At 68.1% G+C, this 55449-nt stretch carries 58 protein-coding genes and 1 pseudogene (1 of these 59 only partly in view); 32 read left to right on the plus strand and 27 right to left on the minus strand.

From position 1 onward, the window contains the following. Positions 1-584: 584 nt before the first annotated feature. From AB0H42_RS24840 to AB0H42_RS24850, 3 genes are all read right to left on the minus strand, one after another. Positions 585-959 (minus strand): YciI family protein, encoded by a 375-nt coding sequence (locus AB0H42_RS24840; RefSeq protein ID WP_357059824.1) that lies wholly within the window; start codon positions 957-959, stop codon positions 585-587. A 654-nt stretch (positions 960-1613) separates the two neighbouring features. Next, positions 1614-2807 carry an amidase family protein gene (locus tag AB0H42_RS24845; protein ID WP_357059826.1) on the minus strand — a complete coding sequence of 398 codons (1194 nt, stop codon included), beginning with the start codon at positions 2805-2807 and terminating at the stop codon, positions 1614-1616. After that, a complete protein-coding gene (locus AB0H42_RS24850; protein WP_357059828.1) occupies positions 2804-3043 on the minus strand; it encodes an amidase family protein in 240 nt (79 codons plus the stop codon). Before AB0H42_RS24850 ends, AB0H42_RS24845 begins: the two co-directional genes overlap by 4 nt. A gap of 52 nt (positions 3044-3095) precedes the next feature. On the opposite strand from AB0H42_RS24850, the gene AB0H42_RS24855 reads away from it, so the two are divergent. From AB0H42_RS24855 to AB0H42_RS24875, 5 genes and pseudogenes are all read left to right on the plus strand, one after another. Continuing rightward, the gene (locus AB0H42_RS24855; RefSeq protein ID WP_357059831.1) at positions 3096-3668 is read left to right on the plus strand and encodes a TetR/AcrR family transcriptional regulator; all 573 of its coding nucleotides are present in this window, start codon (positions 3096-3098) and stop codon (positions 3666-3668) included. A gap of 319 nt (positions 3669-3987) precedes the next feature. Then, positions 3988-4080, plus strand: a pseudogene (locus AB0H42_RS24860) (MerR family DNA-binding transcriptional regulator); the annotation flags it as partial. A 90-nt stretch (positions 4081-4170) separates the two neighbouring features. Continuing rightward, the gene (locus AB0H42_RS24865; protein WP_357059833.1) at positions 4171-4770 is read left to right on the plus strand and encodes a hypothetical protein; all 600 of its coding nucleotides are present in this window, start codon (positions 4171-4173) and stop codon (positions 4768-4770) included. Positions 4771-5069: 299 nt separating this feature from the next. Continuing rightward, on the plus strand, positions 5070-6434 hold the full coding sequence (gene mgtE, locus AB0H42_RS24870; RefSeq protein WP_357059836.1) for a magnesium transporter: 1365 nt from the start codon (positions 5070-5072) through the stop codon (positions 6432-6434). Positions 6435-6600: 166 nt separating this feature from the next. Then, a complete protein-coding gene (locus AB0H42_RS24875) occupies positions 6601-7719 on the plus strand; it encodes a Fic family protein (protein WP_357059838.1) in 1119 nt (372 codons plus the stop codon). A gap of 356 nt (positions 7720-8075) precedes the next feature. Here AB0H42_RS24875 and AB0H42_RS24880 read toward each other — a convergent pair whose 3' ends face one another. Then, a complete protein-coding gene (locus AB0H42_RS24880) occupies positions 8076-8804 on the minus strand; it encodes a helix-turn-helix domain-containing protein (protein ID WP_357059841.1) in 729 nt (242 codons plus the stop codon). Between the two features lie 402 nt (positions 8805-9206). Here AB0H42_RS24880 and AB0H42_RS24885 point away from each other — a divergent pair, with 402 nt between their 5' ends. Continuing rightward, on the plus strand, positions 9207-10376 hold the full coding sequence (locus AB0H42_RS24885; RefSeq protein WP_357059843.1) for a serine hydrolase domain-containing protein: 1170 nt from the start codon (positions 9207-9209) through the stop codon (positions 10374-10376). A gap of 181 nt (positions 10377-10557) precedes the next feature. Continuing rightward, positions 10558-10707 (plus strand): hypothetical protein, encoded by a 150-nt coding sequence (locus tag AB0H42_RS24890; RefSeq protein ID WP_357059846.1) that lies wholly within the window; start codon positions 10558-10560, stop codon positions 10705-10707. 35 nt (positions 10708-10742) lie between these two features. Here the strand turns inward: AB0H42_RS24890 and AB0H42_RS24895 are convergent, their stop codons facing one another. Together AB0H42_RS24895 and AB0H42_RS24900 are read right to left on the minus strand one after the other, a co-directional pair. Next, complete coding sequence (locus tag AB0H42_RS24895; protein ID WP_357059849.1) at positions 10743-11321, minus strand: hypothetical protein; 579 nt, start codon at positions 11319-11321, stop codon at positions 10743-10745. Beyond that, a complete protein-coding gene (locus tag AB0H42_RS24900; RefSeq protein ID WP_357059851.1) occupies positions 11318-11623 on the minus strand; it encodes a hypothetical protein in 306 nt (101 codons plus the stop codon). The genes AB0H42_RS24895 and AB0H42_RS24900 overlap by 4 nt, the downstream gene beginning before the upstream one ends. Positions 11624-11778: 155 nt before the next feature. On the opposite strand from AB0H42_RS24900, the gene AB0H42_RS24905 reads away from it, so the two are divergent. Together AB0H42_RS24905 and AB0H42_RS24910 are read left to right on the plus strand one after the other, a co-directional pair. Beyond that, complete coding sequence (locus AB0H42_RS24905; protein WP_357059853.1) at positions 11779-12552, plus strand: helix-turn-helix transcriptional regulator; 774 nt, start codon at positions 11779-11781, stop codon at positions 12550-12552. Positions 12553-12652: 100 nt separating this feature from the next. Then, positions 12653-12841: a DUF397 domain-containing protein gene (locus tag AB0H42_RS24910; RefSeq protein ID WP_357059855.1), complete on the plus strand. Its 189-nt coding sequence runs from the start codon at positions 12653-12655 to the stop codon at positions 12839-12841. Positions 12842-12982: 141 nt separating this feature from the next. Here AB0H42_RS24910 and AB0H42_RS24915 read toward each other — a convergent pair whose 3' ends face one another. From AB0H42_RS24915 to AB0H42_RS24925, 3 genes are all read right to left on the minus strand, one after another. Continuing rightward, complete coding sequence (locus AB0H42_RS24915) at positions 12983-13429, minus strand: nitroreductase family deazaflavin-dependent oxidoreductase (protein ID WP_357059856.1); 447 nt, start codon at positions 13427-13429, stop codon at positions 12983-12985. 119 nt (positions 13430-13548) lie between these two features. Further along, positions 13549-14370 (minus strand): mycofactocin-coupled SDR family oxidoreductase, encoded by an 822-nt coding sequence (locus AB0H42_RS24920; RefSeq protein WP_357059859.1) that lies wholly within the window; start codon positions 14368-14370, stop codon positions 13549-13551. A gap of 116 nt (positions 14371-14486) precedes the next feature. After that, a complete protein-coding gene (locus AB0H42_RS24925; protein WP_357059861.1) occupies positions 14487-15176 on the minus strand; it encodes an isochorismatase family cysteine hydrolase in 690 nt (229 codons plus the stop codon). Between the two features lie 212 nt (positions 15177-15388). Between AB0H42_RS24925 and AB0H42_RS24930 the strand changes: the two genes are divergently transcribed. Beyond that, positions 15389-15871: a GNAT family N-acetyltransferase gene (locus AB0H42_RS24930; protein WP_357059864.1), complete on the plus strand. Its 483-nt coding sequence runs from the start codon at positions 15389-15391 to the stop codon at positions 15869-15871. 60 nt (positions 15872-15931) lie between these two features. Here the strand turns inward: AB0H42_RS24930 and AB0H42_RS24935 are convergent, their stop codons facing one another. Beyond that, entirely contained in the window at positions 15932-16519 is a 588-nt protein-coding gene (locus AB0H42_RS24935) for a TIGR03086 family metal-binding protein (RefSeq protein ID WP_357059866.1), read from the minus strand. Between the two features lie 62 nt (positions 16520-16581). On the opposite strand from AB0H42_RS24935, the gene AB0H42_RS24940 reads away from it, so the two are divergent. Genes AB0H42_RS24940 through AB0H42_RS24950 form a run of 3 tightly spaced genes read left to right on the plus strand, consistent with a single transcriptional unit; the run spans position 16582 to position 19618 of the window. After that, the gene (locus AB0H42_RS24940; RefSeq protein ID WP_357059869.1) at positions 16582-17598 is read left to right on the plus strand and encodes a YafY family protein; all 1017 of its coding nucleotides are present in this window, start codon (positions 16582-16584) and stop codon (positions 17596-17598) included. A gap of 34 nt (positions 17599-17632) precedes the next feature. Beyond that, positions 17633-18544, plus strand: coding sequence for a MerR family transcriptional regulator (locus AB0H42_RS24945; protein WP_357059871.1), 912 nt, complete (start codon positions 17633-17635; stop codon positions 18542-18544). Between the two features lie 12 nt (positions 18545-18556). Continuing rightward, complete coding sequence (locus AB0H42_RS24950) at positions 18557-19618, plus strand: hypothetical protein (protein WP_357059873.1); 1062 nt, start codon at positions 18557-18559, stop codon at positions 19616-19618. A 31-nt stretch (positions 19619-19649) separates the two neighbouring features. Here the strand turns inward: AB0H42_RS24950 and AB0H42_RS24955 are convergent, their stop codons facing one another. From AB0H42_RS24955 to AB0H42_RS24985, 7 genes are all read right to left on the minus strand, one after another. After that, positions 19650-20009: a thiocyanate hydrolase gene (locus AB0H42_RS24955; protein WP_357059875.1), complete on the minus strand. Its 360-nt coding sequence runs from the start codon at positions 20007-20009 to the stop codon at positions 19650-19652. Positions 20010-20027: 18 nt separating this feature from the next. Next, on the minus strand, positions 20028-20750 hold the full coding sequence (scnC, locus tag AB0H42_RS24960; protein ID WP_357059876.1) for a thiocyanate hydrolase subunit gamma: 723 nt from the start codon (positions 20748-20750) through the stop codon (positions 20028-20030). A gap of 30 nt (positions 20751-20780) precedes the next feature. Continuing rightward, on the minus strand, positions 20781-21602 hold the full coding sequence (locus tag AB0H42_RS24965; RefSeq protein ID WP_357059879.1) for an SH3-like domain-containing protein: 822 nt from the start codon (positions 21600-21602) through the stop codon (positions 20781-20783). A gap of 220 nt (positions 21603-21822) precedes the next feature. After that, complete coding sequence (gene nrdF, locus AB0H42_RS24970) at positions 21823-22785, minus strand: class 1b ribonucleoside-diphosphate reductase subunit beta (protein ID WP_030521968.1); 963 nt, start codon at positions 22783-22785, stop codon at positions 21823-21825. A gap of 169 nt (positions 22786-22954) precedes the next feature. Then, the gene (locus AB0H42_RS24975) at positions 22955-23176 is read right to left on the minus strand and encodes a hypothetical protein (protein ID WP_357059882.1); all 222 of its coding nucleotides are present in this window, start codon (positions 23174-23176) and stop codon (positions 22955-22957) included. Between the two features lie 157 nt (positions 23177-23333). Next, positions 23334-24311, minus strand: a complete 978-nt coding sequence (locus tag AB0H42_RS24980; protein ID WP_357059884.1) for a dioxygenase — start codon at positions 24309-24311, stop codon at positions 23334-23336. A gap of 185 nt (positions 24312-24496) precedes the next feature. Further along, on the minus strand, positions 24497-25579 hold the full coding sequence (locus tag AB0H42_RS24985) for an ABC transporter substrate-binding protein (RefSeq protein WP_357059887.1): 1083 nt from the start codon (positions 25577-25579) through the stop codon (positions 24497-24499). 519 nt (positions 25580-26098) lie between these two features. Between AB0H42_RS24985 and ctaD the strand changes: the two genes are divergently transcribed. From ctaD to AB0H42_RS25020, 7 genes are all read left to right on the plus strand, one after another. Continuing rightward, a complete protein-coding gene (gene ctaD, locus AB0H42_RS24990; RefSeq protein WP_357059890.1) occupies positions 26099-27838 on the plus strand; it encodes a cytochrome c oxidase subunit I in 1740 nt (579 codons plus the stop codon). 243 nt (positions 27839-28081) lie between these two features. Further along, entirely contained in the window at positions 28082-29299 is a 1218-nt protein-coding gene (serB, locus tag AB0H42_RS24995; protein ID WP_357059892.1) for a phosphoserine phosphatase SerB, read from the plus strand. 154 nt (positions 29300-29453) lie between these two features. Further along, on the plus strand, positions 29454-30245 hold the full coding sequence (locus AB0H42_RS25000; protein ID WP_357059895.1) for an aminoacyl-tRNA hydrolase: 792 nt from the start codon (positions 29454-29456) through the stop codon (positions 30243-30245). 3 nt (positions 30246-30248) lie between these two features. Beyond that, positions 30249-30884, plus strand: a complete 636-nt coding sequence (locus AB0H42_RS25005; RefSeq protein ID WP_357059897.1) for a histidine phosphatase family protein — start codon at positions 30249-30251, stop codon at positions 30882-30884. A 129-nt stretch (positions 30885-31013) separates the two neighbouring features. Next, positions 31014-31847, plus strand: a complete 834-nt coding sequence (locus tag AB0H42_RS25010; protein ID WP_357059900.1) for an ABC transporter ATP-binding protein — start codon at positions 31014-31016, stop codon at positions 31845-31847. A gap of 372 nt (positions 31848-32219) precedes the next feature. Further along, the gene (locus AB0H42_RS25015) at positions 32220-32939 is read left to right on the plus strand and encodes a response regulator transcription factor (protein ID WP_357059903.1); all 720 of its coding nucleotides are present in this window, start codon (positions 32220-32222) and stop codon (positions 32937-32939) included. Next, positions 32936-34306, plus strand: a complete 1371-nt coding sequence (locus AB0H42_RS25020) for a HAMP domain-containing sensor histidine kinase (protein ID WP_357059906.1) — start codon at positions 32936-32938, stop codon at positions 34304-34306. The genes AB0H42_RS25015 and AB0H42_RS25020 overlap by 4 nt, the downstream gene beginning before the upstream one ends. A gap of 91 nt (positions 34307-34397) precedes the next feature. On the opposite strand, the gene AB0H42_RS25025 is transcribed toward AB0H42_RS25020, so the two are convergent. The 3 genes from AB0H42_RS25025 to pdxH form a co-directional block, all read right to left on the minus strand. Next, positions 34398-34757 (minus strand): FKBP-type peptidyl-prolyl cis-trans isomerase, encoded by a 360-nt coding sequence (locus tag AB0H42_RS25025; protein ID WP_030522790.1) that lies wholly within the window; start codon positions 34755-34757, stop codon positions 34398-34400. 28 nt (positions 34758-34785) lie between these two features. Further along, positions 34786-36084, minus strand: a complete 1299-nt coding sequence (locus AB0H42_RS25030) for a citrate synthase (RefSeq protein ID WP_081876987.1) — start codon at positions 36082-36084, stop codon at positions 34786-34788. A gap of 381 nt (positions 36085-36465) precedes the next feature. After that, positions 36466-37185 (minus strand): pyridoxamine 5'-phosphate oxidase, encoded by a 720-nt coding sequence (gene pdxH, locus AB0H42_RS25035; protein WP_357059908.1) that lies wholly within the window; start codon positions 37183-37185, stop codon positions 36466-36468. A 60-nt stretch (positions 37186-37245) separates the two neighbouring features. On the opposite strand from pdxH, the gene AB0H42_RS25040 reads away from it, so the two are divergent. After that, on the plus strand, positions 37246-38400 hold the full coding sequence (locus AB0H42_RS25040) for a citrate synthase 2 (protein ID WP_357059910.1): 1155 nt from the start codon (positions 37246-37248) through the stop codon (positions 38398-38400). Positions 38401-38615: 215 nt separating this feature from the next. On the opposite strand, the gene AB0H42_RS25045 is transcribed toward AB0H42_RS25040, so the two are convergent. Further along, on the minus strand, positions 38616-39329 hold the full coding sequence (locus AB0H42_RS25045; protein WP_357059913.1) for a hypothetical protein: 714 nt from the start codon (positions 39327-39329) through the stop codon (positions 38616-38618). A 63-nt stretch (positions 39330-39392) separates the two neighbouring features. On the opposite strand from AB0H42_RS25045, the gene serC reads away from it, so the two are divergent. The 3 genes from serC (at position 39393) to AB0H42_RS25060 (ending at position 43117) form a co-directional block, all read left to right on the plus strand. Then, positions 39393-40517: a phosphoserine transaminase gene (gene serC / locus AB0H42_RS25050; RefSeq protein ID WP_357059916.1), complete on the plus strand. Its 1125-nt coding sequence runs from the start codon at positions 39393-39395 to the stop codon at positions 40515-40517. Between the two features lie 223 nt (positions 40518-40740). Further along, complete coding sequence (gene sepH, locus AB0H42_RS25055) at positions 40741-42162, plus strand: septation protein SepH (protein ID WP_357059918.1); 1422 nt, start codon at positions 40741-40743, stop codon at positions 42160-42162. A gap of 172 nt (positions 42163-42334) precedes the next feature. Beyond that, entirely contained in the window at positions 42335-43117 is a 783-nt protein-coding gene (locus tag AB0H42_RS25060) for a hypothetical protein (protein WP_357059920.1), read from the plus strand. Positions 43118-43128: 11 nt separating this feature from the next. Here the strand turns inward: AB0H42_RS25060 and AB0H42_RS25065 are convergent, their stop codons facing one another. Both AB0H42_RS25065 and AB0H42_RS25070 read right to left on the minus strand, forming a co-directional pair. Continuing rightward, positions 43129-43437 carry a DUF2537 domain-containing protein gene (locus tag AB0H42_RS25065; protein WP_357059923.1) on the minus strand — a complete coding sequence of 103 codons (309 nt, stop codon included), beginning with the start codon at positions 43435-43437 and terminating at the stop codon, positions 43129-43131. Further along, the gene (locus AB0H42_RS25070) at positions 43434-44237 is read right to left on the minus strand and encodes an RNA methyltransferase (protein ID WP_357059925.1); all 804 of its coding nucleotides are present in this window, start codon (positions 44235-44237) and stop codon (positions 43434-43436) included. The genes AB0H42_RS25065 and AB0H42_RS25070 overlap by 4 nt, the downstream gene beginning before the upstream one ends. 78 nt (positions 44238-44315) lie before the next feature. Between AB0H42_RS25070 and AB0H42_RS25075 the strand changes: the two genes are divergently transcribed. After that, entirely contained in the window at positions 44316-44717 is a 402-nt protein-coding gene (locus AB0H42_RS25075) for a YccF domain-containing protein (RefSeq protein WP_357059928.1), read from the plus strand. A gap of 74 nt (positions 44718-44791) precedes the next feature. Here the strand turns inward: AB0H42_RS25075 and AB0H42_RS25080 are convergent, their stop codons facing one another. Beyond that, positions 44792-45229: a MarR family transcriptional regulator gene (locus AB0H42_RS25080; protein WP_357059930.1), complete on the minus strand. Its 438-nt coding sequence runs from the start codon at positions 45227-45229 to the stop codon at positions 44792-44794. Between the two features lie 60 nt (positions 45230-45289). Here AB0H42_RS25080 and AB0H42_RS25085 point away from each other — a divergent pair, with 60 nt between their 5' ends. Together AB0H42_RS25085 and AB0H42_RS25090 are read left to right on the plus strand one after the other, a co-directional pair. After that, entirely contained in the window at positions 45290-45529 is a 240-nt protein-coding gene (locus tag AB0H42_RS25085; protein WP_357059932.1) for a DUF2530 domain-containing protein, read from the plus strand. Positions 45530-45667: 138 nt separating this feature from the next. Continuing rightward, on the plus strand, positions 45668-46294 hold the full coding sequence (locus AB0H42_RS25090; RefSeq protein ID WP_357059935.1) for a TetR family transcriptional regulator: 627 nt from the start codon (positions 45668-45670) through the stop codon (positions 46292-46294). A gap of 5 nt (positions 46295-46299) precedes the next feature. Here AB0H42_RS25090 and AB0H42_RS25095 read toward each other — a convergent pair whose 3' ends face one another. Further along, a complete protein-coding gene (locus AB0H42_RS25095; protein WP_357059938.1) occupies positions 46300-49164 on the minus strand; it encodes an ATP-binding protein in 2865 nt (954 codons plus the stop codon). Between the two features lie 66 nt (positions 49165-49230). Then, the gene (locus tag AB0H42_RS25100; protein ID WP_357059940.1) at positions 49231-50127 is read right to left on the minus strand and encodes a DUF3027 domain-containing protein; all 897 of its coding nucleotides are present in this window, start codon (positions 50125-50127) and stop codon (positions 49231-49233) included. A gap of 17 nt (positions 50128-50144) precedes the next feature. Between AB0H42_RS25100 and AB0H42_RS25105 the strand changes: the two genes are divergently transcribed. The 3 genes from AB0H42_RS25105 to AB0H42_RS25115 all read left to right on the plus strand — a co-directional run bounded on the left by AB0H42_RS25105 (position 50145) and on the right by AB0H42_RS25115 (position 53781). Further along, positions 50145-50918, plus strand: a complete 774-nt coding sequence (locus AB0H42_RS25105) for a glutaminyl-peptide cyclotransferase (protein WP_357059943.1) — start codon at positions 50145-50147, stop codon at positions 50916-50918. A gap of 647 nt (positions 50919-51565) precedes the next feature. Then, positions 51566-53278 (plus strand): MFS transporter, encoded by a 1713-nt coding sequence (locus AB0H42_RS25110; protein WP_357059945.1) that lies wholly within the window; start codon positions 51566-51568, stop codon positions 53276-53278. Further along, the gene (locus AB0H42_RS25115; RefSeq protein ID WP_357059948.1) at positions 53275-53781 is read left to right on the plus strand and encodes a DUF2771 domain-containing protein; all 507 of its coding nucleotides are present in this window, start codon (positions 53275-53277) and stop codon (positions 53779-53781) included. The genes AB0H42_RS25110 and AB0H42_RS25115 overlap by 4 nt, the downstream gene beginning before the upstream one ends. Before the next feature lie 58 nt (positions 53782-53839). Here the strand turns inward: AB0H42_RS25115 and AB0H42_RS25120 are convergent, their stop codons facing one another. After that, positions 53840-54259, minus strand: coding sequence for a cold-shock protein (locus AB0H42_RS25120; protein ID WP_357060072.1), 420 nt, complete (start codon positions 54257-54259; stop codon positions 53840-53842). A gap of 188 nt (positions 54260-54447) precedes the next feature. Here AB0H42_RS25120 and AB0H42_RS25125 point away from each other — a divergent pair, with 188 nt between their 5' ends. Together AB0H42_RS25125 and AB0H42_RS25130 are read left to right on the plus strand one after the other, a co-directional pair. Then, positions 54448-54693, plus strand: a complete 246-nt coding sequence (locus AB0H42_RS25125; protein WP_357059951.1) for a hypothetical protein — start codon at positions 54448-54450, stop codon at positions 54691-54693. A 380-nt stretch (positions 54694-55073) separates the two neighbouring features. Then, positions 55074-55449, plus strand: the 5' portion of a protein-coding gene (locus AB0H42_RS25130; RefSeq protein WP_357059954.1) for a transglycosylase family protein. It continues 278 nt past the right edge of the window; 376 of the gene's 654 nt are visible here — the first part of the coding sequence; the start codon lies at positions 55074-55076; its stop codon lies off the right edge, out of view.

Raw genomic sequence — 55449 nt, forward strand, 5'->3', positions numbered from 1 at the left:
ACCGGCCCCGCAGGATCCACGGATACCGCAGTCCTGCCGAGGTTTACGCTGAACATCTGAGCAGCGGTGATGCGCTGACCCTTTGAGATCGCCATATCTGAGGCGCCGAATCCCTGCGTCTCCCTGGAGCAGTGGCAGGTTCTCGAAATAGTCCGGCTTGTACACCGACCGGGAACCCGGCGAAGTGGTGGCGAGGTAGGTCATGCTGATCCCCCCGCCCAGCACCTCCGGCTTCTGCGGTCGCACGGTTTGCATCGCCTGCTCGAACGGACTCGGACGGAAAGCTCTGTCCGACCGACCGATATCGCGGGCGGCTACTCGAAGCCCCTCGGCTACGCTCCGATCCATCTGTGCGGCTTTCCGGCTCGTCGCCTCGACAGATTTCAAGATTCTGTCCCGCAGACCCTCGCAGAGTCTCCCGAACATCGCGCCAACCCTTCTCGAGCCGGGCGAGCGGCGACCTACCCCCGGCGGGCATCTATGTGGTGCTCCGGTCGCCCAACCGGGAGATGCGCCGCGCTCGGCCACTTTCCCGGTTCGGCGAGTCCGGCAGCGTGCGTGCACTGGGGACTTCTGTCACATCTCTACTGGGGTGCTTCTTGGAGTGCGCGGACTTCGATGCGTGATCCCACTGCGGTGGAGGCTTGTTCGGCCCATGCCACGGCGGCGGATTCGTCGTCGGCGTTGATGATCCAGAAGCCACCGACGTACTCGGTGGCCTCGACGAAGGGCGCCCGGGTGTGCGACGGGACGTCTCCGGTGGCGTCGACGGTGATCGCGGTCGAGGGCGGATGCAGCCCGCCGGCGGCGATCAGCGCTTGGGCGGTGACGAGGTCGTTGTTGAACTTGTCGACGGCGGCCATCATCGTTTCCAGTTCGGCGGGGTCCATGTCCTGCATCGAGTCCATCGTCGGTTCCTCGGCACTGTCATGGGGAAGGGACAGGAAGTATTGCGGCACGGCGGTTCTCCTTCAATTCGGATTGATGGTGTTCTTTCGGATCGGGCACGGCACTCCATGCCGCGACCTGCCATCGAGATCCACGACGAGGCGGTCGAGTACGTGGCGCGGCAGGTCCGGGGTCGACCGGACCGAGATCGCGTTCTACGTTGTCGCCGGTGATCCTCGGATCGCGGCACCCGAAGGGTTGGATGACACTTTCGAGTGCCGCTCGATGGGTCAGTCTCGGTAGATCGTTACGTAAGCGTTCGTGGCGGTTCCGACACTCATAGGGCCCAGGCATGAGGCTGCGCCGTGACCGGATGGACTGAAGGAGCCACTCCATGAGCCCTGGTATGGGCCGATGGCCATGAGTGGGAAGGCATTGGGTACCCCGTGCAGGCCGAAGCACTCGACGATCAGCGCATACTCCCGCCCGGCAGGCGCGTCGACGTCGTGGCATGTCGCTGTCGCACCGGTCAGGTCGCGCGTGACGGCACAGTCCTGCGGCGCGGCCTGGGCGGCACCTGCGCCGAATACTGCGGCGAAGCCCGACGCGACAGTCGCGGCAACGACGATCCGTGCGGCAACCAGGGTCGTCCTACGCATTCGGCATCCCTCTCCGTATTGCTCTACCTCGGGTACTGCGATTGTGGCCATGTCCGGTATGCCTTCCTAAATGGTGTCGGGTATGGAGTCGCATCGGGTTGCGGTCGGGCGGTGGACGGGTGTGAGCACGCCGAATCGCTCTTCGAGCAGTCCGGCGCCCTGGAGGCAGATGTCCTCGCGGTAGTGCGGTGCGATCAACTGCACGCCCAGCGGCTGGCCGTCGACCACACCGGTGGGCACGGCGACCGCGGGGACACCGACACATGTGCTCGCGGTGCACAACCGCATGCCGACCATTGTTCGCAGGGCCTGGGCCCGATCGCCCAGGTCGGCGTCGAACGGCCGCTCGGTATAGACGGGGCCGAGGATCAGCGGATAGCGCTGCGCGAACAGCGTCCAGTCCCGCTCGATCCCGAAACGCGTCGCCGTTGCCTCGAGGTAGGACGCCAGATCCGCTGGAGGTGCCCGTTTCATCGACAAATCCATGTGCCGGGCGGCCTGTGCGCTGAGCAAGGGGCGCACAGCCGGCCAGCGCACCGAGAACTCGGCGGTCACCATGACGCCGAAGGCCTCCATCGCCTCGATGATCCGGGGCGGCTGCACCTCGACGACCTCGTAGCCGGCATCGTCGAGAACGTCCGCGGCCCGTCGCACCTCCGCCCGCACCTGCGGATGTACGCCCAGCCCGCCGGGGTCTTCGCACACCGCTACGCACTTTGGTAGCGGTGGTCCGGCAGTAGGCACCGGTACGACTCTCGGATCCCGCGGATCGACTCCACTGAGGATCTCCGTGACCAGCGCGAGGTCGTCGACCGACCGCGCGATCGGGCCATCGACGGGGAAGAGCTGCGCTGCCAACGTCGGTTCCCGGCCGGCGACACGATGATCCGAGGAAAACCGACCGTACGTGGGCTTGAGTGCGGTCGCCCCGCAGAACATGGCCGGTACCCGCAGTGACCCGCCGGAGTCGTTGCCGAGACCGAGGGGTGCCATACCCGCGGCAACTGCTGCGCCGTCGCCTCCGCTGGTGCCGCCGGGGGTTCGGATCACGCCCCACGGATTGCGGGTCTCGCCGAACAGCTGGCTGACTGTGACGTTTCCACCGATGGTGAGATCGGGCATGTTGGTATGCCCCAGCGGAACTGCGCCGGCCTGCCGCAGGCGACGCACCGGAGGCGCATCGACATCGGCGACCGCATCGGCGAAGTGGGGGACGCCGTGCGTGGTGGGTTGGCCCGCCACGTCGATGTTCTCTTTCACGGTGAACGGAACGGAACCCCGGCCAGCGGTCCCGGGTCGTCGCCCGATCGAACGGCTCGGTCGACGGCCTTCGCGGTCTCCCGCGCCTCGACGAACTGGACCGTCACGGCATTCAACGAAGGATTGACCTGTGCGATGCGCGCGAGGTGGGCATCGAGGACCTCTGACGCCGACAGTTCGCCGCGCGTCACGGCACGTCCGATCTCCCTGGCACTCAACGCCCATATCTCACTCACGAAACTTAATATACACATCTGTATCTGTAGACTGGTGTGTATATTAAAGCGCATGCCGCCACGTCTGACCCGTGCTCAGAGCCGCGCCCTCACCCGGGAGCGTCTCATCGCCTCGGCGCGCGAATTGTTCGCCGAACGTGGTGTCAACGGAACATCCGTGGAACAGATCGCCGAACGTGCCGGTTACAGCCGCGGCGCCTTCTACGGCAACTTCAGTGACAAGTACGACGTGCTGCGCGCACTGCTACTCGAGCGCACCCGCTCTGAAGAGCGAGAAGTTCGTGACCTGGGTTCGACCTTCGAAGAAGCCGGCGAACAACTACGAGCCTGGAATCGCGAGCGAGCACAACACCTTCCGGAATGGCTTTCATTGCGCCTGGAACTGGTGCTGCAGGCGATCCGCGACCCACAGAGCCGTCCGCTGGTCGCCGAGCGGGATCGCTACGCGAGATCACTGATCGCCGAAGGCGTCGCGAGGAACAAACCCGGCGCCGACGCCGAGTTCCTGGCCTTGATCATCCATGCGCTGGAAGACGGCCTCCTGATCCAGTACATACTGGATCCCGACAATGTGCCCGCAGACATCGTCGTCCAAGCAGTCGGGTATCTGCTCCGGGACGACTGAGCGATGCCTCACCGCGCGCGACCCACCGCCCGGTCGGCAGTGCTGCTACTCGACATCCCGTTCGTATTTTGGATCCGCCACGCTCGGCTTCGGGGTGAATCTGCCGGTAGCGGCGCCGGCCGCTGTCGTTCCGGCGATCGCGGCGGTAGATCTGGTGATCGCCACCCGACCCCACCGCTATAGCCGTAGCCTGCGGAGGCAGATAACCGAGCAGCCCCTCGAAGCTCATTCCGAACTGATCTCTCGAGCACATCCCTGGTTTCTTGCCGAGGGTTCGTTCGCTTGACTGCGACGTAGCGTCACACCGGAAGCTGGTGCTATGAGAATCAGCGAAATCGCCACGGCCGCCGGAACGACTCCCCGTGCCGTCCGCCACTATCACCGGCTCGGCCTGCTTCCCGAACCGGCCCGAACTGTCGCTCCCGGCGCTCGTGCTTGATCCGGCCCAGCGCCGGGCGGTACTGCGTGCGATCGAACTGCTCACCGGTGAGGACGATCGAGCATGACCGGGCGGACCACCAGGTTTCTGCGGAACCAGGGCCGGGCATACCGCGCGGTTTGGCTGTGGTTGCGCCGGCGAACCGATTGCGACGGCCGTGAACGCGCGCCGTTGCCCGGCACGCGGGGCGTGCTGGCGATGCCACTGGCCTTTCTGGCGGCGACCTTGCTGGAGATGGCGGTGCTCCACATCCTGATCCCGTGGGCGTGGCTGAGTGTTTCGCTGGGCGTGCTGTCACTGTGGTCGTTGCTGCTGCTCTTCGCGATGTTCGTCGCCGATATCGCCTACCCGCACTACGCCACCGACCGGGCGCTGGTGCTGCGCCGCGGCGGCCGTGAGATCGCGACCATCGCGTTCGACCGGATCGCGGCCGTCGCCGCACATCGCCGCTACAACCAGACCGGAACAGCCCTCGAGCGCGACCACCTGTTCCTCGCCGGACCGGACGGCACCACCGTCGATGTGACACTCCGCGAACCGGTCGATATCCGGGTGGAGTCACCGCTGCCCAGCGGCCGGATCGCCGCCGCGGTGACCCGGATCAGCCTGTTTCTCGACAATCCCGAGCAAATATGTGGCGCGCGGACACGCCCGGGAGTGTGAAACGCCGTGTGACGAACCTTTCGATGCGGACTTCCCGTGGTCAGGATGTATTCTGATCAAGAATGCGTTCGCATTCATAGACAGTTATCCGGATCGGGCGTGTACCCACGCGCGTAGCGGCGACCTAAGAGGAGGTGGTGTTGCAATGCGCAGCGAACCTCCCAGTCGAAGGCCGCGCGGCGTCGTCCGCCCGCGTTTCCGCTTGCAGTAACTGTCGGCGGAGCGGCCCGGCTCGGCGCCTCGCGGTGTGACTTTCCTTCGAAATCACTCGCAACTCACTGCTGTGCCGAGGACTTCTCATGTCGCAGATCGATCTCATCGAAGTGCCGACGACGCTGTCGGAATCCCTCCAGGACGTGGTCGAGAGCCACCGCGTCGATGCCGCGCTGCACTGGCTGGACAACCATCCGCCGCACGTCATCGCCGACGAACTCGCGCGGATGGACGCCGTCGAGGCCGGGGTAGCGTTCCGATTGCTGGACAAGGATCTGGCATTGGCGGTGTTCGAGGAACTCGAACCCGTCGATCAGCAGCAGATCCTGCAGGGCCTGCGGGACCAGAGTTTCCGCGAACTCGTCGAGGGCATGGCCCCCGACGACCGGGCCCGCATGCTGCGCGAAGCGCCGGCGAAGGTGGCGAAGAAAGCCCTCGCCGGGTTGAGCCCCCGCGAACGCCGGATGACCGCCGCGCTGCTCGGCTACCCCGAGGGCTCGGTCGGCCGGTACATGTCGCCCGAGGTCGTCGCGATCCCCGGCAGCCTCTCCGTCGCCGACGCCCTGCGCACGGTCCGGCTCAAGGGCGGCAACGCCGAAACGGTCTACACCCTCCCCGTGGTCGACGCGGGCCGCCGCCTGCAGGGCATCGTGGAACTGCGCGAACTCGTACTCAGCGGCCCCGACACCATGGTCGCCGACCTCGTCGTCACCGAACCCGCGTTCGTCCGCGCCACCGATTCGGCGGAGAAGGCCGCGCGCCTCATGCGCGAGACCAACGACATCAACCTGCCCGTGGTCGATAGCGAGGACCGGCTCGTCGGGCTGCTCACCATCGACGACGCGGTCGAGGTCATCGAGGCCGCCGACAGCGAGGACGTCGCCAAACAGGCCGGTTCGGCGCCCTGGGAAGGCCACTACATGGCCGCCGGGGTGTTCCAGCTCGCCCGCTACCGCGCGCTGTGGCTGATGCTGCTGCTGGTCGCGGCCACACTCACGGTGAGCGTGACAGGGTTCTTCGAGGCCACCCTCGAACAGGCCGCGCAACTGGCGTTGTTCATCCCGCTGCTCATCGGGGCGGGCGGTAACGCCGGGGCGCAGGCCGCCACGGCCTGTGTGCGTGCGGTCGCGGTCGGCGAGGTACGCGGCGGCGACCTGTTCAAGGTCATCTGGCGGGAGTGCCGGGTGGGGTTGGTCCTCGGGACCATGCTCGCGGTGGTCGGCGTGATCATCGGCGGACTGTTCGTCGGCCCCAGGGTCGCGGTGGTCGTCGGGGTCACGCTGGTGCTCATCTGTGCCTGGGCCGCCACCATCGGCGGCACCATGCCGCTGCTGGCCAAGCGGCTGCGGATCGACCCGGCGGTGGTGTCGGCGCCCATGGTCACGACGCTGGTCGACGCGACCGGGCTGATCATCTACTTCACCACGGCGAAACTGGTTCTGGGGATCTGAGCGGGGCTGCGTCGGATCGCGTCCGGCGCTCGTGCCGGCCGGGCCTGTGCAATGCGGAGCGATGGTTCGCGGTGTGCTTGTTCTTCGACAGCGCGGCAAGGTCCGTGCGGGGAATCCAAGGCCTATTCACCGCAGAATCTGCGGTGAATAGGCGTAGTATCGCCGCATGACGTCCGGGTACCGGAAGTACATCTGGCAGCGTGCCGACTGGCCGGTGTTCGAATACGACGCCGCCCGGTTGGTTGCGCCCCTGACCGAGGCGGCGTATCAGCAGGGGCGTCTGCTGGGCCGGCTCGCCGAGACCGCCGATACTGTGCAGGACGAGGCAAGCTTGGCTGTTTTGACCCAGGATGTGGTCAAGACCAGCGAAATCGAGGGCGAACTGCTGGACGTGGCCTCTGTGCGTTCTTCTCTCGCGCGTCACCTCGGGGTGGATATCGGGGCGCTCGCTCCGGCCGATCGGCAGGTGGACGGTGTCGTCGAAATGGTGCTCGATGCCACCGCGCACCACGACCGGCCCGTTACCGCGGAACGTCTTTTCGGCTGGCACGCCGCCCTTTTCCCGACGGGATACTCCGGTCGGACCCGGATCAACATCGGCTCCTGGCGCACCGACGAGGCCGGACCGATGGAGGTGGTGTCCGGTGGCTACGGTCGACAGCGCGTGCACTTCGAGGCGCCGCCGGCCGAGCGGCTGGACGTCGAGATGCGAAAGTTCCTGGACTGGGTCGATGCCGATACCGCGGAACCGGCGATCATCAAAGCCGGATTGGCGCATCTGTGGTTCGTGACCGTGCATCCCTTCGACGACGGAAACGGCCGCGTCGCGCGCGCCCTGGGTGATCTGTGGCTGGCGCGTGCGGACCACAGTTCCCGGCGGTTCTACAGCCTTTCCGCGCAGATTCAACGCGACCGCGCGGCGTACTACCGGATACTGGAACGCACCCAGAAGGGCTCGCTCGATGTGACGGAGTGGCTGAACTGGTTCCTCGAAGCGCTCAGGCGCGCGATCGTCCACTCGGATGAGACGGTCGACCGGGTCCTGCTGAAGTCCCGTTTCTGGCGGCAGCGGCAGTCGATCCCGATGAACGACCGCCAGCGGGCGATCCTGAACCGGCTCCTGGACGGGTTCAACGGCAAACTCACCACCCGCAAGTGGGCCATCATCACCAAATGCTCTCAGGACACCGCGCTGCGCGATATCAACGAACTGGTCGACCTCGGAGTATTGCTGCGATCGGACGCGGGTGGTCGGAGCACCTCCTACGAGCTCGCGGTGCCCTGAGGCCGGCAGATCCCGGCGTTCACGGGTTCATCGGCCAGGGTGATGCGGCTCGACGAAGTGGTCGGTGCGTGCGCGGCCCGCAAACCAAGTCGGCGACCGGCCGGATGAGAAGTCCGGTGACATACCGGTCGTCCGACTCGAGCCACGCCCCGAAATCTCTGTCACGGTAGGCGGTCGCCAACGTGAGCCACCCAGGAAGAAGCCGGCGCCGCCGCAGGTGGCACCGCCCCCGTCACCACCACAGCTTGGTATCCGCGATGAGCTCGCCGCCGACCTCCCGCGCCTGGCGGCAACCCGCGCCGAACTGCACGTGATTGCAACCAGTACCGAACCCAACGGACTGGCACCGATCGAACTCATGTTTCCGGTTTCTCACCCAACGTCGCCGCTCGGCTACACAGGTGGGTCTGCCGCCATTGCTCGGCAGCCTCGATCATGGCGTGGCCGACGTGTTCGAAGAACTGGCCGATGTCACGCAGTCGGTCGCCTGATGGTGAACCGGCACCGAGGGTTTCCGCTCCTCGGCGGGCGAATTCGGCCAGCGCGGTGTTCTGACGGGCGCTTGCCATCCAGCCGCGGAACCAGGCGTCGGCGTCGATGACGTACCGGTCGCGCCGTCGGCGAGGGTCGCGTTCGCGACGGATCAGTTCCTGTTGTTCGAGTTCACCGATGGCCTTGGAGATGGAAGCGGGGCTGACCTGAAGGCGGCGGGTGAGTTCGGCGGCGGTCAGGCTTCCGCTATCGGTGAGGTAGAGGCAGGCGAGCACGCGTGCGGTCATGCGGGTCAGCCCGGTGCTGATCATCAAGGCGGTGAACTGCTCCTCGAGGTCGTGTGCGGCCTCGCGACTCGGCCCGGGTGCCTCGGAGGGTGTCGATGCCCGACGGCGGCGCCGAGCACGTTCTCGTGTGGCCTGGTGTGCGACGCCGGCCTGGTAGCCGTTGGGGCCGCCGTTGCGGGCCACTTCCCGGGTGATGGTCGAAGGTGGACGTTTCAGATGTTCGGCGATCTCGGTGTAGCTGAGTCCGCGGGCAAGTCCTTCGGCGATCTGCCGGCGCTCCTGCTGGGTCAGTCTGCCTCCGGGCATGGGCAGCGCCTCCTCGTCATCGTGTGCCGCTGACCTGCGGCCGCGCAGAGTCTTGCATTCTTCGGCAACTCATTGCAATTCGCGGCCTAGTGTCACTGTTGCATTTGATCTCAAAATCATTGCAAAAGCGAGCCAAATACCATGTCAATCACGGTATTTTGAGATCGACTCTGATTGACAGATTAGTAAATGCAAATTAGCCTTTGGTCGAGTTCGAATACAGGGCCGGTGATCGGATCCGCTTGGGAGGCACGCCTGTCCGGCGCCTTCGACAGGACTTCGACGAAGCGTGATCGTCACCGCCGAACCGCCGACACACCGGCCGCGGCACTACCCGGCCGCGTCGGCGGGTCGTCCCGCCGAACTCTCCTTTGTTTCCGAGAACCCCGGAAGGGCATGGATATGGTCATCAAGTCCCGATATATCGCCGCCGCACTTGCCGCCGCCACGACAACCATCGCGATGGCCGCGGTGACCTCGCCCGCGGCCTCCGCACAGGACGACCCCGGCCATGCCGACGTGCAGCACGCCCTCGACGCGGCCGTCCGAGCAGGTACTCCCGGTATCGTGGCCGAAATCCACGACCAGCGAGGACAGTGGTTCGGCGCCGCGGGTTCGGCGGACACCGACACCGGGCGGAAGCGCCGGCCACAGGACCGTTTCCGCATCGGGAGTACGACCAAGGCGTTCACCGCCACCGTCGTTCTTCAATTGGCTGCCGAGCGCAGACTGAGCCTCGACGACACCGTCGAACGCTGGCTGCCCGGACTGGTCCAGGGCAACGGAAACGACGGTGGCAAGATCACCATTCGGCAACTGCTCAACCAGACCAGTGGCCTCTTTGCTTACACCAACGATCCGGAGTTCTTCGCCAAGGGCGTCGGCCCCGCCTGGTTGGAACATCGCTACGACAGCTATACCCCCGAGCAGTTGGTGAAGATCGCCATGGCCCACCCGCCCCTCGCCGGCCCCGGAGAGCGCTTTTTCTACTCCAACACCAACTACATTCTGGCCGCCATGATCATCGAGAAGGTGACGGGCCGGCGCTACGGCGAGGAGCTCACCCAGCGCATCACCCGCCCCCTCGACCTGACCGGGACTTCTCTCCCGGGCGACCCGGGAATCCGCGGACCCCACCCGGTGCACTACTCCACCCTGTTCTCTCAGGACCCGGCACCCACGATCTACGACGCGACGGAGATGAACCAGTCCTTCGCCTGGTCCGCGGGCGGCATCATCTCCACCACCGGTGATCTCCACCGCTTCTTCGGCGCACTGCTGGGCGGACGCCTGCTTCCGCCCGCTCAGCAACAGGAACTGCTCACCACCGTCCCCACAGATGGGTCGAACTGGATCCCCAACACCCGGTACGGTCTGGGCGTCTTTGCGCAGACGCTGCCGTGCGGAGTCACGGTCTGGGGCAACGGCGGCGCCACCTATGGATCCTGGACCTACGCCATGGGTTCCCAGGACGGCGCGCACCTGCTCACCAGCAACATGAACGGCGACTGGAGCGGCTTGGGGCCGTTCACCGACGTGCTCACCGCGGAGTTCTGTCCGGCCGGGTCCTGATCAGCCGCGAGTACATCACGCGGCGTCGGCGAGCGACCGGCCCGAATCCGCCGACCCCGGTACTGCTCCGCCTGTGCAACCCTGAAACGCGAGAACCGGCCGGATAGCCGCCGGCCGGTTCTGCTGCTTCTGTCGGAACGGTAGCTCGTCGGCCTGCACGACGTGGACCTCCCAATCCACCATGATCAGGGCGTCATCCAGCTACACCGAACAGCGCGGAACCCACGTCACGGTGCGCCCGGCCACCCCGGCCGAGTTCACCCGCCATTTCGGCAGCTGGCTGGATCTGGCCTGGCGCCGTTCGGCGGAGGAGCGCGCCGACGCCTGGTGAGCGCCGGCTTCGGTGCAGGCGGACCCGGGGAGCACTCACAGTCCGGCCCGTTCGCGCGGGTTCGTGATCCGCAGCCTCAGTAGATGCGGATGGTTGGCGTCGTCGAGAGCGAGTGCGGCGGTCCACAGGGACGCGTCGATGGATTCGGGTAGGCGCCAATCCCGGGGTGCGACGGCGGGGAACCGCAGGAGTATCGGGTCGGCGCCGCAGTGGTGGGGGCGGACCGCCCACCACTGACGACCGGTGGCATCGATGGTGGCGGCCGCGAGAACGTCTGCCCCGGCGGGCAGTCGCGCGGCGGCGGTACGGACGGGTGCCGGGATATGCCGGGCGGCGGCGCGGGAAGCCAGTTGATCGGCGAAAACGAGGAAGACGAAACCGAGTCCGAACATGCCGGGGCCGAGGACGGCGCGCACCTGGGCGGCCGCCACATGGATCGGATTCGGATCCGTGACACCCCGGCTCGGACCAACTTCGGCGCATTCGGCGTGGATCGTTTTGCCGTCGAAGCGGAATCCGAACAGTATGGGCAGCGACCCGGCGGGTACGGCAGGCAGGAAGTGCGCGGTGATCTCGGCGACCGAATCGTCGTCGGGGTAGCGGATAGCGCTCATCCGAGCAGTCCCCGCGCGACGGTATGCGCCCAGAACTCGTGGCGGATCGCATCCCACAGACGGGCGTATTCGGGGAACCGCTCGCGCATATCCGCGAGGTCGGTGCAGGCGCGGGCGGGCAGCGGTACGGCCGCGCCCGCCGTATCGCGCACCTCCAGAATCTGGATCGCCCCGCGATCGAGCCGCCAGACGGCCAGCCGGCCGTCGCATTCGGTGTGGCGCGTCGGGGCGTGCGGCTCGGCGGCGCCGGAGGCTGCCGGGAAAGCGTCTTTGCGACAACGACTTCCGTATCTCTCGGACATGCGACTATGTTGCTGCAGGTCACAGACTCGGCGTAGGTCGGCGCGAGGCCGTCACGGGATCGATCGGAACTCGCAGCACGTTTCCCGGTGCCTGCCTACGATTGTTCTCGAACTGAGAAACGCCGGGCGATTCGTTGAGAAACAGGGGAGGCACGATGCCGAGCAAGGCGGATCTCAGCGGCACCACACTGCCGCGGCGGCAGCTGGGGAGAGCGTTGCGGGACGCACGTCACGCACGCGGTTCGACGCTGGAACAGGTGGCCCGGGAGACCGAGTTCAGCCGGGCGACATTGAGCCGGATCGAGCTGGGGCAGTACGAGCGGATCAAGGTCCGGGAGGTCGAATTCCTTTGCCGTTACTTCGATCTGCCGGAAGATCGCACCCAATATCTAAATACCATTGCGGCGCAATCGAATACGAAGGTCTGGTGGCAGAACTATCGGCACTTTATGCACGAGGGATTCAGTTCCTATCTCGAGCTGGAGGCCTATGCCACCGATTTCCGGTTCTTCCAACCGTTTGTGATTCCTGGCCTTCTTCAAACGGCCGACTATGCCAAAGCGATCTACCGCGCCTACGCGCCGGACGACCCCGAGCAGCAGATCGACAGCCGGGTAGAAATGCGGATGCAGCGCCAGCGACGGCTCGCGCAGCGCCGCTCGAGAGCCCGGATGGAGTACTTGTTGCACGAGAATGTGCTGCACACGGTGGTTGGTTCGAAGCGGACCATGGCGGCTCAGTGCCGGGCAATCGCCGATACGAGCACACACGACAACGTCACTCTGCGGGTGCTGCCTTTCGCCGCCGGGCTACCGACCGGTGATGTCGTCCAGCCTTTCATCGTGCTCGACTTCCCGGACAGCGAACCGGCTGTAGTCCACTCGGAGGGCGCAATCGGCTCTATGACTTCGAGGATTCCGATGATGTGACGCGGTTTCGCGCACTATACGAAACGCTTCGGTTCGCGGCGCTCGATGAGGTGACCTCGCGGGATCGAATACGGAGAATCGCAGGGAGATACGACCAGTGATGGGCGAATTATCGGGTGTGCAGTGGTTCAAGTCGTCGTACAGCGGGGGTGGCGGCGACTGTGTCGAAGTCGCATGGCTGGGATCGGGGCGGGTCGGTGTCCGGGATTCCAAGAATCCGTCCGGTCCCGCGCTGGACATCGCACCGGCGGACTGGGATGCCTTCATCGCCCACATGAGTGGAGCCTGAAATGATCCCCCGGCGTCTCAGGACGCCGGGAACCGGGCGTCGACCTGAGCGCGCCTGACAGTGTGCTTGTACGCGTGCGCCCAACTCGCATCGGCGGCTACCGGCTGCGGTGGGGCACCGTGGAATGGTCGTGCGGCGTTGTCAGATGTTCTCGATCCGGAACAACACACAGCGGCCCGCCAGGGCGGCGAACTCATCGGGGTCGTCGCCGGTCACTACCCCGGATTTGATCATGACCGGTACGCCGGTGGGTACGAGTCGCGGGAACTCCCGTAGCACCGGCTCGCTCTCCGCCGCCGGAACCTCCACCAGGCGCACGGTCCGCGTCTTCCGTTTCGTCTTCAATTCGACGGTCTCCGCGGCCTGCACATTCTTCACCCAATCGGCACCGGGAATACCACCCAGAACGTATTCGGCACCATTGAATTCGAACGGGGTCACCGGTGTGGTGCGTGGCTTTCCCGAGGTCCGCCCGGGTACCGTGAGCAAAGTCACGGGTAGGGAAACTCCGACCCGGCCGACGGCGACCATCACCCGATTCATCGGCTTCAGCCAGCGTGGGATCTCGACACGGTTGTCATCTGCCATTCGCACACCTCTTTGTACCCGTGGTTCGATGAGCACGTCACCTTCCCGGCGATGACGAGCCGTCCGGCGCCGACTCGCTGCCGCGGCGTGCAGATGCTTGGTGGACCGGAGAGAGTGGATCAGACCGTGTGGGTGCTCAGGCCGCCGGAGATGGTGATGGCTTCGCCGTTGTAGCGGCCGCCGGAGTCGGAGACCAGTAGCAGGACCAGTTCGGAGACCTCTTCCGGCTGGATCAGCCCGCCCCCGGCCTCGAACATCGCCATGGCGTCCTCGCGGGTGGGGTTTTCGTGGTCGGGCATCAGCTCGCGGTAGGTGGCGGGGTTCATGATCATGTCGGTCTGCACTCCCGAGGGCAGGACCGCGTTCACGGTGACGCCGTGTTCCGCGACCTCCTCGGCCAGCGATTTCACCAGGCCGACCACACCCCATTTCGCGGCGGCGTAGTGGCCGGATCGGCGGGCGCCCATGCGGGCGACGATGGAGGCGGTGGCGACGATACGGCCCGAGCCGCGCTCGATCATATGCGGGACGACGGCGCGGAAGCTGTGGTAGACGCCGGTCAGGTTGACGTCGATCATGTCCTGCCAGGTCTGTTCGGGCATGTCGGTGATCAGGGCGTTGGATGCGATACCCGCGTTGGCCAGGAGGATGTCGATACGGCCGAATTCGTCGATGGCGCGGTCGGCGACGGCGTAGAGCTGTTCCTGATCACGGACGTCGGCGGTGACCGGGACGCAGCGGCGGCCGGTGACGCCGACCAGTTTCACCGTCTCGGCGAGGTCGTCCTCCGAAGCCAGTGCGTAGGGCACGCTCGCGATCGGCGCGGCGATATCGCACAGCACGATATCGGCGCCCGCCGCGGCCAGTGCCACCGCATGCGATCGGCCTTGTCCGCGCGCCCCGCCGGTGACGACAGCGACTCTTCCGTCCAACTTCCCCATGGTTTCTCCGCTCGTCCGCTCGTTGTCCCCATCCTCACATTGCCGGTGAGCGTTGCAGGTCGGTTCGGAGTGTTGCCACCATTGATGTCGGCGGGATCCGGCGATTCCGGCAGAACTCAGCTGTCTGCTCCACTCGGCCCGGCCGCTCCGATCATGTCCAGCACTTCCGACGTCGGACGCACGTCCCCGAACGACCGGTAGATGGTGTGCAGGGTGGCATTGTGGTCGCGGTCGCAGCGTGCGGCATTCGCGTCGGCGACCATGATCACCCGGAAGCCGAGGGTGCTCGCATCCCGTGCCGAGGATTCACAGCAGACGTTGGTGACGGTGCCCGTGATCAGGACCGTGTCGATATTCCGCTGTTCGAGTAATTGCGGCAGGGGGCACCGCCCCGGGAAGAAGGCGCTGAACGCGGACTTCTCGACGAACACATCGAGATCGCCGGTTTCCAGATCGGGCCACACGCGACTACGCGGCGGTCCGGAACCACCTGAGTGACTGTAGGTTTCGGCGTGCTTCGCCCCGAAGAACTCGATCGCGTGCGGAATCGGCCCGCCCGCTTCGGGCAGTACCCACACCACAGCCCCGCCCGCGGTGCGCAGGGTGCGGGCGAGGGTGTTGATTTGCGGCACGATTGCGCGACAGTAGGCGTTTCCGGCGACGTGGAACGGCACCATATCGATCACCACCAGCGCGGTGCGCCGCGGGTCGAGGCCGGGATAGGCGAACCTGCGGCCACGGTGGTCCTCCTGGCGAAGATACTCGCGCTCGTCGATACGCCAGTCGTGCGGCGCGGTGCGAATCATGCTGACGTCCAAAATATTTCAGCCTCCCACCGGTCGGCCGCGTGCGCTGCGGGATGACATGGCAGCCGGCGTTGTCGAACCGGCCCACGTCACCATACTTCCCACGGGACCGGCGTATCAGCGCGATGGGGCCGGGCCGTTCGCTCGGTGCCGACCGGATCGCTGCCTGCGACGCGGCGACACGGGTGTACCGGCTGCGCGACAATCACCCGATGGATCTCACCACGGTGCACGTCCGGCAGTTGCAGGTGGCGGAGTGGGCCGTTTTCCGGCAGATCCGGCTCCGATCGCTGGCGGACGCGCCCTATGCGTTCGGGTCCACCCTGGACGAGGCCCGGCGGCGTGGGGAACGGGACTGGCGCGAATTACTCGTCCGGCGTGCGCAATTCGTGGCAGCCGCCGCCGATACCGCGGTGGGGACGGTCGGGGTCACCGGAGACGGCGGCGTATTGCACCTGATCTCGATGTGGGTCGCCCCGGAAGCGCGGGGAACCGGAGTCGCCGATCTGCTGCTGCACGCGGTGCTGGATCACGCCCCCGTCCGCGGCGGCGACCGGATCCGCCTGGAAGTCGTCGAAGGGAATATCGCGGCCGAACGCCTGTACTTCCGCCACGGGTTCCGGCGGACCGGCGTCCGGGGGACTGTCGGCGGCGGCGATTTCCGGCCAGAGTTCGAAATGGTCCTCGACCTGTAGGCGGACCGGCCCGCCGCACCGTTCGGTCGGCGACGCGGTGCGGCGGGCGCGCGCCAACGGTCAGTGGCTCTCGGGCCGGCTGCGGCCGAGGAAAGCGGCCAGTCGCTCCGTCGGCCCGGCCGCGGCGGGCGGCTCGACGCGAACGCCGAACGGTGACCCGGGGCCGCGGAACGCGTCACTCAGCGCCCGGTCGGCGATGGCCTGTGCCTTGGCCACCAGCGCCGGATCGGCCTCGGCGGGCTGTCCGATGGATACGGCCAGGTCCCAGCCGTGCGCGACGGTTTCCATGAGATACCCGCCGACGGCGAGCCCGCCGGGGGCCTCGCCCCAGGGTGCGAGGAGCCGGCGGGTCAGCAGTGCGTCGTCGGCCCACCGGTCGAGGGCGGCGCTCGACCGTTTCAGGTAATCCTCACCGGGACAGCTCATATCGATCTCCGCTCGGGCGGGGAGCGGGCGCGGGTCGGCGCCGGTAGCGGTCGCCACCAGTTTGGCCGGATGACAGGAGAGGTGCTCGAGCAGCGCGCGCACATCGAAGTCCGTGCAGGGGGTCGGGGCGCTCCACTGGTCGGGGCGGACCGCGGCCATGAGTCCGGCCACCCACTCCTGGGCCGCGGCGAGGTCTGATCGAAAATCCGGAATCTGGGTCATAGGAGCAGTCTCGGGCATACAAGGTGACATCTGGTGTCACCTTTCTGTGCGATTCTGGAGAAATGCGCGCGGACCGTTTGCTTCAGATCGTTCAACTGCTGCGTCGGTACGGGCGGATGAGTGCCGCCGAGCTGGCCCAACGCCTCGAAGTCACCAAACGGACGGTGCTACGCGATATGGAGTCGCTGTCCGCCGCCGGTATCCCGGTGTACGCCGAACGTGGCCGCGGTGGCGGATTCGCCCTGGTCCCCGGGTTCGAACCGGATGCCGAACAGCTCACCGCGGAAGAGGCCCGCGCGCTCTTCGTCGCGGGTGGACGAGGTACGGCCGAAGCGCTCGGCCTGGGGAACTCGTTCTGTCGCGCGCTGCACAAGCTGTCCACCGCTCTGCCCGACGATCAGCACCGCCTGGTCACGCACGTGCGGGATCGGATCGTCCTCGACGCCGGCGGCTGGCACCGCGAACCGGCGGTGCTGGACGCACTGGCCGCGGTGCAGGCCGCGGTGCTCGACGACGAGCGAATCCGGATCCGCTACCAGTCGAGACAGGCCGACACGCCGGGCGACCGGACCGTCGATCCGTGGGGGCTGCTCCAGGTCGGCACGACCTGGTACCTCGTCGCCGCCCATCGCGGTCGGCCGCGCAGCTACCGGGTGTCCCGGATCAGCGCCGTGCACCGGCTCGGTGAGCCCGGCCGGCGGCCGCCGGACCTCGATCTACACCAGGTGTGGCGGCAGATGCGCGACGACTTCCGTGGGGCGCCCGCCACCGAGATCGTGCTGCGCGTGCACCGGCCGCGATTACCGCTGGTGTTGCGGTCGCTGGCGGTGACCGCGCTCGGCGACCCCGAACCCGTCCCCGACGAGCCCGATGCGCACCGGCTGCGAGTGCGCAGCGTGGAAGGGGCGGCGGCCATGCTGGTGGGATTCGGCGCCGAGGTCGATGTCCTGGCCCCGGCGGAGCTGCGGGATCGGATCATCGCGATCGCGGAGGCAGCAGGGGAACATCATCGGACGGCGTCACGGCGGTCGGATACGGCCGAAGTGGAACTCACGCCATACGGACGGAATTCTCGTTGACTCTCCATCTACTGGAAGGTTCAGGCTGGTTTCCGTGAGTGACCACGAGGCACTGTTCACCATCGGTGAGTTGGCACGCCGCACCGGATTGTCGGTGCGGACCATCCGGTTCTGGTCGGACTCCGGAGTCGTGCCGGCGACCGGCCGGTCGCCGTCCGGCTATCGGCTCTACGACACCGAAGCGGTGGCCCGGCTCGATCTGGTGCGCACGCTCCGCGAACTGGGCTTGGACCTGCCGACTGTGCAGAAGGTGTTGCGGCGGCAGGCCACCGTGGCCGAGGTCGCCGCATCGCACGCCCGCGCCTTGGACGCCGAGATCCGCACCCTGCGGATCCGGCGCGCGGTGCTGCGTTCGGTCGCTCATCGAGGAAGCTCGACCGAGGAGATGAGAATCATGCACAAGATGGCGAAACTGTCCGCCGCCGAACGCCAACGGCTGATCGACGACTTCGTGGACGCCATGTTCGACGGGATAGCGGACGACGCGCCGGGCGCGAATATCGCGCACGGAATGCGAATGCTCCCCGCCGAACTCCCCGACGACCCGAGTCCGGAACAGGTGGATGCCTGGATCGAGTTGGCCGAACTGGTCGCCGACGCCGACTTCCAGGCGCGTTGCCGGCAGATGGCGGTGGCCGGCGCCGCCGGCGACACCGGGCCCGAAAGCACAGTCGACCCGGTCCGCGTATCCGAGCACGCTTCACGTGCGCTCGCCGAAGGCGTCGCACCCGGATCCGGCCGCGGCAAGGAGGTGCTGGAGCAGATCATCGACGCCGGTCTGTCCGCGGCGGATCGCCGGCGGATCGCCGATCGGACGGAGGTGTTCACCGACCGCCGGGTCGAGCGGTACTGGGCACTGTTGGCGGTACTCAACGGCTGGCCGCGGCGGGATTCCCAGGTTCCGGCCTGGGAGTGGTTCATCGACGCCTTGCGCGTCCACGGGTGACCCGCATCTCCGGTGCGGCGGCACCATCGCCGCACCGGAGACGCGTCCCGGCGGGCCTTTCGTGGAGACGCGCCGACATTACGACACACCGCGATTTCAGTCGTATTCTTTGCGCGACAACACTTTACGGCTATCGTCCCGCTAATGGTCGGCTCCGCACACGAGGCGATGCACCGCCTGTTCCAACACGATCCCGGCGTCTTCGCGCGGGCGTTCCGGGCACTAAAACTGCCCTTCGACGATCCGTCGGAGGTCGCGGTTCTCACCAACGATCTCACCGAGGTCCGGCCGCTCGAGCGCCGGGTCGACACCCTACTGCGCATCACAACGGTCGGCGGCACGCCGTTCCTGCTCCTGGTGGAGGCGCAGAGCCGGCGAGATGCGGACAAGCCGAGCGCGTGGGCGTACTACCTGACCCACTTGCACGCAAAATATCGGCTCGGCGTTGTGCTGCTCGTCGTGTGCCAGGAGACCGCGACCGCCGAGTGGGCGGCCGAACCGATCACCATCGGCCTGCCGCACTGGCCCACCGTCACTGTGCGTCCGCTCGTGCTCGGGCCGCACAATGTTCCGGTCGTTACCGACTCGAATATCGCCTCGGCCGATATTCCGCTGGCCACTCTGTCGGCGATTACGCACGCCAAGGATCCCGGCGTCGATGCCATACTGAAAGCACTCGCCGATGCTCTGCACAGCCTCGGCAACGAAGAAGACCTCCACGTCTTCGCCGAACTCACCGAACTCGGCCTCGGTAACACGCCGGCCGCGGAAACTTGGAGCAAACTGATGAGCGTGGACCTGTCGTTCTACCGTTCGAAGACGTCCCAGCGCCTGCGTGCCGAGGGGCGCGTCGAAGGGCGCGTCGAAGGGCGCGTCGAAGGGCGTGTCGAGGGCAAGCTCGAAGAGGTGACCGACAAGACGCTGCGCCTGTTGCAGGCTCGCGGTATCGCCGTTCCGGCCTCGGCCGAGGAACGTATCAGGAATTGCGCGGACCTCGACGTCCTCGACCGCTGGTTCGACCGGGCCATTACCGCGTCGGATATCGCGGAGGTGTTCGCCGACGAGGTGTACTGACCGGTGCGGTTGCGGTTCGATGCCGGTCGGTTCACTCTCCCGCTTCGAGTCTGGCCCGGACCTGCTCGATATGGTCGGCCAGTTCGGCCTCGTCGATGATCTCCCGGGCGATCAACGAATGCGCCAGCGCGACGAGCTGATTCTCCGGGAACGGCAGCGCCGGATACACCTCCCCGGTGAGACGGTCCTCCTCGTCACGCCGAGCGAGCAGCGGTAGCGCCGCCCCTTCCCGGTCGAGGGCGTCGCATATCCCGTCCAGACTCGACTTCCACGGCGGAGACGGGTTCTCGACGCCGTACTTGCCGGCCATCCGTGACCACACCTGCCCCCGGGCGATCATCTCTTCCAGCAACTGCACTCTGACCCGCGTGACGTCCTCGCTCACTGGCATCTGTTGTCCTCCGGTCCATCAATAGTTCTGCGCCGGGTGCACCGCGGTGTGCACGGGGCGTTCCACGTCAGCGGTGCGTCCGGGCTTGGGCAGAGCGACACCGATCAAGCAGTCACGTGTCACGATCTGCGTGAGCTGCTCCTCGTTCCATCCCTGCGTGCCGTCCGGACGTACCGGCAGCACCATGAACCGATGCTTGGAATTGGAGTCCTCGACCCGGATCCGGACGTCTTCGGTGAGGTAGAGGCCGAATTCGGCGAGTACCTGACGCGGCCAGCGGACGAGCCGGCGGCGGTAGTTCGGCGTCCGATACCACTCGGGCGAATTCCCGAGCAGCGGGCGGGGATAGCAGGAGCACAGGCTGCAGCAGACCACGTGATGCAGCGTCGGCGTGTCCTCGAGTACGTGCAGTGCGGTGAAATCGCTGGGCGTGCCGAAGCCGGTCGGTTTCAGCCAATCGATGCCGACCTCATGGCATGCGGTGATGGCGTCGTCCAAGGCGAGCTGCTTGAAATCGGGGTCGGACCACGCTTTCGCGACGAACCGGGCGCCCGGCGCCGGACCGAGTTGCTCGAAATACTCCGTATACCGGCGGTGGTCCTCGGCGGTGAACAGTCCCTTTTCGATCGCGAGCTCGCGGAGCGCGATCTCGAGCACCTCGAAATCGGTGACCTCCTCCACCATCGGCGCGGCGTGCCGGGGAGCTTCGGAGTCCTCGCCTTCGTTCGATATCCCGCTCATCGCGTTCCTCTCACTGAGGTGTAACCCGGTCTACGAGATCGCCTGGAGCCAGGGCTCCGATATTTCCGCCTGCAAGGTGTCGCCGGGGGACCCCTGGTACGGATCCCACAGATCTGTCATATCGAAGCGCACGATGTAGAACCATTCGGGGCGCCGGTCCTCGCGGTCGAAAGCCTCGTCCTCCGGTATCGGGCTCTCGTACGACACTGTGACGACCGTCCCCGGTTTACCGCGCAAATACTCCTGGGTGCGGGTGTAGAAGATAGTCGGAAGGTCACGCACCACCACCCGGTCACCGACCCCGAACCGGGGAGTGTCGGCCTGCCCGGCAAAACACTGGGGATCGCCGTAGCCGACCGCGTCACGGTGATGAATGTTGCGCACCACCTCGGTACCTTCTCCGGTGCCGCGGGGCGCGGCCGCCAACGGGCCGGAGCTGCCCGCGCTGCGCTCCCGGACCTCCTGGGTTCGTTCGAGCAGTTCACGCAGCGTGATATGCCGTTTGTCGATGAGGCAACGAGCGGCGGCCAGCACCCAGCGGCCGTAATAGGGAAAGCCGAGATACTGCGTCCGCCCGACATCGACGTTTCCCAGCCGGCGGCGTTCCTCGGAAGTCCAGATGCCCCGCCAGCCCAGCACCTCGCAGGTGATGAACGTATTGAGCTCCCAGACCTCCTCCTCCTTTTCTTCGGAAACAGCCGGCGCATCCGGTTCCCCGCCCACATCGTGCGGGGTTTTCATGAATGCCCGGAAAAGCTCGTGATCGATCTGATCGGGGTAGGGCCAATCGCGGAGCTGGTGTAGTGCGACGCGCAGCTGACTTACGTAGTCGTCCATGACCGAATTTGCCATGATCGCCATCTCCCTGAAGTGGGTAGGTCGCCATCAACCTTAACGGCGGGCGGTCGGACGCTCCGGTTGCGAAACCATCAAATCTGTGACTCGGTTCCGGTGGCGCCGACCAGCCGCTACTCCGGTTCGATATATGAAAATCGGGCCGGCGTCGCTATGACGCCGGCCCGATTTCCGGCTGTCCGGTGACAGAACCGGACGGGACCCGATTCACCGGGGATCAGAACTCCCAGTCCTCGTCCTCGGTGTTGACCGCCTTGCCGATGACATAGCTGGAACCCGAACCCGAGAAGAAGTCGTGGTTCTCGTCGGCGTTGGGGGACAGGGCCGACAGGATGGCCGGGTTGACGTCGGTCTCGTCCTTCGGGAACAGGCCCTCGTAGCCCAGGTTCATCAGGGCTTTGTTGGCGTTGTACCGGAGGAACTTCTTGACGTCCTCGGTCAGGCCGACCTCGTCGTAGAGGTCCTGGGTGTAGTCGACCTCGTTGTCGTAGAGCTCGAACAGCAGCTCGAAGGTGTAGTTCTTCAGGTCGTCGCGTTCGGCCTGGGTGACCTGTTCGAGTCCGCGCTGGTACTTGTAGCCGATGTAGTAGCCGTGCACCGCCTCGTCACGGATGATCAGGCGGATCATATCGGCGGTGTTGGTGAGCTTGGCGCGCGAGGACCAGTGCATCGGCAGGTAGAAGCCGGAGTAGAACAGGAAGCTCTCCAGCAGGGTGGAGGCGACCTTGCGCTTGAGTGGGTCCTCGCCGCGGTAGTACTCGAGGACGATCTCGGCTTTGCGCTGAAGGTTGCGGTTCTCCTCCGACCACCGGAAGGCGTCGTCGATCTCGCGGGTCGAGCACAGAGTGGAGAAGATCGAGCTGTAGCTCTTGGCGTGCACCGACTCCATGAACGCGATATTGGTGAGCACCGCTTCTTCGTGCGGGGTCAGCGCATCGGGAATGAGACTGACCGCGCCGACGGTGCCCTGAATGGTGTCCAGCAGGGTGAGGCCGGTGAACACCCGCATGGTGAGTTGTTTCTCGTCGGCGGTGAGGGTGTTCCAGGAGGGGATGTCGTTGGACACCGGGACCTTCTCCGGCAGCCAGAAGTTACCGGTGAGCCGATCCCAGACCTCGGCGTCCTTCTCGTCGGGTACCCGATTCCAGTTGATGGCCGAAACCCGATCGATGAGCTTCATGCTGCTTCCACACCCTTCCCAACGAATCCGACGACTGCCCTGCGCGTGCCGTAACACTACCCCTTGGGGGTCGAATCACCGAGCGCTACCACAACTTGTGTTTCGCGCGTCGAATGCGCTAGGAGCGGGAGGTTTCGGCGCGCGTGGGACCGCAGGCGCCGAGCGTACTTCAGTCGTCGGTCGGCGGTTTGTGGTGGCCGTCGGATCTGTCGTCGCTCGACGGCGCCATGGCGAGACCGAAGGCCAGTCCGAAGCCGATACCCAGCCCGATTCCGAGTGTCAGGTTGTTCAACACGACGAGGCCGAGCGGGATGCCGATCGCCAGTCCGATGGCGATCCCGATACTCAGCCGGCTCGCGAGTGAGCGATCACCCTCAGCCTTGCCGCCCATACCTCGACGGTACGCCCGCTATGGCTTTCACCTGCGGAAACAGGGTCTCGGAACGGTTGATGTCCGGTTGCGGACCGGTGGCTTCGGCGGGGGCGGGCGCCGGTGCGGGCCGTGTTTCTCGGTCAGCCGGCCGGATTATCGTTCCGCGGCCGCCGGGTCAGTTGTCGGAGGACGTTCCGCCGCCGGGAGGTGGGCCCGCCGGCGGAGCGCCGCCGGGTCCCGAGCCACCCGCGGGCGGTTCCGGCGGGGTGCCGCCCTGGCCGGGACCACCCTCGGCTCGATTCGCCGACTTCTCGGCTACGCCGATGGTGAGTGAGACCTCCATCCCGCGCTTCGGGTCGCCGGTCACCGTGGCCAGCTCGGCGTCCCAGCCGTCACCGAAGACATTGTCGCCGGCCAGCGTGACCTCCCCAAGGTTCGGCACGCTGCGGGCATAACCGGAGTCGGCACCGAACACCTGCTCGCACGCTTCCTGGGGCAGCGCGATCTGGGAGGTCAGCCGGGCGTTATCCCCGGCGACCGCGGTCTCGAGGCTGTCGTAGACCTCGAAGTGGATATGCGGCCAGCGGCCGGAATAGCAGGCCGGGAAAATCGAGGTGAAGCTCACCTGCCCGGCCTCGTCGGCGACCTGGACCCCGCGCAGATAGTTCTGTTCGGTGATGTCCCGGCCGTAGAGCGAGTATTCGCCGTCGCGGTCGCAATGCCACAGGTAGAGGGCCATACCCTTACCGGCGGCGCCGTCGCGCGCGAGATCCTGCAGGGTGAGCCGGATGGTCACCGGCACGCCCTCGGCGGTACCGGTGTACGAACCGAAGCTGCCGGTGATATCGGAGCGGACGACACCGGACTCGACCAGCACATTGGGCCCGTTGGAGCCGTCACCGGGATACGGTCCGGCCGTCTCCTGCGGCGCGGCGGCGACCGCGGTGCCGCTCGCGGCGGCGGTGGATGATGCCGAACCGGTGGTCGTGGTGCCGGTGCCGGACGAGCAGGCCGCGGCCACGGATGCGGTCCCGACCGCGCCCATGAGCCACAGCGCGCGCCGCCGGGACAGCATCACCGACATATCGTGGGCGAACCCGAGATCGTGTTCGTGGGGTAGTTCCGTTCGTGGCCGTTCAGGTCGTTTCCGCACGTGCGCACCTCTTTCCGATGGGGTGCCAACCACGGTAGGAACGCTGTCTGGCGGATTGCTGGAGCCGCACTGTGAGTCCTCTGTGGACCGATCGCCCCCGCTCGGCGGACGACTGTCGTCGCGCGGTACCGAGTTCCGGACCCGTACCAGCGGCCGCTGCTCCGATCGGGTGTGCGCGGGAAGCGTCAGTCCATGACGTAGGCGTTGAGGGTGTCGCGGATATCGGTGAGCACCGCCCGCGCCGCCGTGAGACCGGTGGTGTGCCAGAGCGTGTCGTCGACCACGAAGGTGCGATTGTCGGCCACTGCCCCGAGTTCCTCCCACGGCTGCGAACGCATCACCGATTCCCCGTGCTCCTGCCCGTCCGCGCCCGCGAACAGCACATAGATCAGGTCGCCTTCGGCGGCCACGGGATCGGATTCGTCGATCGGCGCGGAGTTGTCACGCTGCGCGGTGGGCCGGGTGGCGCCGGTGCCGGCGAGGATCTGCGCGGCGAAGGTCTCGCTGCCCAGGTACTCCGTACCGCCCGGGGTGAAACGCACGATCGAGGCCTGGACGTAGCGGGCATCGAGGGTGGCGCCGGTATCGGCGGCCTCGGTGTGATAGGCGTCCAGCGCCGCCGTGGCCGCCCCCTGGCGGCCCATTGCGCCCGCGAACGCGGTGAACTGCTTCTCCCAGTTCGGCTCCGCGCCGACCAGCACCGTCGGGGCGATCGCGCTCAATGCCTCGTAGCCGGCCCGGCCGGCCGGCACCTCACCGATGATCAGGTCGGGGTCCAGCCGGGCGATGAGTGCCGGATCCGGGTCGGCGGCGGTACCCACACCGGGGATCTCGACGACCCCGTAACCCAGATAGCCGGGCTGCGGCACGGGACCCGGGAGGGTGGTCGTGCCGACCACCCGCTCCCACAAACCGACCGCGCAGGTGGCGTCGAGCGCGGGGGTGCCCAGCACCACGATGCGCTGCGGATCCGCCGGGACCCGGGACTCGCCCGACGCGTGCCGGACGGTACGGCTCGGTCCGTCCGCCGGATCGGGCGCGGACGGCATCGGGCAGGCCTGTGTGGTGTCGCGCTCGATACCGACCACGCCCGCCCCGGCGATATTCGTCGTGGTGCGGATGATCGAGGCCGAATCGTCGGGATGGCTCGCGCACGCGGACACCGCCAGCGCGGTGCAGGCGAGCACGGCGCCCAGGATCCGGCCGGTCCGCCCGGAGATCCGGGGCTCACGCGCGGCGGGGGTGTGGACAGCGGGGCTCACCGGCATGCCGGGAAGGGTACACGGCAGTGTTGTTCGGCGCCGCCTGCGGCGTCGCGGGGTCGAGGCCCCCTTGGTCTCGCCGTTTCGGCCTCGGGACTCGAGCCTTCGGCTCATGCGCTTTCGAGGCCGAAACGGCGAGACGGGCCTCAACCCTTCGAAAACTCGACGCATGCGGGTTACGTCCTTTCTGTGCGGCTGTGCGGCTGTGCGGCTGTGCGGCTGTGCGGCTGTGCGGCTGTGCGGCTGTGCGGCTGTGCGGCTGTGCGGCTGTGGCGACATGGACGGTGAGCGGGGTCGGTTACTCCGAGGCGTGCGGCCGCCACTGATGTCCGGCGGGTGTTCGCTCGGGAAAGAGTGATCGGCAGCCCCGAGTACGACAGAGAGTAGGACCCGGGGGACCCCGCTTCGGCGGACGGTTTACGATTCGAGAAGCGCAAGCTAACCGTTGGCCGTCCGGGCGCACCGGGCGGCGGGCAAAAACAGTGGAGCCTGCGGAGCGACCTAAAGGCACCTTCAGGAGGATCAGTGACTGCCGTAGAGCCCAAGCCAGTCCCGCAGGGGGTGGAAGCGACTCGGCCATTTCCGGCGCGAACAGGGCCGAAGGGGTCGTTCATCTACAAGATGGTGACCACCACGGACCCGAAGGTCCTGGGTGTCATGTACTTGACCACCTCGATGGCGTTCTTCCTCATCGGTGGCCTGATGGCCCTCATGATGCGTGGTGAGCTCGCTCGTCCCGGTCTGCAGTTCCTCTCGCCCGAGCAGTTCAACCAGCTGTTCACCATGCACGGCACGATCATGCTGCTGTTCTACGCGACCGCGATCGTGTTCGGATTCGCCAACATCATCCTGCCGCTGCAGATCGGCGCCCCCGACGTCGCCTTCCCGCGCCTGAACGCTTTCAGCTACTGGCTGTACGCCTTCGGCGCCACCATGGCGACCGCCGGATTCATCACCCCGGGCGGCGCCGCGGACTTCGGCTGGACGGCCTACGTGCCGCTCACCGATATCCTGCACTCGCCGGGTGTGGGCACCGACCTGTGGATCATGGGCCTGGCCGTCTCCGGTCTGGGCACCATCCTCGGCGGTGTGAACATGCTGACGACCGTGGTCTGCCTGCGCGCTCCGGGTATGACCATGTTCCGGATGCCCATCTTCACCTGGAACATCGCCGTCACCAGCGTGCTGGTCCTGCTGGCGTTCCCGCTGCTGACCGCCGCCCTGATGGCACTGGCCTACGACCGGCACCTGGGCGGCCACATCTACGACCCGGGCACCGGCGGCATCCTGCTCTACCAGCACCTGTTCTGGTTCTTCGGGCACCCCGAGGTCTACATCATCGCGCTGCCGTTCTTCGGCATCGTCTCCGAGATATTCCCGGTCTTCAGCCGTAAACCGATCTTCGGTTACACCACCCTGGTCTACGCGACCCTGGGCATCGCGGCCCTGTCGATCGCGGTGTGGGCGCACCACATGTACGCCACCGGCGCGGTGCTGCTGCCCTACTTCTCGTTCATGACCTTCCTCATCGCGGTTCCGACCGGTGTGAAGTTCTTCAACTGGATCGGCACCATGTGGAAGGGGCAGCTGACGTTCGAATCACCGATGTTGTTCTCGGTGGGCTTCCTCGTCACCTTCCTCTTCGGTGGTCTGTCCGGTGTCATCCTGGCCAGCCCGCCGCTGGACTTCCACGTCACCGACTCCTACTTCGTGGTCGCGCACTTCCACTACGTGCTCTTCGGCACCATCGTGTTCGCCACCTACGCCGGTATCTACTTCTGGTTCCCGAAGATGACCGGCCGCATGCTGGACGAGCGGCTCGCGAAGTGGCACTTCTGGACCACATTCCTCGGTTTCCACCTCACCTTCCTGGTCCAGCACTGGCTGGGCGCCGAAGGTATGCCCCGCCGTTACGCCGACTACCAGGCCGGTGACGGGTTCACCACGCTGAACACCGTCTCCACCATCGGTGCGTTCATCCTCGGCGCCTCGATGCTGCCGTTCCTGTGGAACGTCTTCAAGAGCTACCGGTACGGCGAGGTGGTCACGGTGGACGATCCGTGGGGCTACGGCAACTCCCTGGAATGGGCCACCAGCTGCCCGCCACCGCGGCACAACTTCTACGAACTGCCGCGGATCCGCTCCGAACGTCCCGCTTTCGAACTGCACTACCCGCATATGATCGAGCGGATGCGCACGGAAGCGCACGTCGGATTCACGGGCGATGCCAAGCATCATCCCGAGGAGACGCTGGTCAAGTCCTAGCGGGTCCTCCGGTTCTGTCCCTGTGCACCCGCCGACCTCGGTCGGCGGGTGCACTTGTATGTCGGCGTTGTCGTGAAAGGTGAGAGAAGGGGGTCGTCCACGGGCGGGAGGCGGCGTGTACTTACATTGTTGTGGGCAGGTCCGCGGGTCCTGCGATCGTGCGCAGCGTGGCGCTTCGTGCCCGGGGTCGTGCGGACCTCGACCCGCGCCGCCGGAGGCGGCGCCGAAAATACAGGAGTTGTTGTGGCCGAGACCACCGTGCTGGTCACCGTTACCGGGCCCGATCGTCCCGGTGTGACGTCGGTTCTGCTGACGGCCATGTCGCGGCACCGGGTGAGTCTGCTCGATATCGAGCAGGTGGTGATCCGCGGCCGGCTCACCTTGGGTGTGCTGATCAGCTGTCCGTCCGACCCCGAATCGCTGCAGGACGAGCTCGAGGAGGCGATGAACACCGTCGGCATGCAGGTGGACGTCGATATCGACGCCCACGTCGCGCGGGCCCCGGTGTCCACGCACGCCGTCGTAGTGCTCGGGTCGCCGGTGACGGCACGGGCGTTCAGTGCGGTGTCCCGGGAACTGGCCGGGCTCGGCGCGAATATCGACACCATCCGCGGTATCGCCGACTACCCGGTGACCGGGATGGAACTCATGGTCACGGCGCCGGATCACGGCGGGGATACCGATTCCCGGTTGCGGACCGCGCTGGCGGATGTGGCAGTCATCGAACGGGTCGATATCGCGGTGGAGCCGGCCGGGCTGGCGCGGCGGGCCAAACGACTGATCGTCTTCGATGTGGACTCCACCTTGATCCAGGGTGAGGTGATCGAGATGCTGGCCGCCTACGCGGGCGTCGAGGAGCAGGTGCGGGAGGTTACGGAGGCGGCGATGCGCGGGGAGATCGACTTCGCGGAATCGCTGCGACAGCGGGTGGCGACGCTGGCCGGACTGGACGAATCGGTGATCGGCGAGGTCGCGGCGACGATCGAGCTCACGCCCGGCGCCCGGACCACCATTCGGACGCTCAAACGGCTCGGCTTCCGATGCGGGGTGGTCTCCGGTGGATTCCGGCAGGTGATCGACCCGCTCGCCCGCGAACTCGACCTCGATTTCGTCCGGGCCAACGTCTTGGAAGTGGTCGACGGCAAACTCACCGGCCGGGTGGTCGGGCAGATCGTGGACCGCGCCTACAAGGCGACCGCGCTGCGGGCCTTCGCGGCCGAATCCGGGGTGCCGATGGAGCAGACGGTCGCGGTGGGCGACGGCGCCAACGATATCGATATGTTGAACGCGGCCGGCCTGGGCGTGGCGTTCAACGCCAAACCCGCGCTGCGGGAGGTCGCCGATACCGCGTTGTCGCACCCCTACCTGGATGCCGTGCTGTTCATCCTGGGCGTGACCCGAGACGAGGTCGAGGCCGCGGACGCCGAGGACGGGCTGCTGCGGCGGGTACCACTGGGGTGAATTGTATTGGTCTGGGGCCGAGCCGGACTCGGCACCGCGAGGGGGTTCGGTGTCGGTGCGTGGGTAGGCTGTCGTCCGGTGAAGCTCGGGTGTTGGGAGGGTTGGTGGAATGCCGGATAGTAGCGTGACGGAAGTAGCGGCGAACGGTCGCGAGATGGATGCGGAGCCGGACTTCCCGGAAGTCACCGATCCCGAGTTCCTCGCGGACCCGGGGTTTTCCGAACGGCACGCCGAACTCGCCGCGGGGTACGGGAAGCTGGGCGATCCCGAGGATCCCGCGCAGGTGCAGGCGATGCAGATGGTGCTGTACCTGCCCAAGACCGATCCGCCCGCGCGCAGCGATGTGCTCGCCGCCGCGGCGGCCGCGGCGGTCGCACTGTGCCTGGACCCGCGCGTCGGGTACGAGGGCGAATGGGAGCAGCGGTATCTGGCGTGGAAGCGCGCGCGGATCAGGAAGGTCGCCCGGCGGGCGCGCGGGGCGCAGTGGGCGGCCGCGAACGAGGTCCCCGGGGTGACCGTGGAAAGTGGCGGCGCGCTGGTGCGGGCCCTGGTACCGGGGCCCGTGGGGGAGGTCGATCCACGGATCCGGCGCCTGCAGATCGGTGGCACCGATCTGGAATCCGACGATCCCGGGCCGGTGCCCCTGGACGTGCCGGTGTTCTGGGTGAACGCAGAGCTCGGGATGACCGTCGGTAAGGCCGCCGCGCAGGTCGGGCACGCGAGCATGCTGTTCGCCGGTGCGCTGCCGGTGGAACAGGCCCGGATCTGGGCGCAGCGTGGGTTCGCCTGCGCGGTGCGCGAGGCCGGGCCGGACGAGTGGCAGATGCTGCGCGCGGCCGTCACCCGCAGCGCGGCGACCGCGGTGCGCGACGCCGGTTTCACCGAGGTCGCGCCGGGTTCGACGACCGTGATCGCCACCCGGCCCGCGCGGCCGGACCAGTGGTAGGAGATGCGTACCGTCCACGTCGTCACCCACCCCGAGGCGACGCATCATGTCGACCGGGTGGTCGGCGGCTGGTACGACTCCCGGCTCACCGCGGCGGGTGAACGCGCCGCGGTGGCCGTCGCGCATGCCCTGCGGTCGCGGATCCCCGGCGACGCGAGCGTCGAAGTGTTCTCGTCAGATCTCCGGCGGACCGCGCAAACCGCCGCGGCGATCGGGGCCGAGCTGGACGTGACACCGGTATACGACGAGCGGCTCCGGGAGAAGTCTTACGGCGCGGCCGGTGGACGGCCCCAGCAGTGGCTCGACCAGCGGTTCGTACCGCCGCCGGCGGTCGGCGACCGGATGGCGCACGACGAAGGTATTCCCGGCGCCGAAACCCGGGCCGCGTTCGCGCGGCGTGTCTATGCCGCCATGCACGCGATTCTGGACAGCCGCTGCGCGAACCAGATCATCGTCACCCACGGCGGCACTCTCACCTTCGTGCTGGCCGCGTGGATCGGAATGCCGCTGGAAGCAACCGGTTACGTGGCCTTCCACGCCCCCTCCGGCAGTATCACGGAACTGTGCGAGGACGACTTCTACCACAACCGCCGGATCGAGGCCCTCGGCGATACGCGCCACCTCCCGGCCCACCCCTGAGCCGTTGCGTCCGGGCCTCCACCTGCCCGTCCTGTTTGTCGCATACTGCCGGTCCGGGCGGTCTTCCGCGCCGGGGCCGCGGCGAATCGCGGGTGCCCGGTGCCGCGAGCGTGTTCGCCTCGAGACAAGATGGAGCGCGTGGCGCACCCCGATCCAGATCTGCTCATCGACTTCACCAATGTTTCCATCCGCCGCAACGGGCACAATCTCGTCGGCCCGGTGACCTGGCAGGTCGAACTCGACGAACGCTGGGTCGTCCTGGGCCCCAACGGAGCCGGTAAGACCTCGCTGTTGCAGGTCGCGGCGGCCGAGACCCACCCCTCCTACGGCACCGCCTACGTACTCGGCGAACGGCTCGGTAAAACGAACATCAGCGAATTGCGGCCCCGGATCGGCCTGTCGTCCGCCGCGCTGGCCGCGCGTATCCCACCGGAGGAGCGGGTCGCCGATCTCGTCGTCTCCGCCGGTTACGCGGTACTCGGCCGCTGGCGTGAGAAATACGACGACGTCGACACCGACCGTGCGATCGACATGCTGGAAAGCCTGGGTGCCGAACACCTTCTGGACCGCACCTACGGCACGCTGTCGGAAGGTGAACGCAAACGGGTCCTGATCGCCCGTGCCCTGATGACCGACCCGGAGCTGCTGCTGCTGGACGAACCGGCCGCGGGCGTGGACCTGGGCGGCCGTGAGGAATTGGTGGAGAGCCTGGGCGATCTGGCCTCCGACCCCGACGCCCCGGCGCTGGTGCTGGTCACCCACCACGTCGAGGAGATCCCGCCGGGATTCACCCACTGCATGCTGATCAGTGAGGGTGAGATCGTCACCCAAGGTTTGCTCGACGATGTGCTCACCGCCGAGAACCTGAGCGAAGCGTTCCGCCAGAACATCGCACTGGACCGGATCGACGGCCGGTACTTCGCCCGCCGGAAGCGCCGATTGGGGCGGCACCGGTCGCGGTAGGGATCCATCGGGGGCCGGAAAGCGCGAAACTTCGGGATCGGTGATGAAGCCGCGGGCGAACGACAACCGGCACAGCAGAAGGCCGGGCACGCATTCCACGGTCTCGGTGCCCGGCGCCGTGCGGCCAACCGGGGAGCGGGAGACCGCGGTGGCCCGCGTCGCAGGCGTGGCCATGCGCCACCCCGACCCTCGAATGCCGACGTAACCCACATGCGTCGAGTTTTACGAGACACCTCCAAGGTTGAGGCCCGTCTCGCCGTTCAGGCCTCGAAGCGCATGCGCGAAGCGCGAGTCTCGAGGCCTGAACGGCGGGACCAAGGGGGCCTCGACCCCGCGCGCCGAAGGCGCGCCAAATAAACACAGCCAGAGATAATGGACGATGTGACGGAGCGGATCAGCAATCCGGCGGTACTCGTTGTCGACGACGACGAGGATGTTCTCGCGTCGGTGGAGCGAGGCCTGAGATTGTCCGGGTTCCGGGTGAGTGTCGCCCGGGATGGGGCGGCCGCGCTGCGCGCGGTGTCCGAGGAGGCGCCGGACGCTGTCGTCCTCGATATGAATATGCCCGTGCTGGACGGGGCGGGGGTGGTGACGGCCCTGCGGGCGATGGGGAACGAGGTCCCGATCTGTGTGCTGAGCGCGCGCAGTTCCGTCGGTGACCGGATCGCCGGCCTCGAATCGGGCGCCGATGACTATCTGGTCAAACCATTCGTCCTGGCGGAGTTGGTGGCGCGGATCAAGGCGCTGCTGCGGCGGCGCACCGATACCGCCACCGCTCCCGGGGCTCCGGATATCGTCTCGGTCGGTCCGCTCCAGGTGGATATGGCAGGTTATCGAGCGATGCTGAACGGCCGGCAGATCGAGCTGACCAAACGTGAATTCGAACTGCTGTCGACCCTGACGCGTAACGCCGGTGTGGTGCTGAGCCGGGAACGGCTACTGGAACTGGTGTGGGGCTACGATTTCGCGGCCGATACGAATGTGGTGGACGTATTCGTCGGCTATCTCCGCCGCAAGCTGGAGGTCGACGGCACCGCCCGGCTGCTGCACACCATTCGCGGCGTCGGGTTCGTGCTGCGAGAGGCGAAGTGATCGGCCGGGCTTCCGGGCGAAGACGCCGCCGTTCGTATTCGCTGCGCACCCGGGTCGCCGGGGCGGCGGCGGCCGGGGCAGTGCTGATCGTGGCGGTGGTGAGCGCGATCGCCGTCCCCGCCATCGAGCACAACAACCTGCAGCAGACCGATCAGCAACTGCGGATCGCTTCGCGGCTGGTACTGATCGAGCCGGTGGTGGCCGTCGGGGTGGTGAACCTGCTCGGTCCCGACCGCGATATGGCGCTGACCGTCCGGGACGAGGACCGGGTCCTCGCCTCGAGTTCCGTCGAGCTGCCGGATCTGGCGCCGGGTACGAAGACAGTCCCCGTGGGGGACACTCCTTACCGGGTGCTGACCACTACGGATAATCAGCCCGCCGGCCGCTCGGTTTCACTGGGTATCCCCGCGGCGGAAGCGGCCGAGATGACGGCCGAACAGCAACGCTGGGTGCTCTTCGGAGGTCTGCTCGCGGCCGCGGCCGCGGCCGGTCTCGGCTGGTTGTTCGGCGGGCGCGCGGTCCGGCCGATCGTGGTGCTCACCCGGCAGGTCGGGGCACGCACCGGCTACGGCGACGCCACGCCCGAACCCGTCGACAGTTCCGGAGTGCTGGAGGCCGAACAGCTGGCCGACGCGGTGAACACCATGCTGCGCCGGGTGGACCAGGCACAGACCGAAACGGCTGCCGCGCTGGAGACCGCCCGGGATTTCGCCGCGGTATCGGCGCACGAACTACGCACCCCGCTGACCGCGATGCGCACCGACCTGGAGGTGCTGGCAACTCTCGATCTGGACGAGTCCCAGCGCGCCGAGATCCTCGCCGATCTGCAGCGCAGCCAGGGGCGGGTGGAGACCACGCTGGCCGCGCTGGAACGACTCGCCTCCGGCGATCTGACCTCCGAACGCGACCATATCGATACCGATGTCGCGGAGCTGCTGGATCAGGCGGCCCACGACGCCATGCGCCACTACCCCGGGGTGACCGTCCGGATAGATACCGATGCCGAACTCGTCACCCGTGGTCTACCCGCGGGCCTGCGCTTGGCGGTGGACAACGCCGTCAAGAACTCCGTCAGCCACGGCGGCGCCACCGAGGCGCTGCTGTCGGCCCACCGCGCCGCCGACGACACCATCGTCATCTCGATCGACGACAACGGGCACGGGCTGGCGCCCGAGGAACGCGAAACCGTTTTCGCCCGCTTCGCCCGCGGCAGCCGTGCCGGCAAGGGCGGATCCGGCCTGGGGCTGGCCCTGGTCGCCCAGCAGGCCCAGCTGCACGGCGGGCAAGCCTATTTCGACGACGGCACCCTCGGCGGGGTCCGGCTGGTACTGGTCCTGCCGAACCGTGTGGTCACGGGGTCGGCGTGAACGGACTCCGGCCGGAAACGCGACTCGACCCCGGAGCCGTAGCTCCGGGGTCGAGATGTGTTGCCGAGGGGCGTTCGCCCCATACGCGGACCTACTTGGCGTCCAGCAGGTCGATCACGAAGACCAGGGTCTTGCCGGACAGGTGGTGACCCCCGCCTGCCCGGCCGTAGGCCAGTTCCGGCGGGATGGTGAGCTGGCGACGGCCGCCGACCTTCATGCCCGGAATGCCGTCCTGCCAGCCCTGGATCAGACCACGCAGCGGGAAGGTGATCGATTCGCCGCGGTTCCACGACGAATCGAATTCCTCGCCGGTATCGAATTCCACGCCGACGTAGTGCACTTCGACGGTGCCGCCGGGGACGGCTTCCGGGCCTTCGCCGACGGTGATGTCCTTGATGACCAGTTCGGTGGGCGGGGGACCCGCCTGAAATTCGATCTCCGGTTTGCTCATGCCTTGAATCCCCTTCGATTCAATCGATTCAGCGGTTGGTGATTTCGGAATAGTCCCGTGCACCATAGCCGGTGTAGATCTGCCGCGGACGGCCGATCTTGATGGCTTCGCTGTGCATTTCCCGCCAGTGCGCAATCCAGCCCGGAAGCCGGCCCATGGCGAACAGCACGGTGAACATGCGGGTCGGGAAACCCATGGCCTTGTAGATGACGCCGGTGTAGAAATCGACGTTCGGGTAGAGCTTGCGCTCGACGAAGTAATCGTCGGTGAGCGCGGCTTCTTCGAGGGCCTGGGCGATATCGAACAGCGGATCGCTGCCGAGCTTGCTCAGGATGGTGTCGGCGTGCTTCTTGGCGATCGCGGCGCGCGGGTCGTAGTTGCGGTAGACCCGGTGCCCGAAGCCCATCAGCTTCACACCGTCTTCCTTGTTCTTGACTTTGCGGATGAATTCCTTGACGTCACCGCCGGCGGCCAGGATCCCGTCCAGCATTTCCAGCACCGCCTGGTTGGCGCCGCCGTGCAGCGGACCCCACAGCGCGTTGATACCGCCGGAAACGGAGGTGAACAGGTTGGCGTCGGAGGAGCCGACCAGCCGGACCGTGGAGGTGGAGCAGTTCTGCTCGTGGTCGGCGTGCAGGATGAGCAGCATGTCCAGGGCGGCGGCGATCTCCGGGTCGACCTGGTAGGGCTCGGCCGGGAAACCGAAGGTCATCCGCAGGAAGTTCTCCACCAGCGACAGCGAGTTGTCGGGGTAGAGGAACGGCTGGCCCACCGACTTCTTGTACGAGTACGCGGCAATCGTGGGCAGTTTGGCCAGCAGCCGGATGGTGGACAGTTCGACCTGTTCGGGATCGCGGGGGTCCAGCGAGTCCTGGTAGTAGGCCGAGAGCGCGTTGACCGCCGAGGAGAGAACGGGCATCGGGTGCGCGTTACGGGGGAAACCGTCGAAGAAGCGCTTCAGGTCTTCGTGCAGCAGGGTGTGCCGGCGGATCTTGTCGGTGAAATCCTCGAGCTGATCCTGGGTGGGTAGCTCGCCGTAGATGAGCAGATAGCTGACCTCGATGAAGGTCGAGTTGTCCGCGAGCTGCTCGATCGGGTAACCGCGGTACCGCAGAATGCCCTCTTCGCCATCGATATAGGTGATGGCCGATTTGGTCGACGCGGTGTTGACGAAACCCGGGTCATAGGTTGTATATCCCGTGCTCGCCAGCAGCTTGCCGAGATCGATACCGTCGTTTCCTTCGGCAGCCTGCGCGATCGTCATTGGGTATTCGCCACCGGGATAGGTGAGAACCGGCTTGGCGTCATTTATGTGATTCTCCGGCACGGAAGGTTCCCTCTCAGGCTCAAGACCGTCGGCATCGCGTGCGGTCGGCACACGGTGCGTTATCGGTAGACGCTAGTCCTTGCTCCGGTGGGACCGGCGGGGAGGGTACCCGCGCACGGATCTCACAATCGGCCCGCGGGGGCGTGAGATTCAGCGGTTCGCCTACCGGCCGGTATGGCTGTGACCGGGGAAAATGCGCATGAGAACCGATCCCGGCCGGTTGTGGACAACGCCCGTGCCACATCCACGGAAACCGCCGCTCGCCGCCGCCCACAGAACGTACCCACAAGCCTGTCGGCGAAACCGTGCGAAACATCACCGGAGGATGTGTAACGGGCCTGGACACGACCGCGTGATGGGATGACCGGCCCGGTCGCGCCCTCACGGCTGGAGACGCCGCACCGACATTCCGGCGTCGTCGATACGGACCACGATCCGGTTGTGCAACCGCCCGCGCTGCCCCTGCCAGAACTCCACCTCGTCGGGATGCAGCAGATAACCGCCCCAGTGCGGAGGCACGGGCACCTCGTCCACCGCGGCGAAACGCTGTGTGGTCCGCGTCAGCTGTTCGTCGAGCTCGGCGCGGGAGCCGATCGGCTCGGACTGCCGCGAGGCCCACGCGCCGAGCTGGGACTCCCGCGGCCGCGACCGCCAGTACCGCTCGGTCACCTCGGCGGGCACCCGGTTCACCCGGCCGCGGACATGGGCCTGGCGGGCCAGTTGCGGCCAGAGGAAGGTCGCCGAGGCGTACGGCGTCGCCGCGAGCTGGGCGCCCTTGGCCGACTCGTAGTTCGTATAGAAGATGACGCCCTCTGGTGAAAGCCCCTTGCAGAGCACTGTGCGTGTCACCGGCCGGGCGTCCGCCCCGGACCCGGCGAGGGTCGCGAGCACCATGGCATTGGGTTCGGCGATCCCGGCGACGGTCGCCTGTTCTATCCACAGCCGCAGCAGCGGCTCCCAGCCCCCGGCCACCGAGAGTTCGTCCAGTTCCGTGTCGTGCACACCCAGCAACGGTCCCGAGTTCCGCGAACCCGGATGCGCCGCACCGTATTCGGCGCGCATCGCGCCGAGATCGGCACCCGTCTCCTCCACATCGGCCATGGGCCAGACGTTACTCCCGAGTAGCTCGGCGCTAGAGTTCTGTTGAGAGGAGAGTCGCGTATGACCACCAAATCCGCGGTATCGAGGTCCGGCGGGGTGCCGGACGATTTCGTCAGCGGCCTGGAGGGGGTGGTCGCGTTCACCACCGAGATCGCCGAACCGGACAAGGACGGTGGCGCGCTGCGCTACCGCGGCGTGGACATCGAGGACCTGGTCGGCAACCGGGTCACCTTCGGCGATGTCTGGGCCCTCCTGGTCGACGGCGAATTCGGGCACGGCCTCCCACCGGCCGAACCGTTTCCCCTGCCGGTACACACCGGCGACGTGCGCGTCGACGTCCAGGCCGGCCTGGCCATGCTCGCCCCCATCTGGGGCTATCGGCCGCTGCTGGATATCGACGACGCCACCGCCCGGGAAAACCTGGCCCGCGGCTCGGTGATGGCACTGTCCTATGTGGCGCAATCGGCCCGCGGTATCTACCAGCCCGCCGTACCGCAGCGCCGCATCGATGAATGCATCACGGTCACCGACCGCTTCATGACCCGCTGGAAGGGCGACCCCGACCCGCGCCATACCGAAGCCATCGACGCCTACTGGGTCTCGGCGGCCGAACACGGTATGAACGCCTCCACCTTCACCGCCCGGGTCATCGCCTCCACCGGCGCCGATGTGGCCGCCTCGCTCTCCGGAGCGATCGGCGCCATGTCCGGGCCGCTGCACGGCGGCGCCCCCGCCCGGGTCCTGCCCATGATCGAAGAGGTGGAGCGCACAGGGGATGCCCGCGCGCTGGTCAAGGGGATCCTGGACCGCAAGGAAAAGCTGATGGGCTTCGGCCACCGGGTCTACCGGGCCCAGGACCCACGCGCCCGGGTCCTGCGCGATACCGCCGCCCGCCTGGCCGCGCCGCGTTACGAAGTGGCCGCCGCCCTCGAACAGGCAGCCCTGGCCGAACTTCGCGAACGCCGGCCCGACCGCGCCATCGAAACGAATGTCGAATTCTGGGCGGCGGTCATCCTCGACTTCGCCGAGGTCCCGGCGCATATGATGCCGGCCATGTTCACCTGCGGCCGGACCGCCGGCTGGTGCGCACACATCATGGAACAGAAGAAACTGGGCAAGCTGGTCCGGCCGGCGGCGATCTACACCGGCCCGGGCCCGCGGAAACCGCAGGACGTCGCAGGGTGGGGCGAGGTGCGCGTCGAACCCACGGCGTAGCCGGGGCCGGAAGCTGCCGCCGAGGCTTGTCAGTACAAGAACGGCAGTACGCGCCCCCGGCGCCGAGTCCAGCGAGGCCCCCGGAGGGTCGAGGCCCGTCCCGCCGTTCAGCGCCCGAAGTGCATGCGGCGAAGCCGCGAGTCCTGGGCGCTGAACGGCGGGACCTCCGGGAACCCCGACCCCCAAACGCCGCAGGCGCCGCGAATGAGCACAGCTCACGTGCGTTCGGGTTCGGCCTCCCAGTCGATGGCGACCGATTCCCCCGCGTCGACCGCGAAGAAGGCTGCTTCCAATTTGGCGCCGAGATCCAGGAGGCCGATGGCGGCCAGCGGGACCGACTGGACCACTCTCACGCGCCAGGGGCCGGGTTCGTCCCAGGCGCGTAGCTCCAGGTCCAGGCGCAGGACCGGGTCGTCGCAGCCGCAATAGTCGGCATCCACCGCGGTCACCGCCAGGACCGTGGCCTCGGCCCGGCGCCCCTCGGCGAGGATCTTGGTCAGGCCGGCCCGGCCGGGGTCGGTATCACCGGGGAGATACAGCACCATGCGGTCGCGGTCGGCGGGGTCGACCCGGCAGCACACCAGGTCGCCCGGCCGCATGCGGTCCAGTTCGGCGCCGGAGACGCGCTGGCGCACCTGGGCCTCGTACGGCGGCAACCCGGGCAGCCGGACGCGGACCCGGAAGGTGTAGCCGGGTTCGGTCCGGCGGGTGCGGGTCGCCAGCACGGTCGCCGAACCCGCTGTTCCGGTGGTGAGCAGATCCCGGCGATCGAGTCCGGTGGGGGCTTCGCCGCGACGCCGGAAGCGGCGCGGGAGCAGGTCGCGCAACCGGGTGAGCGGCCCGGGCGAACCCGGGAGTTCGCTCCGGCCTCGCGCCCGGCTGTCACCGGATCCACCCTCGGCAGCGCCCCTCGACGACCGCATGCTCATACCCGTTCACGTTAGCCGGAGTGTGGTACGCGGCACAGCAACGGCGCGGCTACGCTGTTCGCCATGACCAGTGCGTTCCCGACCATCCCCGAAGACCTCAAGCCCGCCGACGGTCGTTTCGGCTGCGGTCCGTCCAAGGTTCGCCCGGAGCAGCTGCAGTCTCTGGTGGAGGTGGGTGCCTCGGTATTCGGCACCAGCCACCGTCAGAAACCGGTCAAAGATGTGGTGGCGCGGGTCCGCTCCGGGTTACGGGACCTGTTCTCCCTCCCCGAGGGCTACGAGGTCGTCCTCGGCAACGGCGGCACCACCGCGTTCTGGGACGCTGCCGCGTTCGGCCTGGTTCGCGAGCGTTCCCTGCACCTCACCTACGGCGAGTTCAGCGCCAAGTTCGCCAGTGTCACCAAGAAGAACCCGTTCCTCGGCGACCCGATCGTCGTCTCCACCGATCCGGGCAGCGCGCCGGAGCCGGTCGCCGACCCCGCCGCCGACCTGATCGGCTGGGCGCACAACGAAACGTCCACCGGTGTCTCCGTGCCCGTGCAGCGGCCGGCCGGTTCGGAGAACGCGCTCATCGCCATCGACGCCACCTCCGGCGCGGGTGGGCTGCCGGTGAACATCGCGGACGCCGACGTCTACTACTTCGCCCCGCAGAAATGTTTCGCCGCCGACGGCGGTCTGTGGATCGCGCTCATGAGCCCGGCCGCGCTGGCGCGGGTGGCGGAGATCAAGGAATCCGGTCGCTGGACCCCGGACTTCCTCTCGCTGCCGATCGCCATCGAGAACAGTCTCAAGGACCAGACCTACAACACCCCGGCCCTGGCGACCCTGCTGCTGTTCGCCGACCAGATCGATTGGCTCAACCGCAACGGCGGTCTGGACTGGGCGGTGAAGCGCACCCTGGATTCCTCGTCGCGGCTGTACGCGTGGGCCGAGGCCAGTGAATTCGCCACCCCGTTCGTCACCGATCCGGCGCACCGGTCCCAGGTGGTGGGCACCATCGATTTCGCGGACTCGGTGGACGCCGCCGCGGTGGCCAAGACGCTGCGGGCCAACGGCATCGTCGACACCGAGCCGTACCGCAAATTGGGCCGCAACCAATTGCGCGTCGGAATGTTCCCGGCGATCGACCCCGAGGACGTCGGACAGCTGACCCGCTGCATCGACTGGGTCGTGGAAAACCTCGGCTGAGGCGAGATCACCTGCGGGTTCGGGCCCGTCGCGCGTGTCGCGCGGCGGGCCCGCCGACGTCTTACGGAATCAACTTGAAACACAAGGGAATAGAGCAGATTAGCGGTAGATGACGGCCACAGGGTACATTTCGATGCCGCGTGTCTTGCCACACGAATCCCAGAAGTGCACTACTGTTCCAGAACGTGGGCGGTATCGCGAGCGACGCGATAAGGAGGTTACGGTGCGTGAACTTCGAGTGATCGGGGTGACGCCCGACTCCGCCCATATCGTGTGCGTCGACACCGAAAGTGGTCAGAAATTCCGGCTTCCCGCCGACGACAAACTTCGTGCCGCCGCCCGCGGCGACCTTGCCCGATTCGGCCAGATCGAGATCGAAATGGAAGCTACTATGCGTCCTCGCGATATCCAGGCTCGAATCCGTGCCGGCGCGTCGGTCGAGCAGGTGATGCAGGAATCCGGTATGCCGATGAGCCGGGTGGAGCGGTTCGCCTATCCGGTGCTGCTGGAGCGGGCCCGCGCGGCCGAACTCGCGCAGAAGGCGCATCCGATCCGTCCCGACGGCCCGGCCGTGGAGATCCTGATCGATGTGGTGACCGCCGCTTTCACCGCGCGCGGGCATACCCTCGACAACGCCGAATGGGATGCCTGGAAGGACGAGAAGGGCTTCTGGGTCGCCCAGTTGCAGTGGCAGAACGGCCGTTCGGAGATCGCCGCGCACTGGCGCTATCAGCCGGACGCGCACGGCGGCAGCGTTTCCCCGCTCGATGATCCGGCCACCGATCTGATCGATCCGGATTTCGGTCGTGCGCTGCGTGGTCTCGCCTCGATCCTGCCGGTCGAATCCGAGCCCACGGCCGCGGCCGAACCGGTGGCCGAGCCACGGCGGGAACCCGCCCGCGCCGCCGCCGTCGACGACTACTACGAGCAGCGTGCCGTGGCCGCCGGCGGTACGACACCGCTGCCCGCCACCGCGGCCCCGCTCGCCCCCGGCGGCACCCGGCCGGGTGGCACGGCGCTGCCCGCGGGCACCCCGGCGGCGAGCGCACCCGCCGAAACCTACCGGCCCCCCGCGGATACCTACCGGCCCCCGGCCGAAACCTATCCGGTCCCCGCCGAACCGGCTCGCCCCGCGACGCCGCTGCCCACGCCGGCCCCGGCAGCCGCCCCGCCTGCGGCGCCCACCCCGGCGGCCGAGATACCGCCCGCCCCGGTCGAAATCGCCGCCCCCGAACCCGCCGCCCCCGAACTCGTTCCACCGGCGCCGGAGACGGCACCGGCTGCCGTTGCGCCCGAACCGGCGGCCGCGCCTGCCGCGCCCGCCCCGGCGGAGGCGCCGCAACCCGCGCCCGCGGCCGCCGAACCGGCCCCCGCCCCGGAACCCGCGGCGGCTACGGCGGAAACCACCGCACCGGCCGTCGCCGAGACCATCGCCGCACCGGCGCCCGCGGAAGCCGATACACCGGAGGCCCCCGCCGAGGAGCCCGCCGCCGAAACACCGGATCCCGGACCGGCCGAGACGAAGCCGGCGGCCAAGAAACCTCCCGCCAAAGCCACGAAGGCGGCGCCCCGGGCCAAGCGCGGCAAGGCACCCATGCCGTCCTGGGAGGACGTACTGCTCGGCGTCCGCAGTTCGGGTCACTGACCGCTGCGGACCGGCGTGTTACCCCGCGCAACCGCCCGGATCATCCGTTTGCGCGAGTAAGTTCGGTGTATACGGCGACGCGGTCCGATGATTCCGGGGCCAGCCCGGACGACGACAGCAGTTGCGCCGCGGAGTTCGCGACCTGGTTTCGTGCGCTATCGGAGGTGGACCGATGCTGTCCAAGGTTTCGTCCGTGTGGTACGTCGATACCCCCGACCCGCCGGCGGTGCTACGCGCCGATCCGGACCCCGATCCGGACGCGGCCTACGCGCTGGCCCGGCAACTCCATCCCGACCTGGACATAGAACCCGCCGAATCGGTCACCCTCGGCGACGTCGACGGCCCGGACGCCGACGAGGTCTATATCGGCAGCTACCCCGGACTCACTCTGCTGTGCAGTTCCTACGCCGCCCGGGTACAGCCGACCGCCATCCCGGAGCTGCTGGTACGGCCGCTCGCCGAAGAGCACACCTATCTGGTGTCGTTCGATCTCGAATTCGGCTGGGGCGCGTTCGCGCATTGGGAGCGCGGCGAATTGCGCCGGGCGTTCAGTTCCACCCGGCTCAACATCCTGCAGGACCACGGTCTGCCCCATATCTGGGAGCGGCCGCACTGGGCGGGCGAACATCCCATCGCGTGGCGGCTCGGTGAACTACCCGATCCGCTGGTCCTACCGTTCGATCCACCCGGTTTCGCCGATACCGCCAACCACGAATGGCTGGGTTTCCGGTACTTCCCCGCGGTCACCGCGGCTCGTGAGATCGCGGCCGGCGCCGGTGCTGTCCGCCCGGTGGATCCCAAGGACATCCGGGTCTGTGGTTTCCGGTTACGTCCCCGCGGAGATCGCCCGGACTATCCGGAACCCCCGCAGCCGAACAATCGGGTCGCGCACGAACGAAAGGGCCTGCTGTCCTGGCTGCGCGGACACGAAGCCGCCGTGGGCGCCGATCAGTAGACGGGTCCCGGTCACACCGAGAACAGCAGGCCGATCCAGGCCAGCGCCACCCCCGTACTCGCACCGGCCAGCACCCAGCGGGTCACCGGACGCGCCCGCCAACGCCACACGGTGGGCGCTACTCCGCCGACCGCGACCAGATTCACCGCCAGCGACAGCACCGGGTGCACCCGCGCGAGCGCCGCCCCGAAGGCGAATACGCCGACGGCGGTCAGCGCCGCCACCAGGACAGCGACCGTGATACCCGCCGCCCACGGGGTGGGTTCACCGGGCGGGCCGACCTGCCGGCCGGGACCGGGGCCCCCGAACGTCGGGGTCACGACGCCCGCATCCGCTCGTAGAACGCCATCGCCGCCGCCGTCGCCACGTTCAGCGAATCGGTCCCCGCCGACATCGGTATCCGCGCCCGCACATCCGCCGCCGCCATGGCTTCCTCGGTCAGGCCGGGGCCCTCGGCACCGAGCAGCAGCGCCACTCGATCGCCGGTGAGCGCGGCGGCCAGCGTCGGGGCCGCCGGGTCCGGGGTCAGGGCCGCCACCCGGAACCCCCGGCGCCGCAGCCGGTCGAGCCCGTCCGGCCACTCCGGTACCCGGGCGAACGGCACCCGCAGCGCATGTCCCATCGAAACCCGCACGGACCGACGGTACAGCGGATCCGCGCAGCGATCGCCGAACAGGATCGCGTCCACTCCCAGACCGGCCGCATTGCGGAACATCGACCCCAGATTCTCGTGATCGTTCACGCCTTCGAGTACCGCCACGGTGGTGGCGGCGGCGATGGTCTCGTCGAAATCGCGTGCGGGCGGCCGGTGCGCCACCGCCAGCACACCCCGGTTGAGATGGAACCCGACCACCTCGGCCATCACTTCCGCCGAGGCCCGGTAGAACGGCACCTCCACCGCCGCGAGTTCGGGCGCGAGTTCCTGCCACCGCTTGTCCACGCCGAGCAGCGCGTGCGGCCGGAAAGGCGAATCCAGCATCCGCCGCACCACCACGGTTCCCTCCGCGATGACCAGGCCCTTCCCGCCGGGCCGATCGGGTCTGCGGTCGGCGGCCTTCAGGTCGCGGAAATCATCGACCCGCGGATCGTCCACACTGTCCACCTCGAGAACCACGGCCACGGCGCCCATCCTGCCAACCCTCACCACCGACGGTCCGTGGTGGGTGCGCTCGGCGCCGCTTTAGGGCATGCTCGAAATATGAAGCCGATCCAGCTCCTGCTCAATATCCTGTGGCTCGTCCTCGCGGGATTCTGGATGGCGCTGGGCTATTTCTTGGCCGCCCTGATCTGCTTCGTCCTCATCATCACGATCCCGTTCGGGGTGGCCGCGCTGCGCAACGGCGTCTACATGCTGTGGCCGTTCGGCCGCACCACGGTCGAGAAGCCGGGGGCCGGAGCGGGCGCGCTGCTGGGCAACATCATCTGGTTCGTGGTCGCCGGCTGGTGGCTGGCCCTGGGCCATCTGGGTACCAGCCTCGCCCTGGCCTGCACGATCATCGGAATTCCGTTCGCCTGGGCGAATCTCAAACTGATTCCGCTCGCCCTGTTCCCGCTGGGCCGCGAAATCGTCGACAGCGACCGGCCGTTCGCGGCGCGCTGAGGTCGCGACGCAGAAGTCCGCGGATGACCTCCGGTCCGAAAGGCTCGCCGCCCCGGCGGCAGGCCGCTACCGGCTCACTCCGAATCGGCGACGATCTGGTTCATGATCGCGACCGCCCGTTGCAGATCCTCGAGCTGATCGGGTTCCAGACCCGCGAGCTGGGCGCTCATCCAGGCTTCCCGGGCGCTGCGCTCATCGGCGAGCAGCGCGTGCCCGGTCGTGGAGAGCGATACGATGATCTGCCGGCCGTCGGTCGGATGCGGGTTGCGCTCCACCAGACCGAGATCGGTGAGCGAGGCGATCACCCGGGTCATCGAGGGAGGCTGGACCCGTTCCTTGGCCGCCAGCGCACCGGGCGTCAGCGCGCCCTCGTTGCCGAGGGTGGCCAGGACCGAGAGCTGGGTCAGCGATATCTGCGATTCCGTCCGCCGCCCCCGTAGATGCCGCGTCAAGCGCACCACTGCCAGCGAGAGGTCGCTGGCCAGCGCCCGCACATCCGAGTGGGTAGTCACAAAGTGAACCATACGTGACACACGCCGGATCGGCGTGCGTACAGCGGTTACGCTGATCGAATGGTCCCGCAGCTCCCGCAGTTCCCCCCGTGGCTGACCGACCCTCGGCCGGTCCTCGCCCTCGGGTGCGTGCTGTTCGCCGTCGCGACCGCGGTGGTCTGGCTCAGCGGGCCGCGGTGGGAATCGGCTCGCCCGGTATGCCTGATGGGTTTGGCGGTCGGACTGCTCGGGTACATCATCTTCGCGGTACAACGCCGCGGTGCCCGGCGCGGTGACAAGGGCGCACAGACCGGGTTGTGATCGCCGAAGCCGGGCCTTCCGGCACCGGGCGGCGACATCGTCGGAGACAGCAGCCGGGCGTCCGATCGGACCCCCGGTGGTCGAGTGCTGCCCGCCGGGGAATTGACTGTTCGGGCCTCTCGGGCCAAACTCGCTCAGGTGTCCTCCCGATTGAGCGTCGAAGAACGACGGGCCCACCTTATCGAGGCCGCGATCGGCCTTGCCGAGAAAAAGGGGGTCGCGGGGGTGACCACCCGCGATGTCGCTCAGGCGGCGGGTGTCTCGCTAGGCGTGGTGCACTACTGTTTCGAGAACAAGGACGCGCTGATGACCGAGCTGGTCAAGGCGTTGTCGATGGAGCTGCGCGATTCGGTGGATGCCAACGAATCGGTCTGGCGGGAAGCGGGCAGCGGTAATACGGCGCTCCGCGATCTGCTGCGCGCGGGCCTGGAACTCATGTGGCTCAATATCGAAGCCACACCCGAACGTCAGCTGCTCACCTACGAGACCACCACCTACGCGCTGCGCGAGGGCGAACAGACCCCCGCGAAACTGGCGATCGCCCGGGAACAGTACGCCTTCAACGATTCCACCGTCGCCGATATCCTCGATCACGCCCGCGACGCCACCGGGAGCACCTGGACGGTTCCGGTGGCCCAGCTCTCGCGTTTCACACTCAGCGCGATCGACGGCCTCGTTCTGCGCTGGCTCGTCGACAACGACAGCGAAAGCGTGCGCACCCAACTCGATCTGCTCGCCGCGGCGCTGGCCGGGCACGCGGAATAGCCCGCTCAGGCGGCCCGGCCGGGGCGCCGCACATGGGTAGCCGAACCGTCCTGCCACCACGGCACGGTGACCGTCCGAGTGACCGCGCCCGTCAGCCGGATACGCAGTTCGTCGTGCAGAATCAAAGGTCCGTCCTGCGGTGGCAGGTCGAACAGCCGGCGCAGCACCACGCCCAGCGGCTCCCCCGCCCAATCGGTTTCGTGACCCGGGCCGACGACCTCCGCGTCGACCTGTTCGGACACCAACGGCAGATCCAGCAGCAACGCCAGGTCGGCGGCGGTCGCCGGATCGGCGACCACGAGCCGGTCCGCGGGCACCGCGAGACCGAACCAGGGCCGGTCCAGCACCAGGGCATCCGCGGCGTCGATCACCGCTCCGGATAGGGCCCGGACGCGATCGGGCGGATCGAGTGTGCCGAGATCCAGTCGCGGCACCGCGGCGCCGAGCCGGGCGTGGACCAGCGCGACCACCTCGGGTGCCGGGGTCTTCTCGCTGTCGGCCAGCGCCGCCAGCAGCGCTTCGACGAGGTCGCGATCCATGGTCCCGGGGGTGGCGAGACAGCCGCGCAGCGCGTCGAGGTCGGCCGTGGACAGGCCGGTGATCGGGAGTTCCGGCAGTAGTCCGGCGAATTCGGTATCCGCCGGATGCCGATAGCCGCCCAGCGCGATGCCGTCGATCCGGGCGTAGTGGCGCAACCACCACGCCGTATAGCCGTCCGGGTCACCGAGCAGCGGCCGGGTGCGTTCCGTGGTGAGCAACCGCCACAGCGCCTCCGGCCAGGCCGCGTCGTCCACCAGATCCAGGTCACGCACGGCGACCAGTCCCGCGGGGTCCTCGGCGAGCCCGGACCACCAGGTCTCCTCGTCGGCGAGGTGATGGTCGGGGCCGGTGGGGTCGGTTTCGGTGACCACGCCGAAATCCCATCCGACACCGATCGCCCGGAGCGCGTCGGCACCGTATTCGGCGACCACCTCCCGCGCGACGACCCCGAACGGCGAGTCCGGGACCAGGAGTTCGATCAGCGGGGCATCGGGGAGCAGCAGTTCGTCGGCCGGGCGCGCGCCACCGGAGCTGTCGGGGAGTTCGAGCAGGCCGAGCCAGTCCGGCAGGTCGGCCGGATCGGCCGCCACGGCCAACCGGAGCACCGCCTCGATCGTCTCCGGATCGTCGGGGTGCTCGGTCAGTTCCGCCTGTAAGGCGGGATCCGACAGCAGATCCGCGATCCGCGCCCGCTGCGCACCGAGGCGTGCCAGCAGCGGATGCGACGCGTCCGGGTGCACCAGCCGCGCCCAGTGCACCGGAACCGCCGCGGGCAGCGCCGTGAGTTCGTCGTCCAGCACCACCGTCCGCGGACCCGTCACCGACCTCCCGTCGGCGAGCGGCACCGCCAGGGCGCCGAGTTCCTCCACCGTCAGCGGGTCGGTGACGAACGGTTCCAGCGCGGAGTAGAAAGCGAACCACCAGGCAGGCGGCCGTTGCAGCCCGGCGGACAGCTCCGCCAGCCGCGCCGGGCCGAGCCGGTGCGCCTCCAGCGCCGCGAGTGCCTCGGCGTAGCGGGCACCGGACAGTTCCGGGACCACCAGCGGATCGAGCACACCACCCAGCAGCCCGGCCAGTTCGGATGTGAGATCGGGGAATACGCTCGCCCGCGCGGGTACGGCCACCCGGTCGTCCGCGTCGTCTTCGCGGGGGGCTTCGTCGAGCCCGGCGTCCGCGGGCGCGGCGACCACCGGTAGCCAAGCACTGGTGCGCAGTTCACGCAGGATCGCCTCGCGCAAGAGCCCGTCGGTCTCGCTGCGCGCGAATCCCGGAGTCGGTACCAGCACGAGCCGGGAGTCTCGCGGCAGCGCGCGGGCGAAATCGGCGTACCCGGCCGCGAGTTCGCCCGGATGATTGCCCGGCAGCACGCGCCGGCGGTCGGGTTGCATCGGAATATCGGCGATCAGTACCGCCGGCAGGGACAGCTCTTCGTCCGAACGAGTCGGTGCCCGCAGCACGTCGGGCGCGGCGGGCACCGGGACCCCGTCACGCAACGGCAGCAGCCAGCGCGCCCGCGCGGTCCGGAACTCCCACCAGACCTGTTCCGGGCCGGAACCGCTGATCCGCAACTCGCGCACTCCCGCGCACCGCCGCGAATCACGGGTCTCGGCGCGCACCACCTCGTCGCCGATCCGGACTTCGCGCAGCGCCGGCAACTCCAGCAGCAGATCCACCGCCTCGGCCCGCATGGATTCCAGCAGTGCGGCCGAGTCGATTCCGGCACGCAGCGACAGCACGATCTCGGTATCCGCGCCGGCGGCCGGGGCGGCGGTCACCGGCCAGGCGAGGCGCAGCACGGGCGGCGGCACGTCCCCATCGCCCGGGCCCGGAACGCCGGACGCGCGCAACGCCGCACCGGTCAACTCCCGGGAGAAACGCAGCGACCCACTGGTCGAGCGGAATTCGAGCTCGTCGGAGACCGTCAGCACAGCCGTGAAACCGACACCGAACCGTCCGGTCTCCCCGCCGCTCCCCGATTTCCCCGACGCCCGCAGGGCCGTCAGCGCGTGTACCCCGGCGATATCCAGCGGCGCCCCGGTATTGGCGACCGAGAGGGTCCGGCCCGTGCACCGCACCGTGAGCCGGCCCGGCACCCCCGCCTTCACTGCCGCGTCCGCCGCGTTCTGCGCCAGTTCCGTCAGCAGGCGATCGCGGTAACCGGCGCGCACCAGGTCCGCCTCGGTAGCGGCATCCTCGCGCAGCCGGGTCGGGGAATCCCGCCAAGCGGCCAGTACCGCGGCACGCAGGTCGGCGGTGCCGAAGGGATCCGCGGTGCCCGCATCTGTTCCCACTGGCCCGAACGTATCGCCCACCGCACCGGTCTCACTCACGCGAGTCAGCGTACGTGCCCGGGCGCATCGGGCCTGCCGCGCACAGTGGGGCTGTCGACTGCCCGGTCAGCTGTCGGCCGGACCGGGGACCGAATCGCCGGCCTCCGACGCGGTCTCCGATGGGGCGGCCACGACCGCCTGACCCGGCACCACCGCGTCCGGTGCGACGTCGGCCTCGGCGGCCGCCTCGCTTCCGGGCCCGGTCTCCGGCGACTTCGGCGGCACCGCGACCACCTCGATGGCGGCGTCGTCGTAGGCCTGGTAGATCGGTGACCCGGCGCCGGTCGGCAACTGGGTATCCGAATGTGCGCCGCAGCCGTATCCCATGTGGACCACATGGCCGTCGGCGCCCATCGCGTTCGCGCAGACGCCGAAACAGGCGCGCAGCGCACCGGCCAGCGGCAGATAGAAACCGCAGCTCTCGCAGGAGCCGGGAGCGGCCTTGGCCATCTCGGTATCGGGGCCGTACTCGGCGTACCAGCGTTCGGCCGCGTCGACCCGGCCCTCCCGGCTGAGCACCTGTTTGCGGCCCAGACCCACCTCGGGGGCCGTCTCGTCGACCTCGGGGTCGCCGGTGGCGGTGTAGCCGGGGGCCAGACGTGGATCGCCGGCGGGTGGGGCCAGCAGGTCGCCGGGCGCCAGATCGCCGGGCCGGATGCGCTGCTCCCACGGTACGAACTCCGGCGCGATCAACGCGTCGGGACCGGGCAGCAGCGCGGACTCGCTCACGGTCACCCGGTCGGCGCCGGGTGCGGCGGCCACCACCACTGCCCACTGCCAGCCGCGGTAGCCGGGCAGAGTGGCCTCGAAGCGGTGCGTCGCCGAACATTCGTCCTCGGCCCGGACTCCCAGATGCGCTCCGACCCCGGTCGGTTCCAGGGCCACGAGCGCACTACGAGCCAGGTCGACGGCCCCTGCCAGGATCGTCCGCACCTCGGTGTCCGAAACAGATACTGCGCTCACGGTCTACATTTTGCCGTATGAAGCGCACTCGGCGAACCTGGGTCGGTACCGCGCTGGTCTGCCTGCTCGCCGCGGCCGCCTGCCGGGACACCGATGACGCGGTACCGCGCCTGGACATCGAGGTGCTGGCGACCCATCGGCACGACCTGGGCGCGTTCACGCAGGGGCTCGAGATCGACGGCGAGGTGCTGTACGAGAGCACCGGGATGGTCGGGTTCTCCGGCGTGCGGACGACCGATCGCGCGACCGGCGCCGAACTCGCCCGCGTCCAGCTCCCGCCGCCGTTCTTCGGTGAGGGCATCACTCTGGCCGGCGACACGCTGTGGCAGCTCACCTGGAAAGAAGGGGTCGCCTTCGCCCGCGACCCGCGGACGCTGGCAGAGAAACGCCAGGTGCGCTACAAGGGCGAGGGCTGGGGCCTGTGCAGCCGCAACGGGCAGCTGGTCATGAGCGACGGATCGGCCGGACTCACCTTCCGCGATCCGGTGACCTTCGCGCCGACCGGGTCGGTCGCGCTGACCGATCACACCGACGCACGCCTGAACGAACTCGAATGCGCCGACGACGGCTCGGTCTACGCCAATTCCTGGCCAAGCGACGAAATTCTCCGGATCGATCCGGAAACCGGGCGTGTCCTGGCGGTCGTCGATGCCACCGGATTGCTGTCACCCGCCGAACGCGCGCAGACCGACGTGCTCAACGGGATCGCCCAGATCCCGGGCACAGACCACTTCCTGCTCACCGGAAAGTACTGGCCCACGGTGTTCGAGGTCCGTTTCGTCCCGGCCTGACCGGCGCGGCGGTACAGCGACACATCTCACTTTCCGCCCGCTGTGAGCAGGGCGGAGTTTGCCGGACGTCACCGTGGGCCAGAATTGATGATGTGCCCACTTCCCGCGAGCCCTCTGGTTCCGATCGCGGTCAGTGGCCCGCCGGCGAGTCTCCGCCACCCCAGCGGCATCCAGGTTTCGACCGCTACCCCCCGCCGAACGTGCCACACCGCAATCGTGAACCCGACCCCGGCGACCGCCGTCCGGCCCCGCCGCCGACCCGTCCGCTGCCCGCCGCCGAGCCCGGCGCCGCGCGGCCGGCCGACCGTTCGTCCGGGCCGGCGCCCAGTGGTCACCGGATCCCGCCGGTGGCGGCCCGGGATCGCGCGTCGGGGCGGGAGGGTCGTTTCGCTCGCATACTCGGCTCGCTGAGCGGGTCGCGCGGGTCGGCGGACCCGGTCGATCCGCCGGGCCGGCCGGGGACGGCGGAGCCGGACCCCGGTCGGCCGGCCGGCGAGCCGGCGGGCACTCCGATCCCCCCGGGGAACAGCCGACGGCCCGAGTGGGAACGGCGGCCGATCCCCGGGGCTCCCCCCGCGGGCAGCCCCGATCCGCGGGCCGGTGACGCCATACCGGGGTCGGCGGCCCGCTTCCGGCCGAACCCGCCCATGGATCACCGTGCCCCCGGCGGTGCGGCGCTCTCCCCCGGTCCCGGCGCCCAGCCTGATCCGGCTGCGTCCGGTCCCGCCGGGCGAGGCTCGTCTTCCGCCGAGGGCCGCCCCGGGCCCCGGGACCGGCCGGGTCCCGGCGCCGAGGCGCGGGATCGCATCGAACCGGACGGTACGAGCGATCGGCGAACCGCCGCGAACGCCGGCGGCGCCGAAGGTCCGGCCGCGACCAAGGAGTACCCGAGCGCGGAAGCCGCCACGGAATACGACGATGCCGAGGGCAGGCGTGTCCCCCGCAAACTCACCGTCACGCGGGTAGCGGCGATGCGCGGCCGGGAGATCACCGAAAAAGGCATTGCCACCTTCCGGCGGGCGGCCGAGGCCGACGGCGCGGGCAAATCCGGGTTGACCGCGCTCACCTATGCCACCATGGCGAATTTCGCACTGGACGCCGCGATCGCGGTCGCGCTCGCCAACACCATGTTCTTCGCCAGTGCGACCGCGGAGAGCAAAACGAAGGTCGCGCTGTATCTGCTGATCACGATCGCCCCGTTCGCGGTGATCGCACCACTCATCGGGCCGGCGCTGGACCGGCTCCAGCGCGGCCGGCGACTGGCCCTGGCCAGTTCGTTCGCCCTGCGCGCGGTCGTGGCGGTGGTGCTGATCTTCAGTTTCGACAGCTGGGTGCTGTACCCGCTGGCGCTGTGCATGATGGTGCTCAGCAAATCGTTCGCCGTACTCAAGAGCGCGGTGACACCCCGAGTTCTGCCGCCCGATATCGACCTGGTGCGCACGAACTCCCGGCTGACCGTTTTCGGCCTGGTCGGCGGCACCCTGGGCGCCGGCGGCCTCGCCGCGGCCGTCGCGGCGATCGCGGGCTCGACCGGTGCGCTGATCCTGGCCACCGGGATCGCCGTCGGCGGGGCGTATCTGAGCTGGAAGATCCCGCGCTGGGTGGAGATCACCGAGGGCGAGGTGCCGACCACCCTCGGTTACCACGCCCCCGCCGGGGACACCGCGGCATACGACCCCGCCGACGAGGCCGCGGTGCCGGCCCGCAAACGCCGACAGCCGCTGGGGCGTGCCGTCGTCACCGGATTGTGGGGTAACGGCAGTATCCGGGTGCTCACCGGATTCCTGACCTTCTACGTCGCGTTCGTGGCCAAGGCCACCGAACACCGTCCGGTGCAGCAGGCCGCGATGCTCGGGGTGGTCGGCGCGGCCGCCGCCGTCGGGAATTTCACGGGTAACGCCGCCGGGGCCCGGCTCCGGCTCGGCCGGCCCTCGTTGATCGTGGTGAACTGCACGATCGGCTGCGCGGCCGTCGCCGTCCTCGCCGTCGTGATGGACAACCTGTTGGGCGCGGCAGTGGCCGCCCTGATCGCCGCCGGGGCGAGCGCCCTGGCCAAGGTCTCGCTCGATGCCGCCATCCAGGACGATCTACCGCCCGAGTCGATCGCCTCCGGGTTCGGGCGGTCCGAGACCGTCCTGCAGCTCAGCTGGGTGATCGGCGGCGCGGGCGGCGTCCTGCTGCCGACCGACTACTGGAAGGGTTTCGCGGTGGTCAGCGCGGTACTGGTCGGGGGGCTCGTCCAGACTGTGCTGAGCTACCGCGGGTTCAGTCTGCTGCCCGGTCTCGGCGGTCGCCGACCGCTGCACGCCGAGCAGGAATTTCCGCACTACGACCCCCCACGAGGAGAAGCCGCCCGGTGAGTACGAACAAAGTCCGCACGACCCTCGCGCTGGCCCTGGCCGGGATCCTGGTGCTGGTCGCCGCGACCGCCGGCGTGGTCTGGCTGCTGGCCCGGGACGCCGAGCCGAAGGACCCGGAACTCACCGCCTACGCGCACGGCACCACCGTGACGGTGCCGCCGTTCCGCTACTGCACGGTGCGGATGGAGGACTGCCGGCAGGGCGAAACCGTCTATCTCGATGTCCCGGCCGGTAACTCCCTGCAGATCTCGCTGCCGGATACTCTCGTGGACAGCCCGTGGGAATTGCTGCCGCTGTACGCCCGCGAGAACGGGGAGGTCGTCGAGCGCCCCAGTTCCTATCGGGACCATCCGGCGAACACCCGCGCCCTGACCGTTGCTTCCCGGCCGGAACCGGGCCTGGAACTGATCGGCGTGGAGTTGCAGGTGATGATCATCGCGATCGACGAGGCCGGTAACGAATTCCCCATCCCCCACGCGGTGTGGTCGATCAAAACCGCCTGAGACGACCGTGGGCCGGCCGGATGATCCGGCCGGCCCACGAAGTTCCGCGCGCGTCGGGTCAGCTGTCGAGTTCCCGCGCGACCGCGCGCACCACCTCCGAGATCCGCTGGGCGGTTTTACGATCCGGGTAGCGGCCCTTGCGCAGGTCCGGCTGCACCTTCGCCTCGAGCAGCGTGATCATGTCCTCGACCATGCCGTGCAGTTCGTCGGGGCTGTGCTTACGGGCGACGGGCTCCTTGCGGGCGCTGCGCTCCTGGTTCTGCCGCACCGACGGGGGTGCCTCCACCAACTTCAGGCTCAGCGCCTGCGGCCCACGCCGCCCGGCCGCCATCCCGAATTCGACCCGCTGACCGGGCTTGAGCGTCTCGACGCCCTGGGGCAGCGCGGACGAGCGGACATAGACGTCCTCACCCTCGTCCTGGGAAAGGAAGCCGAAGCCCTTTTCCACGTCGTACCACTTCACCTTGCCGGTCGGCACTGCGCTCACCCGTTCGTATGTTCGGCGCCCGACCCACCGGGCCCGGGCACTCTCGTCTGCTGGAACCCGCTGATGGCAGGTCTTTTCCCCTACTCGCAAAACGCGCCCCACAAGCATGCAGGACGCGAGATCGTTCCGAGTCTACCCCGGTGGGCACAGCCCCAGCACATCAGTTTTACGGTCGAACGGTGACGAATCCTGCCGATCCGCGGCCCTCCGGCCCCCCGTCCGGGCGCACCCCCGGCAACTGGTTACTTCAGCTCGCGCTGGGTCTTTTCGCTCTCGGACTGCTGTCGGTGGTGGCGATCTTCCTCACCCCGATCCTCACCGACGGCGAGCCGGGGCTCTGGCTGTACCTGGGCGCCATGCTGGCTCCCGTCGGCTTCGTCGCGGCGTTGATCTTCGCGCTGCGTTCGGGCCGCAGATCCAGGTGACAACTGTCCAGTACCCGGCCCTACCGCGACTCAAGCGTTATGTGATGATTATCACATAACGGCATGATAACGGGGCAGCGTGTCCTACGCCGGATACCCGATGCAGTCCCACTAGCTGCGCAGAGTCGCTGGGCGACGCTCGTGACCGCTCCGCAACCCATCCGCACACGCCGGTTACCAAATAGTGATTTTTCGGCGAGAACGTCGTACCGTCTACCCCAGCCGGGCACATCCGGCCCACCGGCCCGCCGCACCGAACCTCGCCCCGCGGGTACCGGACCCCAACGGAAACCAAGAGGGGCGGGGGCGGGACGGGCACCCTCTCAGCCTGGACCCGAGCGAATACCTCGCAGGTGCGTACGAGAGGAAGACGAACCCGAATGAGTGGACGCCATCGCAAGCCCACCAATACCGGTCGCACTGTGGCCAAGGTTGCCGTCACCGGCGCCATGATCAGCGGTGCGGGTGTAGCCCTCGCCGGTACAGCCAGCGCGGCACCCGACTCCGACTGGGATCGACTCGCGCAGTGCGAAGCCGGCGGCAACTGGGCCATCAACACCGGCAACGGCTATCACGGTGGACTGCAGTTCTCGCAGAGCACCTGGCAGGCCAACGGCGGCGGAGATTACGCCGCGACCGCCAATCAGGCCAGCCGCGAACAGCAGATCGCCGTAGCCGAAAATGTACTCGCCTCGCAGGGCTGGGGCGCCTGGCCCTCCTGCTCCTCCTCGCTGGGCCTGAGCAGCGGTTCGACTC

The sequence above is a fragment of the Nocardia sp. NPDC050799 genome, from assembly GCF_040654015.1.
In the GTDB taxonomy this organism is placed as follows: Bacteria; Actinomycetota; Actinomycetes; order Mycobacteriales; family Mycobacteriaceae; genus Nocardia.

Excerpts from the sequence above, each read along its gene's own strand:
- AB0H42_RS24855 (WP_357059831.1), top strand. The coding sequence starts at position 3,096 with ATGCCGCCACGTCTGACCCGTGCTCAGAGCCGCGCCCTCACCCGGGAG.
- AB0H42_RS24865 (WP_357059833.1), top strand. The coding sequence starts at position 4,171 with ATGACCGGGCGGACCACCAGGTTTCTGCGGAACCAGGGCCGGGCATAC.
- mgtE (WP_357059836.1), top strand. The coding sequence starts at position 5,070 with ATGTCGCAGATCGATCTCATCGAAGTGCCGACGACGCTGTCGGAATCC.
- AB0H42_RS24875 (WP_357059838.1), top strand. The coding sequence starts at position 6,601 with ATGACGTCCGGGTACCGGAAGTACATCTGGCAGCGTGCCGACTGGCCG.
- AB0H42_RS24880 (WP_357059841.1), bottom strand. The coding sequence starts at position 8,804 with ATGCCCGGAGGCAGACTGACCCAGCAGGAGCGCCGGCAGATCGCCGAA.
- AB0H42_RS24885 (WP_357059843.1), top strand. The coding sequence starts at position 9,207 with ATGGTCATCAAGTCCCGATATATCGCCGCCGCACTTGCCGCCGCCACG.
- AB0H42_RS24890 (WP_357059846.1), top strand. The coding sequence starts at position 10,558 with ATGATCAGGGCGTCATCCAGCTACACCGAACAGCGCGGAACCCACGTC.
- AB0H42_RS24895 (WP_357059849.1), bottom strand. The coding sequence starts at position 11,321 with ATGAGCGCTATCCGCTACCCCGACGACGATTCGGTCGCCGAGATCACC.
- AB0H42_RS24900 (WP_357059851.1), bottom strand. The coding sequence starts at position 11,623 with ATGTCCGAGAGATACGGAAGTCGTTGTCGCAAAGACGCTTTCCCGGCA.
- AB0H42_RS24905 (WP_357059853.1), top strand. The coding sequence starts at position 11,779 with ATGCCGAGCAAGGCGGATCTCAGCGGCACCACACTGCCGCGGCGGCAG.
- AB0H42_RS24910 (WP_357059855.1), top strand. The coding sequence starts at position 12,653 with ATGGGCGAATTATCGGGTGTGCAGTGGTTCAAGTCGTCGTACAGCGGG.
- AB0H42_RS24915 (WP_357059856.1), bottom strand. The coding sequence starts at position 13,429 with ATGGCAGATGACAACCGTGTCGAGATCCCACGCTGGCTGAAGCCGATG.
- AB0H42_RS24920 (WP_357059859.1), bottom strand. The coding sequence starts at position 14,370 with ATGGGGAAGTTGGACGGAAGAGTCGCTGTCGTCACCGGCGGGGCGCGC.
- AB0H42_RS24925 (WP_357059861.1), bottom strand. The coding sequence starts at position 15,176 with ATGATTCGCACCGCGCCGCACGACTGGCGTATCGACGAGCGCGAGTAT.
- AB0H42_RS24930 (WP_357059864.1), top strand. The coding sequence starts at position 15,389 with ATGGATCTCACCACGGTGCACGTCCGGCAGTTGCAGGTGGCGGAGTGG.
- AB0H42_RS24935 (WP_357059866.1), bottom strand. The coding sequence starts at position 16,519 with ATGACCCAGATTCCGGATTTTCGATCAGACCTCGCCGCGGCCCAGGAG.
- AB0H42_RS24940 (WP_357059869.1), top strand. The coding sequence starts at position 16,582 with ATGCGCGCGGACCGTTTGCTTCAGATCGTTCAACTGCTGCGTCGGTAC.
- AB0H42_RS24955 (WP_357059875.1), bottom strand. The coding sequence starts at position 20,009 with ATGCCAGTGAGCGAGGACGTCACGCGGGTCAGAGTGCAGTTGCTGGAA.
- scnC (WP_357059876.1), bottom strand. The coding sequence starts at position 20,750 with ATGAGCGGGATATCGAACGAAGGCGAGGACTCCGAAGCTCCCCGGCAC.
- AB0H42_RS24965 (WP_357059879.1), bottom strand. The coding sequence starts at position 21,602 with ATGGCAAATTCGGTCATGGACGACTACGTAAGTCAGCTGCGCGTCGCA.
- nrdF (WP_030521968.1), bottom strand. The coding sequence starts at position 22,785 with ATGAAGCTCATCGATCGGGTTTCGGCCATCAACTGGAATCGGGTACCC.
- AB0H42_RS24975 (WP_357059882.1), bottom strand. The coding sequence starts at position 23,176 with ATGGGCGGCAAGGCTGAGGGTGATCGCTCACTCGCGAGCCGGCTGAGT.
- AB0H42_RS24985 (WP_357059887.1), bottom strand. The coding sequence starts at position 25,579 with ATGCCGGTGAGCCCCGCTGTCCACACCCCCGCCGCGCGTGAGCCCCGG.
- AB0H42_RS25000 (WP_357059895.1), top strand. The coding sequence starts at position 29,454 with ATGGATGCGGAGCCGGACTTCCCGGAAGTCACCGATCCCGAGTTCCTC.
- AB0H42_RS25005 (WP_357059897.1), top strand. The coding sequence starts at position 30,249 with ATGCGTACCGTCCACGTCGTCACCCACCCCGAGGCGACGCATCATGTC.
- AB0H42_RS25010 (WP_357059900.1), top strand. The coding sequence starts at position 31,014 with ATGGAGCGCGTGGCGCACCCCGATCCAGATCTGCTCATCGACTTCACC.
- AB0H42_RS25015 (WP_357059903.1), top strand. The coding sequence starts at position 32,220 with ATGGACGATGTGACGGAGCGGATCAGCAATCCGGCGGTACTCGTTGTC.
- AB0H42_RS25025 (WP_030522790.1), bottom strand. The coding sequence starts at position 34,757 with ATGAGCAAACCGGAGATCGAATTTCAGGCGGGTCCCCCGCCCACCGAA.
- pdxH (WP_357059908.1), bottom strand. The coding sequence starts at position 37,185 with ATGGCCGATGTGGAGGAGACGGGTGCCGATCTCGGCGCGATGCGCGCC.
- AB0H42_RS25040 (WP_357059910.1), top strand. The coding sequence starts at position 37,246 with ATGACCACCAAATCCGCGGTATCGAGGTCCGGCGGGGTGCCGGACGAT.
- AB0H42_RS25045 (WP_357059913.1), bottom strand. The coding sequence starts at position 39,329 with ATGAGCATGCGGTCGTCGAGGGGCGCTGCCGAGGGTGGATCCGGTGAC.
- serC (WP_357059916.1), top strand. The coding sequence starts at position 39,393 with ATGACCAGTGCGTTCCCGACCATCCCCGAAGACCTCAAGCCCGCCGAC.
- AB0H42_RS25060 (WP_357059920.1), top strand. The coding sequence starts at position 42,335 with ATGCTGTCCAAGGTTTCGTCCGTGTGGTACGTCGATACCCCCGACCCG.
- AB0H42_RS25075 (WP_357059928.1), top strand. The coding sequence starts at position 44,316 with ATGAAGCCGATCCAGCTCCTGCTCAATATCCTGTGGCTCGTCCTCGCG.
- AB0H42_RS25085 (WP_357059932.1), top strand. The coding sequence starts at position 45,290 with ATGGTCCCGCAGCTCCCGCAGTTCCCCCCGTGGCTGACCGACCCTCGG.
- AB0H42_RS25105 (WP_357059943.1), top strand. The coding sequence starts at position 50,145 with ATGAAGCGCACTCGGCGAACCTGGGTCGGTACCGCGCTGGTCTGCCTG.
- AB0H42_RS25110 (WP_357059945.1), top strand. The coding sequence starts at position 51,566 with ATGGATCACCGTGCCCCCGGCGGTGCGGCGCTCTCCCCCGGTCCCGGC.